Source organism: Pseudomonas sp. BAV 4579 (assembly GCF_009765395.1).
Lineage (GTDB): Bacteria > Pseudomonadota > Gammaproteobacteria > Pseudomonadales > Pseudomonadaceae > Chryseomonas > Chryseomonas aestiva.
Genome location: NZ_WHOV01000003.1, coordinates 57,020 through 111,688 on the forward strand (window position 1 = coordinate 57,020; position 54,669 = coordinate 111,688).

54 protein-coding genes, 1 tRNA gene and 1 pseudogene (1 of these 56 running past the window's edge) are annotated in these 54,669 nt (G+C 65.4%); 26 read left to right on the forward strand and 30 right to left on the reverse strand.

Going from position 1 to position 54,669, the window contains the following annotated elements:
• The 10 genes from GSQ95_RS01370 to GSQ95_RS01415 form a co-directional block, all read left to right on the forward strand.
• On the forward strand, positions 1-147 hold the final stretch of the coding sequence (locus GSQ95_RS01370) for a peptidylprolyl isomerase (protein ID WP_158891503.1). Its footprint begins 1,149 nt before the window's first position; only the last 147 of its 1,296 coding nucleotides appear in the window; the start codon falls outside the window, past its left edge; it ends in the stop codon at positions 145-147.
• 50 nt (positions 148-197) lie between these two features.
• On the forward strand, positions 198-1,193 hold the full coding sequence (gene pdxA / locus GSQ95_RS01375; protein ID WP_158891501.1) for a 4-hydroxythreonine-4-phosphate dehydrogenase PdxA: 996 nt from the start codon (positions 198-200) through the stop codon (positions 1,191-1,193).
• A gap of 278 nt (positions 1,194-1,471) precedes the next feature.
• Positions 1,472-2,263, forward strand: coding sequence for a 16S rRNA (adenine(1518)-N(6)/adenine(1519)-N(6))-dimethyltransferase RsmA (gene rsmA / locus GSQ95_RS01380; protein WP_017640354.1), 792 nt, complete (start codon positions 1,472-1,474; stop codon positions 2,261-2,263).
• Between the two features lie 34 nt (positions 2,264-2,297).
• A complete protein-coding gene (gene apaG / locus GSQ95_RS01385) occupies positions 2,298-2,684 on the forward strand; it encodes a Co2+/Mg2+ efflux protein ApaG (RefSeq protein ID WP_158891499.1) in 387 nt (128 codons plus the stop codon).
• A 171-nt stretch (positions 2,685-2,855) separates the two neighbouring features.
• Positions 2,856-3,677, forward strand: a complete 822-nt coding sequence (locus tag GSQ95_RS01390; RefSeq protein ID WP_158891497.1) for a symmetrical bis(5'-nucleosyl)-tetraphosphatase — start codon at positions 2,856-2,858, stop codon at positions 3,675-3,677.
• Entirely contained in the window at positions 3,674-4,003 is a 330-nt protein-coding gene (gene glpE / locus GSQ95_RS01395) for a thiosulfate sulfurtransferase GlpE (RefSeq protein WP_133861949.1), read from the forward strand. The genes GSQ95_RS01390 and glpE overlap by 4 nt, the downstream gene beginning before the upstream one ends.
• A gap of 360 nt (positions 4,004-4,363) precedes the next feature.
• Positions 4,364-6,286: a PrkA family serine protein kinase gene (locus GSQ95_RS01400; RefSeq protein WP_158891495.1), complete on the forward strand. Its 1,923-nt coding sequence runs from the start codon at positions 4,364-4,366 to the stop codon at positions 6,284-6,286.
• A gap of 76 nt (positions 6,287-6,362) precedes the next feature.
• On the forward strand, positions 6,363-7,634 hold the full coding sequence (locus GSQ95_RS01405; RefSeq protein WP_158891493.1) for a YeaH/YhbH family protein: 1,272 nt from the start codon (positions 6,363-6,365) through the stop codon (positions 7,632-7,634).
• Positions 7,631-9,172 carry a SpoVR family protein gene (locus GSQ95_RS01410; protein ID WP_158891491.1) on the forward strand — a complete coding sequence of 514 codons (1,542 nt, stop codon included), beginning with the start codon at positions 7,631-7,633 and terminating at the stop codon, positions 9,170-9,172. The genes GSQ95_RS01405 and GSQ95_RS01410 overlap by 4 nt, the downstream gene beginning before the upstream one ends.
• A gap of 52 nt (positions 9,173-9,224) precedes the next feature.
• Complete coding sequence (locus GSQ95_RS01415; protein WP_158891488.1) at positions 9,225-10,352, forward strand: multifunctional CCA addition/repair protein; 1,128 nt, start codon at positions 9,225-9,227, stop codon at positions 10,350-10,352.
• Positions 10,353-10,584: 232 nt separating this feature from the next.
• Here the strand turns inward: GSQ95_RS01415 and folK are convergent, their stop codons facing one another.
• Positions 10,585-11,118, reverse strand: a complete 534-nt coding sequence (folK, locus tag GSQ95_RS01420) for a 2-amino-4-hydroxy-6-hydroxymethyldihydropteridine diphosphokinase (protein WP_158891486.1) — start codon at positions 11,116-11,118, stop codon at positions 10,585-10,587.
• Complete coding sequence (gene folB, locus GSQ95_RS01425) at positions 11,115-11,468, reverse strand: dihydroneopterin aldolase (RefSeq protein ID WP_158891484.1); 354 nt, start codon at positions 11,466-11,468, stop codon at positions 11,115-11,117. Before folB ends, folK begins: the two co-directional genes overlap by 4 nt.
• Before the next feature lie 110 nt (positions 11,469-11,578).
• On the opposite strand from folB, the gene plsY reads away from it, so the two are divergent.
• Complete coding sequence (plsY, locus tag GSQ95_RS01430) at positions 11,579-12,148, forward strand: glycerol-3-phosphate 1-O-acyltransferase PlsY (protein WP_158891482.1); 570 nt, start codon at positions 11,579-11,581, stop codon at positions 12,146-12,148.
• A gap of 45 nt (positions 12,149-12,193) precedes the next feature.
• Here plsY and tsaD read toward each other — a convergent pair whose 3' ends face one another.
• Positions 12,194-13,219, reverse strand: a complete 1,026-nt coding sequence (gene tsaD, locus GSQ95_RS01435) for a tRNA (adenosine(37)-N6)-threonylcarbamoyltransferase complex transferase subunit TsaD (RefSeq protein ID WP_158891481.1) — start codon at positions 13,217-13,219, stop codon at positions 12,194-12,196.
• A gap of 205 nt (positions 13,220-13,424) precedes the next feature.
• Between tsaD and rpsU the strand changes: the two genes are divergently transcribed.
• From rpsU to GSQ95_RS01455, 4 genes are all read left to right on the forward strand, one after another.
• Positions 13,425-13,640: a 30S ribosomal protein S21 gene (gene rpsU, locus GSQ95_RS01440; protein WP_007159750.1), complete on the forward strand. Its 216-nt coding sequence runs from the start codon at positions 13,425-13,427 to the stop codon at positions 13,638-13,640.
• A 163-nt stretch (positions 13,641-13,803) separates the two neighbouring features.
• Positions 13,804-15,711: a DNA primase gene (gene dnaG / locus GSQ95_RS01445; RefSeq protein WP_158891479.1), complete on the forward strand. Its 1,908-nt coding sequence runs from the start codon at positions 13,804-13,806 to the stop codon at positions 15,709-15,711.
• Between the two features lie 76 nt (positions 15,712-15,787).
• Positions 15,788-17,641: an RNA polymerase sigma factor RpoD gene (gene rpoD / locus GSQ95_RS01450; RefSeq protein ID WP_158891477.1), complete on the forward strand. Its 1,854-nt coding sequence runs from the start codon at positions 15,788-15,790 to the stop codon at positions 17,639-17,641.
• A gap of 104 nt (positions 17,642-17,745) precedes the next feature.
• Positions 17,746-17,822: transfer RNA gene (locus tag GSQ95_RS01455), tRNA-Ile, on the forward strand.
• A gap of 81 nt (positions 17,823-17,903) precedes the next feature.
• Here the strand turns inward: GSQ95_RS01455 and GSQ95_RS01460 are convergent.
• The 14 genes and pseudogenes from GSQ95_RS01460 to GSQ95_RS01525 form a co-directional block, all read right to left on the reverse strand.
• Complete coding sequence (locus tag GSQ95_RS01460; protein ID WP_158891475.1) at positions 17,904-19,091, reverse strand: type II toxin-antitoxin system HipA family toxin; 1,188 nt, start codon at positions 19,089-19,091, stop codon at positions 17,904-17,906.
• Positions 19,091-19,342: a helix-turn-helix transcriptional regulator gene (locus GSQ95_RS01465; protein ID WP_158891539.1), complete on the reverse strand. Its 252-nt coding sequence runs from the start codon at positions 19,340-19,342 to the stop codon at positions 19,091-19,093. Before GSQ95_RS01465 ends, GSQ95_RS01460 begins: the two co-directional genes overlap by 1 nt.
• 137 nt (positions 19,343-19,479) lie before the next feature.
• Positions 19,480-20,061, reverse strand: a pseudogene (locus GSQ95_RS01470) (DUF4337 domain-containing protein).
• 58 nt (positions 20,062-20,119) lie between these two features.
• Positions 20,120-21,379: an acyltransferase gene (locus tag GSQ95_RS01475; RefSeq protein WP_178118390.1), complete on the reverse strand. Its 1,260-nt coding sequence runs from the start codon at positions 21,377-21,379 to the stop codon at positions 20,120-20,122.
• A 161-nt stretch (positions 21,380-21,540) separates the two neighbouring features.
• On the reverse strand, positions 21,541-22,419 hold the full coding sequence (locus tag GSQ95_RS01480; protein ID WP_158891473.1) for an SMP-30/gluconolactonase/LRE family protein: 879 nt from the start codon (positions 22,417-22,419) through the stop codon (positions 21,541-21,543).
• Positions 22,420-22,430: 11 nt separating this feature from the next.
• A complete protein-coding gene (locus GSQ95_RS01485; RefSeq protein WP_158891471.1) occupies positions 22,431-23,249 on the reverse strand; it encodes an NAD(P)-dependent oxidoreductase in 819 nt (272 codons plus the stop codon).
• 96 nt (positions 23,250-23,345) lie between these two features.
• Positions 23,346-24,542 carry a hybrid sensor histidine kinase/response regulator gene (locus tag GSQ95_RS01490; protein ID WP_158891469.1) on the reverse strand — a complete coding sequence of 399 codons (1,197 nt, stop codon included), beginning with the start codon at positions 24,540-24,542 and terminating at the stop codon, positions 23,346-23,348.
• Positions 24,535-25,122 carry a chemotaxis protein CheB gene (locus GSQ95_RS01495; RefSeq protein WP_158891467.1) on the reverse strand — a complete coding sequence of 196 codons (588 nt, stop codon included), beginning with the start codon at positions 25,120-25,122 and terminating at the stop codon, positions 24,535-24,537. Before GSQ95_RS01495 ends, GSQ95_RS01490 begins: the two co-directional genes overlap by 8 nt.
• A gap of 1 nt (position 25,123) precedes the next feature.
• A complete protein-coding gene (locus GSQ95_RS01500; protein WP_158891465.1) occupies positions 25,124-25,942 on the reverse strand; it encodes a protein-glutamate O-methyltransferase CheR in 819 nt (272 codons plus the stop codon).
• 3 nt (positions 25,943-25,945) lie between these two features.
• A complete protein-coding gene (locus tag GSQ95_RS01505; RefSeq protein ID WP_158891463.1) occupies positions 25,946-29,482 on the reverse strand; it encodes a response regulator in 3,537 nt (1,178 codons plus the stop codon).
• A 260-nt stretch (positions 29,483-29,742) separates the two neighbouring features.
• Positions 29,743-29,901, reverse strand: a complete 159-nt coding sequence (locus tag GSQ95_RS01510; RefSeq protein ID WP_007159763.1) for a YqaE/Pmp3 family membrane protein — start codon at positions 29,899-29,901, stop codon at positions 29,743-29,745.
• A gap of 359 nt (positions 29,902-30,260) precedes the next feature.
• Positions 30,261-32,030, reverse strand: coding sequence for an acyl-CoA dehydrogenase C-terminal domain-containing protein (locus GSQ95_RS01515; RefSeq protein WP_158973731.1), 1,770 nt, complete (start codon positions 32,028-32,030; stop codon positions 30,261-30,263).
• A gap of 185 nt (positions 32,031-32,215) precedes the next feature.
• Positions 32,216-34,021 carry a phenylacyl-CoA dehydrogenase gene (locus tag GSQ95_RS01520; protein ID WP_158894364.1) on the reverse strand — a complete coding sequence of 602 codons (1,806 nt, stop codon included), beginning with the start codon at positions 34,019-34,021 and terminating at the stop codon, positions 32,216-32,218.
• Positions 34,022-34,166: 145 nt separating this feature from the next.
• On the reverse strand, positions 34,167-34,490 hold the full coding sequence (locus GSQ95_RS01525) for a thioredoxin family protein (RefSeq protein WP_158894361.1): 324 nt from the start codon (positions 34,488-34,490) through the stop codon (positions 34,167-34,169).
• 164 nt (positions 34,491-34,654) lie between these two features.
• Here GSQ95_RS01525 and GSQ95_RS01530 point away from each other — a divergent pair, with 164 nt between their 5' ends.
• Together GSQ95_RS01530 and GSQ95_RS01535 are read left to right on the forward strand one after the other, a co-directional pair.
• A complete protein-coding gene (locus GSQ95_RS01530) occupies positions 34,655-35,989 on the forward strand; it encodes an MFS transporter (protein WP_158894358.1) in 1,335 nt (444 codons plus the stop codon).
• Between the two features lie 71 nt (positions 35,990-36,060).
• Positions 36,061-36,483, forward strand: coding sequence for a DUF1810 domain-containing protein (locus tag GSQ95_RS01535; RefSeq protein ID WP_093254960.1), 423 nt, complete (start codon positions 36,061-36,063; stop codon positions 36,481-36,483).
• Here GSQ95_RS01535 and GSQ95_RS01540 read toward each other — a convergent pair.
• The gene (locus GSQ95_RS01540) at positions 36,480-37,067 is read right to left on the reverse strand and encodes a cupin domain-containing protein (protein WP_158894355.1); all 588 of its coding nucleotides are present in this window, start codon (positions 37,065-37,067) and stop codon (positions 36,480-36,482) included. The two genes, GSQ95_RS01535 and GSQ95_RS01540, sit on opposite strands and share 4 nt — an antisense overlap.
• Positions 37,068-37,136: 69 nt before the next feature.
• Entirely contained in the window at positions 37,137-37,838 is a 702-nt protein-coding gene (locus tag GSQ95_RS01545) for an alpha/beta fold hydrolase (protein ID WP_158894352.1), read from the reverse strand.
• A 112-nt stretch (positions 37,839-37,950) separates the two neighbouring features.
• On the opposite strand from GSQ95_RS01545, the gene GSQ95_RS01550 reads away from it, so the two are divergent.
• The 5 genes from GSQ95_RS01550 (at position 37,951) to rarD (ending at position 43,336) form a co-directional block, all read left to right on the forward strand.
• The gene (locus GSQ95_RS01550) at positions 37,951-38,247 is read left to right on the forward strand and encodes a hypothetical protein (protein WP_158894350.1); all 297 of its coding nucleotides are present in this window, start codon (positions 37,951-37,953) and stop codon (positions 38,245-38,247) included.
• Between the two features lie 58 nt (positions 38,248-38,305).
• On the forward strand, positions 38,306-39,043 hold the full coding sequence (locus GSQ95_RS01555; RefSeq protein ID WP_158973734.1) for a ComF family protein: 738 nt from the start codon (positions 38,306-38,308) through the stop codon (positions 39,041-39,043).
• Between the two features lie 66 nt (positions 39,044-39,109).
• The gene (locus tag GSQ95_RS01560) at positions 39,110-40,999 is read left to right on the forward strand and encodes a PhoX family phosphatase (RefSeq protein WP_158892920.1); all 1,890 of its coding nucleotides are present in this window, start codon (positions 39,110-39,112) and stop codon (positions 40,997-40,999) included.
• A 110-nt stretch (positions 41,000-41,109) separates the two neighbouring features.
• Positions 41,110-42,084, forward strand: a complete 975-nt coding sequence (locus GSQ95_RS01565) for a serine/threonine protein kinase (protein WP_158892922.1) — start codon at positions 41,110-41,112, stop codon at positions 42,082-42,084.
• A gap of 331 nt (positions 42,085-42,415) precedes the next feature.
• On the forward strand, positions 42,416-43,336 hold the full coding sequence (rarD, locus tag GSQ95_RS01570) for an EamA family transporter RarD (RefSeq protein WP_158892924.1): 921 nt from the start codon (positions 42,416-42,418) through the stop codon (positions 43,334-43,336).
• A gap of 75 nt (positions 43,337-43,411) precedes the next feature.
• Here rarD and secB read toward each other — a convergent pair whose 3' ends face one another.
• From secB to GSQ95_RS01585, 3 genes are read right to left on the reverse strand one after another with little or no spacing between them, the layout of a single operon-like run.
• The gene (gene secB, locus GSQ95_RS01575) at positions 43,412-43,876 is read right to left on the reverse strand and encodes a protein-export chaperone SecB (RefSeq protein WP_007159775.1); all 465 of its coding nucleotides are present in this window, start codon (positions 43,874-43,876) and stop codon (positions 43,412-43,414) included.
• A 27-nt stretch (positions 43,877-43,903) separates the two neighbouring features.
• Entirely contained in the window at positions 43,904-44,158 is a 255-nt protein-coding gene (grxC, locus tag GSQ95_RS01580) for a glutaredoxin 3 (protein ID WP_133861979.1), read from the reverse strand.
• A 41-nt stretch (positions 44,159-44,199) separates the two neighbouring features.
• The gene (locus GSQ95_RS01585; RefSeq protein WP_133861980.1) at positions 44,200-44,619 is read right to left on the reverse strand and encodes a rhodanese-like domain-containing protein; all 420 of its coding nucleotides are present in this window, start codon (positions 44,617-44,619) and stop codon (positions 44,200-44,202) included.
• A 182-nt stretch (positions 44,620-44,801) separates the two neighbouring features.
• On the opposite strand from GSQ95_RS01585, the gene GSQ95_RS01590 reads away from it, so the two are divergent.
• The 4 genes from GSQ95_RS01590 to GSQ95_RS01605 all read left to right on the forward strand — a co-directional run bounded on the left by GSQ95_RS01590 (position 44,802) and on the right by GSQ95_RS01605 (position 48,961).
• Entirely contained in the window at positions 44,802-45,413 is a 612-nt protein-coding gene (locus GSQ95_RS01590; RefSeq protein ID WP_158892926.1) for an NAD(P)-dependent oxidoreductase, read from the forward strand.
• A gap of 133 nt (positions 45,414-45,546) precedes the next feature.
• On the forward strand, positions 45,547-46,830 hold the full coding sequence (locus GSQ95_RS01595) for a murein hydrolase activator EnvC (protein WP_158892928.1): 1,284 nt from the start codon (positions 45,547-45,549) through the stop codon (positions 46,828-46,830).
• A 29-nt stretch (positions 46,831-46,859) separates the two neighbouring features.
• A complete protein-coding gene (locus GSQ95_RS01600; protein WP_158892930.1) occupies positions 46,860-48,203 on the forward strand; it encodes a S41 family peptidase in 1,344 nt (447 codons plus the stop codon).
• Positions 48,200-48,961, forward strand: a complete 762-nt coding sequence (locus GSQ95_RS01605; RefSeq protein WP_158892932.1) for a divergent polysaccharide deacetylase family protein — start codon at positions 48,200-48,202, stop codon at positions 48,959-48,961. Before GSQ95_RS01600 ends, GSQ95_RS01605 begins: the two co-directional genes overlap by 4 nt.
• A 16-nt stretch (positions 48,962-48,977) precedes the next feature.
• Here GSQ95_RS01605 and GSQ95_RS01610 read toward each other — a convergent pair whose 3' ends face one another.
• The 8 genes from GSQ95_RS01610 to hisB all read right to left on the reverse strand — a co-directional run bounded on the left by GSQ95_RS01610 (position 48,978) and on the right by hisB (position 54,614).
• Positions 48,978-49,739 (reverse strand): ABC transporter substrate-binding protein, encoded by a 762-nt coding sequence (locus GSQ95_RS01610; protein ID WP_158892934.1) that lies wholly within the window; start codon positions 49,737-49,739, stop codon positions 48,978-48,980.
• Between the two features lie 225 nt (positions 49,740-49,964).
• Positions 49,965-50,726 carry an ABC transporter substrate-binding protein gene (locus GSQ95_RS01615; protein ID WP_158892936.1) on the reverse strand — a complete coding sequence of 254 codons (762 nt, stop codon included), beginning with the start codon at positions 50,724-50,726 and terminating at the stop codon, positions 49,965-49,967.
• 49 nt (positions 50,727-50,775) lie between these two features.
• Positions 50,776-51,534: an ABC transporter substrate-binding protein gene (locus GSQ95_RS01620; protein ID WP_158892938.1), complete on the reverse strand. Its 759-nt coding sequence runs from the start codon at positions 51,532-51,534 to the stop codon at positions 50,776-50,778.
• 29 nt (positions 51,535-51,563) lie between these two features.
• Entirely contained in the window at positions 51,564-52,346 is a 783-nt protein-coding gene (gene hisF / locus GSQ95_RS01625; RefSeq protein ID WP_158892940.1) for an imidazole glycerol phosphate synthase subunit HisF, read from the reverse strand.
• 10 nt (positions 52,347-52,356) lie between these two features.
• Positions 52,357-53,094: a 1-(5-phosphoribosyl)-5-[(5-phosphoribosylamino)methylideneamino]imidazole-4-carboxamide isomerase gene (gene hisA / locus GSQ95_RS01630; protein ID WP_007159787.1), complete on the reverse strand. Its 738-nt coding sequence runs from the start codon at positions 53,092-53,094 to the stop codon at positions 52,357-52,359.
• Between the two features lie 31 nt (positions 53,095-53,125).
• Positions 53,126-53,383, reverse strand: coding sequence for a DUF2164 domain-containing protein (locus GSQ95_RS01635; RefSeq protein ID WP_158892942.1), 258 nt, complete (start codon positions 53,381-53,383; stop codon positions 53,126-53,128).
• Positions 53,383-54,021: an imidazole glycerol phosphate synthase subunit HisH gene (hisH, locus tag GSQ95_RS01640; RefSeq protein ID WP_158892944.1), complete on the reverse strand. Its 639-nt coding sequence runs from the start codon at positions 54,019-54,021 to the stop codon at positions 53,383-53,385. Before hisH ends, GSQ95_RS01635 begins: the two co-directional genes overlap by 1 nt.
• Entirely contained in the window at positions 54,021-54,614 is a 594-nt protein-coding gene (hisB, locus tag GSQ95_RS01645) for an imidazoleglycerol-phosphate dehydratase HisB (RefSeq protein WP_058768514.1), read from the reverse strand. Before hisB ends, hisH begins: the two co-directional genes overlap by 1 nt.
• Between the last annotated feature and the right edge of the window lie 55 nt (positions 54,615-54,669).

Genomic DNA, 54,669 nt, shown 5'->3' on the forward strand with positions numbered 1-54,669 from the left:
GTCCTGGGCCGTCGCGCCACCGACAACACCCAGCAGGCGCGCGAGCAGCAGGCGTTGAATCTCCTGCGTAGCCGCAAGTACGACCAGGAACTGCAGACCTGGTTGCGCCAGATCCGCGACGAAGCCTACGTCGAGATCAAGCAGTAACCCCAAGGCCGCAGGCACCCCCTGCGGCCTTCTTGTTTCCGGAGCCCGCCATGGCCCTGCGCTTCGCCCTGACCCCCGGTGAGCCCGCCGGTATCGGTTCCGACCTCTGCCTGCTGCTGGCCCGCGTGGCCCAGCCCCACGCCCTGATCGCCATCGCCAGCCGCGACCTCCTGGCCGCTCGCGCGATCGAGCTGGGACTCGCCATCGAGCTCATCGAGGTCGCTCCCACGGCCTGGCCCGACCGCCCGGCACCCGCCGGCGCGCTCTATGTCTGGGATACCCCGCTGGGTGCCCCGGTGGTGACCGGCCAGCTCGATACCGCCAATGCCGCCTATGTCCTGGACACCCTGACCCGCGCCGGCCAGGGCTGTCTCGACGGCACCTTCGCCGGGATGATCACCGCGCCGGTGCACAAGGGTGTGATCAACGATGGCGGCGTGGCCTTTTCCGGCCACACCGAATTTCTTGCCGAGCTGACCCAAACCCCCCAGGTGGTGATGCTGCTGGCAACGGCCGGCCTGAGAGTGGCCCTGGTCACCACCCATCTGCCACTGCGCGAGGTGGCCGATGCCATCGATCGCCAGACCCTGCTGGACGTGACCCGCATCCTGCATGGCGATCTGCAGCGCTACTTCGGTGTGGCGCGGCCGCGCATCCTGGTCTGCGGTCTCAATCCCCATGCCGGCGAAGGCGGTCACCTGGGCCGTGAGGAGATCGAGATCATCGAGCCGGCGCTGGACAGCCTGCGCGCCGAAGGCCTCGACCTGGTTGGACCGCTGCCCGCCGACACCCTCTTCACGCCCAAGCACCTCGAGCACTGCGATGCGGTCCTGGCCATGTATCACGACCAGGGTCTGCCGGTGCTCAAGCACAAGGGTTTCGGCGCCGCGGTCAACGTGACCTTGGGCCTGCCGATCATCCGCACCTCGGTCGACCATGGTACCGCCCTCGACCTGGCCGGCAGCGGACGCATCGATACCGGCAGTCTGAGGGTCGCCCTGGAGACCGCCTACAGCATGGCGGCCCATCGCCGTTCGGTGACTTGAGAGGCTATTCACAACCTCGCGAGCTAGAGACAAACAAGGCCTGGGCGGCCCCGTAAAAAGCCCTGAGGAAGCGGATCGGACTCGCGGGCGAGTTTACGAAGGGTAAAAGAGCATTTCCGACGGAGCTGGCCTTCCAGGGTCCTTTCAACGCAGTTTGGCCGACGCGCAGCAGGTTATGAACAGGCTCTAAGCGCTCCGGTGACGGTAAAGGGTCTGCTAAACTGGTGGGTCTTTGCCGTCTTGAAATCGCAGGCCCGCTGCCTGCGCCGGAGCACCTGATGACCGAGCTCTACCAACACCGCGCCCGCAAGAGGTTCGGCCAGAACTTCCTGCACGACGCCGGGGTGATCCATCGCATCCTGCGCGCCATCCATGGGCGACCCGGCGAGCGCCTGCTGGAAATCGGGCCGGGCCAGGGCGCCCTGACCGAAGGCCTGCTCGGCAGTGGCGCCCGGCTCGACGTCATCGAGCTGGACCAGGACCTGATTCCCCTGCTCCGACTCAAGTTCGGACTCAATCCGCTGTTCACCCTGCACCAGGGTGACGCCATGAAGTACGACCTCTCCAGCATCGCTGCCGGCGATCGGCTGCGGGTGGTGGGCAATCTGCCCTACAACATCTCCACACCGCTGATCTTCCACCTGCTCAGCTTCGCCGACATCATCGCCGACATGCACTTCATGCTGCAGAAGGAAGTGGTGGAACGTCTGGCCGCGGTGCCCGGCAATGGCGACTGGGGGCGGCTGTCGATCATGGTGCAGTACCACTGCCGCGTGGAACACCTGTTCAACGTCGGTCCGGGCGCCTTCAATCCGCCGCCCAAGGTGGATTCGGCCATCGTGCGCCTGGTGCCCCACACCGAGCGTCCCCATGTGGCGCGCGATCCGGTCCTGCTCGAGCGCGTCGTCCGCGAGGCCTTCGGCCAGCGGCGCAAGACCCTCAGGAACACCCTCAAGGGCACCCTGGACAGCGCCGCCATCGAAGCCGCCGACGTCGACCCAGGGCTGCGCCCTGAACAGCTGGACCTGGCGGCCTATGTACGTCTGGCCAACCAGCTGGCATCCAGCTGAAGCCCCTTCATCCGTATCTGTCGAGAATCCTCCTGTGACCGAGCCCGATCCGCGCTACCTCATCACCGTGCAGGTCACCACCCGCTACCTGCCCGAACAATCCAGCGCCAGCCAGGAGCGCTACGCCTTCGCCTACGACGTGAGCATCCGCAATGACGGCCGGCTGCCGGCGCAGTTGCTCAGCCGCCACTGGATCATCACCGACGGCAATGGCGAAGCGCAGGAAGTGCGCGGCCCGGGCGTGGTGGGCGAGCAGCCGCTGATCGCGCCGGGCGAAACCCACAGCTATTCCAGCGGCACGCTGATGCCGACCCAGGTGGGCAGCATGAGGGGCAGCTACCAGATGGTCGCCAGCGATGGCCATACCTTCGAGGCCATCATCCCCACCTTCCGCCTGGCCGTACCCGGCTCGCTGCACTAGTGTGGTGTTTCAGAAGTTATCTACACAATTTTGGCGACGCTTTTTCGCCCTGGGCCGCGTTGCTACTCCTCGCCATAGCCCTGCTATGACTCGTCGCAGCGCCTGGCCCAGACCAAAAAATCACTCGCCAAAACGTGCGCGAACTTCTAAAACCCCACACCAGGAGTCCCGATGACGCTGTACGCCGTTGGCGACCTGCAAGGTTGCCTCGACCCGCTCAAATGCCTCCTCGACGAGGTCCGCTTCGATCCCGCGCAGGACCGCCTCTGGCTGGTGGGCGATCTGGTCAACCGCGGACCTCAGTCTCTGGAAACCCTGAGATACCTGTACGGGATGCGCGATTCGCTGGTCAGCGTCCTGGGCAATCACGACCTGCACCTGCTGGCGGTGGCCTTGGGCGGCGCCAGGCTGAAGAAGCAGGACACCCTGAGCGACATCCTCGCCGCGCCCGACCGCGACGAGTTGCTGCTTTGGCTGCGCCACCTGCCGCTGATGCAGCACGACGCCGGGCGCAATTGCGTGCTGGTCCACGCCGGTCTGCCGCCGCAATGGACGCTGGCCCAGGCCCTGAGCCTGGCCGGCGAAGTGGAGGCCGTATTGCGCGATGACCAGGCTCATGTGCCCTTTCTCGAGCAGATGTATGGCAACGAGCCGGCGCTCTGGCAAGATGAGCTCCAGGGCCAGGAGCGCCTGCGCCTGATCACCAACTACCTGACGCGTATGAGATTCTGCAGCCCGGAAGGTCGCCTGGAATTCAAGAGCAAGGAAGGCCTGGACAGCGCGCCGGCCGGTTTCGCCCCCTGGTTCAGCCACGATCACCGGCTGACCCGCGACGTGCGCATCCTGTTCGGCCACTGGGCCGCGCTCAAGGGTCGCTGCGCGGCGCCCAATGTCGAGGCGCTCGACAGCGGCTGCGTCTGGGGCGGCGACATGACCCTGCTCGACGTCGACGGCAACCGCCGTCATCTCTGCAGTTGCAAGGAGAAGAAATGAGCGAATTCACCTGTATCTCCCCCGAACGGGCGCTGGAACTGCGCAGCGAGGGCGCGCGGATCGTCGACATCCGTGATCCGCACAGCTACGCCACCCTGCACGTCGCCGGCGCCCAGCGCCTCGACAACCAGAACATCCACGACTTCATCGCCGCTGCCGATCTCGACGCGCCGCTGCTGGTGTTCTGCTACCACGGCCACTCCAGCCAGAGCGCGGCGGCCTTTCTGGCCGGCCAGGGCTTCAGCCAGGTCTACAGCGTCGACGGCGGCTTCGAAAACTGGCGCACCCGCTATCCCGAGCAGACCGAAAGTGGCGAGGCCGTTTAACACAACGGCTTGACGCTGTGGTTACAAGAATAAACCGAATTGGCTCTTCCACATCTCGCAGATAGGACTATTCTGGAATCAGGCCCTCCGGAAACGGCGGGTTCGATAACCGGCTTTGGACCATCGGTGTAACCACTGGAGATTCGGGGGAATTCCAGGGGGACCGTTTCCATCGGTCTCCTTCGTGCGTCTCTCGAAACCCAACCCTACTTCTGCAGGCGGATCGATTAGGCAAGACGACAACGAAGGTATTAGGGACGTTATCTTTCGTCGCCCGGCATGACCGCTCCCCACCGGCAGCAAGGCAAGGCTCCAGGCATCGATTCCAAGCTGGTCCAGGGTATCCAGCGAGGAGACGTCATGAGCATTTTCAGTCACTTCCAGGGGCGTTTTGAAGCGACTCGCCAGGAAGAGTATTCCCTTCAGGAATACCTTGAGATCTGCAAGAAGGATCGTACCGCCTTTGCCAGTGCCGCCGAGCGCATGCTCATGGCCATCGGCGAACCCGAACTGGTGGACACCACCAGTGATTCACGCCTGTCGCGCATCTTTTCCAACAAGGTCATCCGCCGCTACCCCGCCTTTGCCGACTTCCATGGCATGGAGGACTGCATCGAGCAGATCGTGTCCTACTTCCGCCACGCGGCGCAGGGCCTGGAAGAGAAGAAGCAGATCCTTTATCTGCTTGGCCCGGTGGGTGGCGGCAAATCGTCCCTCGCGGAAAAACTCAAGCACCTGATCGAGAAGGTCCCCTTCTACGCCATCAAGGGTTCGCCGGTGTTCGAATCGCCCCTGGGGCTGTTCAATCCCGACGAAGACGGCCAGATCCTCGAAGAGGACTACGGCATTCCCCGCCACTACCTGCGCAGCATCATGTCGCCCTGGGCGGCCAAGCGACTGCAGGAATTCGGCGGCGACATCAGCAAGTTCCGGGTGGTCAAGCTCTACCCCTCCATCCTCAACCAGATCGCCATCGCCAAGACCGAGCCGGGCGACGAGAACAACCAGGACATCTCCGCCCTGGTGGGCAAGGTGGACATCCGCAAGCTGGAGGAGTACCCGCAGAACGATGCGGATGCCTACAGCTACTCCGGCGCCCTGTGCCGGGCGAACCAGGGCCTGATGGAATTCGTGGAGATGTTCAAGGCCCCGATCAAGGTCCTCCACCCCCTGCTGACCGCGACCCAGGAAGGCAACTACAACAGCACCGAGGGCCTCGGCGCCCTGCCCTACAGTGGCATCATCCTGGCCCACTCCAACGAATCCGAGTGGCACACCTTCCGCAACAACAAGAACAACGAGGCCTTCATCGACCGGATCTACATCGTCAAGGTGCCCTACTGCCTGCGCGTCTCCGACGAGATCCACATCTACGACAAGCTGCTGGTCAACAGCTCTCTGGCCAACGCCCATTGTGCGCCGGACACCCTGAAGATGCTGGCCCAGTTCTCGGTGCTCTCGCGCCTCAAGGAACCGGAAAACTCCAACATCTACTCGAAGATGCGCGTCTACGACGGCGAAAACCTCAAGGACACCGATCCCAAGGCCAAGTCGATCCAGGAATACCGCGACAGCGCCGGCGTCGACGAGGGCATGAACGGGCTCTCCACGCGCTTCGCCTTCAAGATCCTCTCGCGAGTGTTCAACTTCGACGCCAACGAGATCGCGGCCAACCCAGTGCACCTGCTCTATGTGCTGGAGCAGCAGATCGAAGCCGAGCAGTTCCCGGCCGAGACCCGCGAGCGCTACATGAGATTCATCAAGGAATACCTGGCGCCGCGCTACGTGGAATTCATCGGCAAGGAGATCCAGACCGCCTACCTCGAGTCCTACAGCGAATACGGCCAGAACATTTTCGACCGCTACGTGCTCTACGCGGATTTCTGGATCCAGGATCAGGAATACCGCGATCCGGAAACCGGCGAGATCCTCAATCGCGCCTCGCTCAACGAGGAACTGGAGAAGATCGAGAAACCGGCCGGCATCAGCAATCCGAAGGATTTCCGCAACGAAATCGTCAACTTCGTGTTGCGCGCCCGTGCCAACAATAACGGCAAGAATCCGAGCTGGCTGTCCTACGAGAAGCTGCGCGCGGTGATCGAGAAGAAGATGTTCTCCAACACCGAGGAGCTCCTGCCGGTCATCAGCTTCAATGCCAAGGCCAGCAAGGAAGATCAGCAGAAGCACAGCGACTTCGTGACCCGCATGGTCCAGCGCGGCTACACCGAGAAGCAGGTACGACTGCTGTCCGAGTGGTATTCACGGGTACGCAAGTCGCAGTAAGGCAGCCTGAGGCTGAACCCGCGACGACGCGCCAGCCGCGTCGTCGTGGTGTCCTGCAATAGCCCGGAGGGCCTGTATGAGCTATGTCATCGACCGGCGTCTAAACGGCAAGAACAAGAGCACGGTGAACCGCACGCGGTTTCTGCGGCGTTATCGTGAGCACATCAAGAAGGCGGTCGAGGAAGCCGTGAGCCGGCGCTCCATCACCGACATGGAACACGGCGAGCAGATCAGCATTCCTGCCCGCGACATCGACGAACCCGCCCTCTATCAGGGCAAGGGCGGCCGCCAGACCATCGTCCATCCGGGCAACAAGGAATTCGTCAGCGGCGAACGCATCGCCCGCCCCCAGGGCGGCGGCGGTGGTCAGGGCCAGGGCAAGGCCAGCAACAGTGGCGAAGGCATGGACGAATTCGCCTTCCAGATCACCCAGGACGAATTCCTCGACTTCATGTTCGAGGACCTGGAGCTGCCCAACCTGGTCAAGAAGCAGCTGACCGGCACCGATACCTTCAAGACGGTCCGCGCCGGCATCAGCAACGAGGGCAATCCTGCCCGCATCAATATCATCCGTACCCTGCGCGCCTCCCATGCGCGACGCATCGCCCTTTCCGGCGGCAGTCGCAACAAGCTGCGCGAAGCCAGGGCGGAGCTGGCGCGGCTGCGGGTGGAGGAACCCGACAACCTGGGCGACATCCAGGCACTGGAGGCCGAGATCGAGCGGCTGCGCGCGCGCATCGACAAGGTGCCCTTCCTCGACACCTTCGACCTCAAGTACAACCTGCTGTCCAAGCAACCCAGTCCCAGCTCCAAGGCGGTGATGTTCTGCCTGATGGACGTCTCCGGCTCCATGACCCAGGCCACCAAGGACATCGCCAAGCGGTTCTACATCCTGCTCTACCTGTTTCTCAAGCGTAACTACGAGCGCATCGAGGTGGTGTTCATCCGGCACCACACCAGTGCCAAGGAAGTGGACGAGGAAGAGTTCTTCTACTCCCGGGAGACCGGCGGCACCATCGTCTCCAGTGCCCTCAAGCTGATGCAGGAGGTCATGGCCGCGCGCTATCCGGTCAACGAGTGGAATCTCTATGCCGCCCAGGCCTCCGACGGCGACAACTGGAACGACGACTCGCCCCTCTGCCGGGAGATCCTGACCAAGCAGATCCTGCCGTTCATGCAGTACTACACCTATGTAGAGATCACCCCGCGCGAGCACCAGGCGTTGTGGTACGAATACGAGAACGTCCGCGGCGCCTTCCCGGATTCCTTCTCGCAGCAGCAGATCGTCTCGGCGGGGGATATCTATCCCGTGTTCCGCGAATTGTTCCAGCGGAGACTCTTGTCATGAAACGTGAGCCCATCTCCACCGGCTCGGAATGGACCTTCGAGCTGATCCAGACCTACGACCGGGAGATCGCCCGGATCGCCAAGCGCTATACGCTGGACACCTATCCCAACCAGATCGAGGTGATCACCGCCGAGCAGATGATGGATGCCTATGCCTCCGTCGGCATGCCCATCGGCTACAACCACTGGTCCTACGGCAAGCACTTCCTGCACACCGAGAAGCACTACAGCCGCGGCCAGATGGGCCTGGCCTACGAGATCGTGATCAATTCCGATCCCTGCATCGCCTACCTCATGGAAGAGAACACCATGACCATGCAGGCGCTGGTGATCGCCCATGCCTGCTACGGTCACAACAGCTTCTTCAAGGGCAACTACCTGTTCCGCACCTGGACCGATGCCAGCTCCATCATCGACTACCTGGTGTTCGCCAAGCAGTACATCACCCAGTGCGAGGAACGCCATGGCATCGATGCCGTGGAAGAACTGCTGGATTCCTGCCATGCGCTGATGAACTACGGGGTAGATCGCTACAAGCGGCCCTACCCCATCTCCGCCGCCGAGGAACGCCAGCGGCAGAAGGAGCGCGAAGAGCAGTTGCAGCGGCAAGTCAACGACCTCTGGCGGACCATTCCCAAGATGGCCGGCAAGGAGTCGCATGACGAAGGGGCGCGCTTCCCCAGCGAACCCCAGGAAAACATCCTCTATTTCGTGGAAAAGCACGCGCCGCTGCTGGAGCCCTGGCAGCGCGAGGTGATCCGCATCGTGCGCAAGATCGCCCAGTACTTCTATCCCCAGCGCCAGACCCAGGTGATGAACGAAGGCTGGGCCACCTTCTGGCACTACACCCTGCTCAACGATCTCTACGACGAGGGCCTGGTCACCGAAGGCTTCATGTTCGAATTCCTGCAATCTCACGCCGGGGTGATCTACCAGCCGGGCTTCGACAGTCCCTACTACAGTGGCATCAACCCCTATACCCTCGGCTTCGCCATGTTCCGCGACATCCGGCGCATCTGCGAGGACCCCACGGAAGAAGACCGCCGCTGGTTCCCCGACATCGCCGGCAGCGACTGGCTGGCCACCGTCACCTTTGCCATGAAGAGCTTCAAGGACGAAAGCTTCATCCTGCAGTACCTCTCGCCCAAGGTGATCCGCGACCTCAAGCTGTTCAGCATCCTCGATGACGACCAGCGCGACGAACTGGAGGTGGCGGCCATCCATGACGACTGCGGCTATCGTCTGATCCGCGAGCAACTCGCCGCCCAGTACAACCTGGGCAATCGCGAGCCCAATGTGCAGATCTGGAACGTGGACCGGCGTGGCGATCGTTCGCTCACCCTTCGCCACTTCCAGCATGACCGCAAGCCGCTGGGCAACTCCACGGACGAGGTGCTCAAGCACCTGCACCGGCTCTGGGGGTTCGACATCCGCCTGGAAAGCATGAGGGGCGAAGATGTCACCCACAGCTTCCAGGTTCCGCCCCGCCACGAGAGCCGCGACCATGACCGGCGTCTGGATCTGGCTTCGCCGATCTGAGCCGAGCCAGGCTTTCGGGCTATCCTAGGCCTCCGCAAGGAGGTCTTTTTCTATGCAAATCTACAAGGTGGGCGGCGCCGTGCGCGATCGCCTGCTCGGCCGACCGGTGACCGAAGTCGACTGGGTCGTGGTGGGCGCCACTGCCGAAGCCCTCGCTGCCCAGGGTTATCGTCCCGTGGGTGCCGACTTCCCGGTGTTCCTGCATCCCCGGACCGGTGAGGAATACGCCCTCGCCCGTACCGAACGCAAGAGCGGGCGCGGCTATGGCGGCTTCACCTTTCACGCCGCACCCGACGTCACCCTGGAACAGGATCTGATCCGCCGCGACCTGACCGTCAATGCCATGGCCGAAGACGACGATGGCCAGGTCATAGACCCCTATGGCGGGCGCGCGGATCTTCAGGCGCGCCTGTTGCGTCACGTCTCGCCGGCCTTCGCCGAAGATCCATTGCGCGTGGTGCGCGTCGCCCGTTTCGCCGCCCGCTATTGCAGCCTGGGTTTCCAGGTGGCGCCGGAAACGCTGCTGCTGATGCAGAAGATGGTCGCCAGCGGCGAACTGGATGCCCTGACCGCCGAGCGGTTGTGGAAGGAAATCTCGCGTGCCCTGCTCGAAGAGCGGCCCGATGTCTTCATTCGAGTGCTGCACGACTGCGGCGCCCTGACTGCGCTGCTGCCGGAGGTGGCTGCCGGGTTCACTGGCGAGCAGCCCGAACCGGGCGCCCGGGCATATGCCACCCTGCGCCAGAGCGCCGAGGTCCAGGCCTCGCTGAACGTACGCTGGGCCTGCCTGTTGCTGGACGTACCGGCAGAGCAGCACGCGGCCGTCAACGCCCGCCTCAAGGTCCCGCGCGACCCGGCCGAGTTGGCATTGCTGCTGGTACGTCACAGACCCACGGCCCTGCAGGCCCGGCAGCTGACGCCGGAGGCCTGGTTCGAACTGCTGCAGGGTTTCGATGTGCTGCGCCGTCCGGCGCGCTTCGAGGAATTCCTCCAGGCCTGCGCCTGTGCGGCGGCAGTCAGGACCGAAGAAGGCGAGCCACCGCTGGCCTTGCTGCGCCAAGCAGCCGAGGTGTTGCGTGGGGTCGAGGTCCAACCCCTGGTCGCCCAGGGCTTCAAGGGCGCGGCCCTCGGCGAGGCGCTCAAACAGGCCCGCATCGACGCCCTGGCCCAGCTTTCGTAGGTTGGCGCTGAGCACAGCGCAGCTCTTCCCTAGCGACCCTCTCCGTGAGGGAGAAGGGGTTGTCCGAGCGAAGCGGAGCCTGTGTTAGAGCCGTAGCGTGGAAAACGGCGCAGCCTTTTCCACTGGGGAGCCTTCGCGAGGCGTGTCCTCACCCCAGCCCTCTCCCAAAGGGAGAGGGGGGAAGAGCTCCCGTAGGTTGGGTTGAGCGCAGCGAAGCCTAACAACCGCCGCGCTATACCCGATCGGCGTTGAGCAGCGTCGCCGGTGTCAACTCGACATCCTTCCAGCGGAACGCCACCGGCCGCAACACCTGGGTGGTCTGGCCGCGCATCTCCTGCCACAGCTCATCGAGCCGGCGGCCGTTGTCCGGATGCCGCCGCTCGCCGGCCAGCAGGGCCAGCGGCCAGAGCACGAAGGCATTGCGCAGGATCTCGGCGCGCGGCAGGGTCAGGCCGGCGAACTCGCCGGTCAGGTCGCCATGCAGCAGGATGTCGATGTCCAGCGGCAGGCCCTGGCGATCCGGCGCATAGCGACCGCTGCGGGTTTCGATGGCCTTGAGTCTCTGACTCAGGGCCGCCGGGTCGAGCGCCGTGTCACCGGTCACCACCAGATTGAAGAAGGGCGCGCTGCGGATACCCACGGCTTCGCTTTCGAACACCGGCGAGCACTGCATGGCGGTCAGCAGCGTCGCGAGTTCATCCAGGGCCATGCCCAGGTGCTGCTCGCGCTGGATATTGCTGCCCAGCCCCAGATAGACCCGGGTCACGCCTGCCCCCGCTCGATCTCCACGCCCACGCCGCGGGCGGTCGGCACCGCGCCGGGCTTGGTGATGCGCAGGCGCAGCCAGGGCAGCTTGAATTCCGCCTGCAACAGCGCAGCCAGGCGCTCGGCAAAGGTTTCCACCAGCTCGAAGGCGGTCTCGTGGGCGAAGGCGGTGATGCGCTCGGCCACCGCCGCATAGTTCAGGGTGTGTTCGAGTTCGTCGTTCGCCGCCGCCGCGCGGATATCCCAGCCCATGGCGAGATCGATGCGCAGGCACTGGCGGATGTCACGCTCCCAGTCATACACCCCTATCACGGTGTCAACCTCGAGTCCCTCGATGAAAACCTTATCCACTGCCTTTGCCTCGCACCTTTGCCGTGCTCTGTGTGATCGTCGCCGCCGGCCTATCGTCGGGCGGCGGGCTGTCGGTAGAATCGAGCCTTCTCCTGGCGCGGAACCCTACCATGTTCTGGCTGCTGCTCCTGCTGGCCTATCTGCTGGGCTCGCTGTCCTTCGCCGTACTGCTCAGTCGCCTGTTCGGCACCCGCGACCCGCGTCACGACGGCTCCGGCAATCCCGGCGCCAGCAACATGCTGCGCCTGGCCGGGCGCAAGCTGGCGCTGCTGACCCTCGCCGGCGACCTGAGCAAGAGTCTGATTCCCGTGCTCATCGCCGAGCAGCTGGGGCTCTCGCCCCTGCAGCAGGCCTGGATCGGGCTGGCCGCCGTGGTCGGCCACCTCTATCCGCTGTACTTCCATTTCCGCGGTGGCAAGGGCGTCGCCACCGCGGCCGGGCTGCTGCTCGGCCTCTATCCACCGGCGGCCCTGCTGGGTCTGGTGCTCTGGGCTGCGGTGTTCGCCAGCCTGAGGATCGCCTCCCTGGCATCGCTGATCGCCGTGCTCGGCATCCTGCCGCTGTTCGCCTGGCAACGTGCGGATCTGCTGGCGCCCATGCTGCTGCTCGCCCTGCTCATCCTGATTCGCCACCGGCACAATCTGCGCGCCCTGCGCCAGGGGACCGAGCGTCATTTTTGACCCTGGCGCCGCCCGGGGATTACCCGGCGACGCCCTCCGCCCGTCTCAGAGCGCCGCCAACTGCTCCATGGGCCAGCGTGCCTTGACGGCGATGGCCGGACCTTCCTGCTGGCCGGCCAGCAGGCGCTGGCAACCGGCGTAGGCGATCATGGCGCCGTTGTCGGTGCAGAAGCGCGGCCGCGCATAGAAGACCTGGCCGCCCAGTTCGCCGAGCATCTGCTCCAGGTTCTGCCGCAGCGCCCGGTTGGCACTGACGCCCCCGGCGATCACCAGCGACTTGAGCCCGGTCTGCTTCAGCGCGCGCTTGCACTTGATCGCCAGGGTCTCGACCACCGCCGTCTGGAAGGCCAGGGCGATGTCGCAGCGGGTCTGCTCGCTGTCGCCACCGGCCGCCCGGCAGCGCTGCCAAGTGGTGAGGGTAAAGGTCTTGAGGCCGCTGAAGCTGAAGTCCAGGCCGGGCCGATCGGTCATGGGCCGCGGAAAGACGAACCGCCCCACGACGCCACGCTCGGCCAGGCGGGCGATCTCCGGTCCACCGGGATAGCTCAGGCCCAGCAGCTTGGCGGTCTTGTCGAAGGCCTCGCCGGCGGCATCGTCCAGGGACTCGCCCAGCACGCTGTAGCGGCCGATGCCATCGACCCGCACCAGCTGGGTATGGCCACCGGACACCAGCAGGGCGACGAAGGGGAATTGCGGCGGCTGCTCTTCGAGCATGGGCGCCAGCAGATGACCTTCCATATGGTGGACGCCCAGGGCAGGCACGCCCCAGGCCAGCGCCAGCGCCTGGGCGCAGGCCGCACCCACCAGCAGGGCGCCGACCAGGCCGGGGCCGGCGGTATAGGCGATGGCGTCCACGTCCGCGGGACGGCTGCCCGCCTCTTCCAGCACTTCGCGGATCAGCGGCAGCATGCGCTTGACGTGATCGCGCGAGGCCAGCTCCGGTACCACGCCACCGTAGACGCGATGCAGATCGATCTGGCTGAACAGCGCATCGGCCAGCAGGCCGCGCTCGCTGTCGTAGAGGGCGACGCCGGTTTCATCGCAGGACGTTTCCAGTCCCAGAACACGCATGGAGATAAGCCTTCGAGGGTATAGAATGTCAGGCTGCGCATGATAAGCGCCGCTTCCAGCACCGACCAGCGCTTTTCGTCCGCCGGGGGTTGGCAGCGGGGCAGTTGAAGCGTTACTATCCGCAACCCTTAAAAACCGACGCTTCCCGTGCCCTTTTGCCGCTAGCGTTGGATTAAACCTCGGTAAATTTGAAGGTACGACCTGGATGCCCAACGTCAAAGTCAAAGAAAACGAACCCTTCGACGTAGCGCTGCGTCGTTTCAAGCGTTCCTGCGAGAAGGCCGGTGTACTGGCCGAAGTTCGTAGCCGCGAGTTCTACGAAAAGCCCACCGCCGAGCGCAAGCGTAAAGCTGCCGCCGCGGTCAAGCGCCACGCCAAGAAAGTACAGCGCGAGCAGCGCCGTCGCGAGCGTCTGTACTGAGTTACAGCGCTTCTCTGGCGTCATCAAACAACCCGACCTCTGGTCGGGTTGTTTGTTTCTGGCCTTCCCGCTTCGCCCAGGCGCCCGCTGGCGCTAGACTCTCCTCCTGGCCATCTGGCCTGCCTCACCCTCCGCTCTTCGCTCCTCTATCCAGACGCTGACCATGGCCGGACTCATCCCGCAAGGCTTCATCGACGACCTGCTCAACCGCACCGACATCGTCGAAGTGGTGGGCGCACGGGTGAAGCTCAAGAAGGCCGGCAAGAACTGGATGGCCTGCTGCCCCTTCCATAACGAGAAGACGCCCTCCTTCAGCGTCAGCCCCGACAAGCAGTTCTACTACTGCTTCGGCTGCGGCGCCGGCGGCAACGCCCTGGGCTTCATCATGGACCACGACAACCTCGAATTTCCCGAGGCAGTCGAGGAACTGGCCAAGAAGGCCGGCGTGGACGTGCCGCGCGAGGAAAGCGGCGGTCGGCGCAAGCCGCGGCAACCCACCGACTCGCCGCTCTATCCGCTGCTGGCCGCGGCCGCCGAATTCTATCGCCTGGCGCTGCGCAACCATCCCAAGCGCCAGGCGGCGGTGGACTACCTGAAGAAGCGCGGCCTCACCGGCGAGATTGCCCGCGACTTCGGCCTGGGCTTCGCCCCGCCAGGCTGGGACAACCTGGGCAAGCACCTGGGCGGCGACGACCTGCAGCAGAAAGCCATGCTCGACGCCGGCCTGCTGGTGGAGAACGCCGAGAGCGGCAAGCGCTACGATCGCTTTCGCGACCGGGTCATCTTCCCGATCCGCGACAGCCGGGGCCGGGTGATCGCCTTTGGTGGTCGGGTGCTGGGCGACGACAAGCCCAAGTACCTCAACTCGCCGGAAACCCCGGTCTTCCACAAGGGCCAGGAACTCTACGGCCTGTTCGAGGCACGCAAGCACAACCGCGACCTGGACGAGATCCTCGTCGTGGAAGGCTACATGGACGTCATCGCCCTGGCCCAGCAGGGCATCCGCAACGTCGTGGCCACCCTGGGCACCGCCACCAGCGAAGAGCACATCAAGCGGCTGTTTCGCATCGTGCCGAGCATCCTGTTCTGCTTCGACGGCGACCAGGCCGGCCGCAGCGCCGCCTGGCGCGCGCTGGAATCGGCCCTGCCGGTGCTCAAGGACGGCTTCCGGGTGCGCTTCCTGTTCCTGCCCGAAGGCGAGGACCCCGACACCCTGGTGCGCGCCGAGGGGGCGGATGCCTTCCAGGCGCGCTTCGTCCAGCAGGCCCAGCCGCTGGCCGAGTATTTCTTCCAGCAACTGATGATCGAAGCGGACCCGGCCACCCTGGAAGGCAAGGCGCACCTGGCCACTCTGGCGGCGCCGTTGATCGAGAAGATTCCCGGCAACAACCTGCGCCTGCTGATGCGCCAGCGCCTGAGCGAACTCACCGGTCTCGGCAACGACGCCCTAAGCCAGCTGGCACCGTCCGCACCGGCGCAGGATGCACCACCCATGGACTATGGCGACTACGCCTACGCCCATGCCGAGGAAGCGCCGGCGCAGCAGCAGTGGACGCCACGCCGCGAGGGCAAGGGCGGGCGCGATGGCAAGGGCTGGAAAAAGGATTTCAACGGCAAGGGCGGCGGCGAACGAGCACCCCGCCAGCCACCGGTCAAGGTGGAGACCCCGGTGCTGGCCGCGCTGCGCAGCCTGCTGCACCACCCGAATCTGGCCCAGGCGGTACAGGACGCCCGCAACCTGGCCGAGGAAAGCGATCAGTACGCCCAGCTGCTGGTCGCCCTGGTCGAGGCGCTGCAGAAGAAGCCGGGACAGAGCACCCTGGCGCTCATCGCCCGCTGGCACGGCACCGAACAGGGGCGACTGCTGCGCGCCCTGGCGGAAAAAGAGTGGCTGATTGCCGGCGACAACCTTGAACAACAGTTTTTCGACACCATAACGAGGTTAGCCGCCAGCCAGCGTGATCGCTCGCTGGAGCAACTCCTACGCAAGGCGCGACAGAGCGAACTGAGCTCCGAAGACAAGGACCGCCTACGCGAACTCCTCAGCCGTCCGGCGGGGTCCGTGACCTAACTGGCACGACCACCGTCTAACCGGCTATAATGTTCAGCTATTTTTGCCCGCCTAAGCCTTCAGTGGAAGGGTACCTATGTCCGGAAAAGCGCAACAGCAATCCCGTCTGAAAGAATTGATCGCCCGCGGTCGTGAGCAGGGTTACCTGACTTACGCGGAGGTCAATGACCACCTACCGGAGGATATTTCAGATCCGGAACAGGTGGAAGACATCATCCGCATGATCAATGACATGGGGATCAACGTATTCGAGACCGCGCCGGACGCTGATGCCCTGCTGCTGGCGGAAACCGATACCGACGAAGCCGCCGCCGAAGAAGCCGCCGCCGCCCTGGCCGCGGTGGAAAGCGATGTCGGCCGTACCACCGACCCGGTGCGCATGTACATGCGTGAAATGGGTACCGTGGAACTGCTGACCCGCGAAGGTGAGATCGAGATCGCCAAGCGCATCGAGGAAGGCATCCGCGAAGTCATGGGCGCCATCGCCCAGTTCCCGGGCACCGTCGACTACATCCTCAGCGAATACACCCGCGTCACCACCGAAGGCGGTCGCCTGTCCGACGTCCTCGCCGGCTACATCGATCCCGACGACGGCAGCCTGCCGAACGAGAGCGAGGTCCTGCCCGTCCCGAACAAGGCCACCGATGCCAAGGCCGTGGACGACGAGAAGGACGACGAGGAAGAGAGCGACGACGCCGACGAGGAAGAAGGCGACGGCGGTCCGGATCCGGAAGAGGCTCGCCTGCGTTTCGGCGCGGTCGCCGAGCAGCTGGAAAAGACCAAGAAGGTGCTGAAGAAGCACGGCCGCGACAACGACCACGCCGTGGAAGAATTCGTCGCCCTGGGCCTGCTGTTCTCGCCGATCAAGCTGGTGCCCAAGCAGTACGAAGCCCTGGTGATCCGCGTGCGCGAATCCCTGGAGCGGGTGCGTGGCCTCGAGCGCGCCATCATGCAGCTCGCCGTGCGCGATGCGCGCATGCCGCGTGCCGATTTCCTGCGCCACTTCCCCGGCAACGAGACCAACACCGAATGGACCGCCGGCCTGCTCAAGGGCAAGCCCAAGTACGCCGAAGGTCTCGAGCGCTTCCAGGCCGACATCAAGGCCAAGCAGGCCCAGCTGGCCGAGCTGGAGCGTGACTACGAGCTGAAAGTCTCGCAGATCAAGGACATCAACCGCGCCATGTCCATCGGCGAGGCCAAGGCTCGCCGCGCCAAGAAGGAAATGGTCGAGGCGAACCTGCGCCTGGTGATCTCCATCGCCAAGAAGTACACCAACCGTGGTCTGCAATTCCTCGATCTGATCCAGGAAGGCAACATCGGCCTGATGAAGGCGGTGGACAAGTTCGAATACCGTCGTGGCTACAAGTTCTCCACCTATGCCACATGGTGGATTCGTCAGGCCATCACCCGCTCCATCGCCGACCAGGCGCGCACCATCCGGATTCCGGTGCACATGATCGAGACGATCAACAAGCTGAACCGGATCTCCCGCCAGATGCTGCAGGAGATGGGTCGCGAGCCGACCCCGGAAGAGCTGGGCGAGCGTATGGAGATGCCCGAGGACAAGATCCGCAAGGTGCTCAAGATCGCCAAGGAGCCGATCTCCATGGAGACGCCCATCGGCGACGACGAGGATTCGCACCTGGGCGATTTCATCGAGGACAGCTCCATGCAGTCCCCGATCGAAGTGGCCACCAGCGAAAGCCTCAAGGAAGCCACGCGCGACGTGCTCTCCGGCCTCACCGCCCGTGAAGCCAAGGTCCTGCGCATGCGTTTCGGCATCGACATGAACACCGACCACACCCTCGAGGAAGTGGGCAAGCAGTTCGACGTCACCCGCGAGCGTATCCGCCAGATCGAAGCCAAGGCCCTGCGCAAGCTGCGCCACCCGTCCCGCAGCGAGCACCTGCGCTCCTTCCTCGACGAGTAAGGCGCCCACGCTGCACCAGAAACCGGAGCCCAGGCTCCGGTTTTTTTATGCCCGACAAGGGTTTGGCGATCCCCGCCACCCCCGGTATACTCCACCGCGCTATAGGGCCTATAGCTCAGTTGGTTAGAGCAGAGGACTCATAATCCTTTGGTCCACGGTTCAAGTCCGTGTGGGCCCACCACCTTTCAGGAGCCGCGCGTTGCGCGGCTTTTTTGTGCCTGGGATTTGGGGCCTTCGCCCTGCCTTTCCGAGTCCTCGTGCTTTAGCCGAACGTCTGCACGAAGGGCGCAGCGCTGTGCCGGATGGCAGCGACAATCTGTGGCGCCTGATTGCAAAGCTCAGTCGAACGCTGCAGTACCCGCTCCAGCGCTTCCAGCTGAGAGCGAATCACCTCGGCCGGTCGCGCCACATCGCAGACATCCGCAAAATCCAGCAAACCCTGACGCGAGGCGAACAGCGACTTGTTGCGAATCAATTCCAGCGCCAGCACATCTTCGGGAAGGTAGGCGGTGGTGTTGACGATGTCGTAGGCGGGCGCCAGCCGTGCATCGCGCTGGGTAGGGTCGGCATAGAGCAAGCCGAAGTTCTTCAGATGCGCATCGCCATTGCCGAGGATGCAGCTCAGGCTCACCGTGGCGAAGAGTTGCGCCAGCGAAGAGCGGACATGTTCGGGCGCGCAGAACAGGCGGATGGCCTTGGCGATCGCCGAATAGCTCTTGCTGTACTTCTGCTCCGCTGCCAGCCCCATCAGGGCAGCCATATCTTCGAAGCCGAGAGGTTCAAGATGTTCGTCGCGGTCGAACCGGCGCATGACGAAGAGCTTGGCGTTGCTGGAGAGATGGAACTCGGGCACCGGGATACCGTCCTCTCGCGCCACGGCCATGCAGAGGTATTCGTTGATCGCCAGGCCCGGAAATTCGTCTCGACCGCTCTTGATGATCAACTCGGCGGTTCTCGAGGTGAAGCGGGCATCCCCCCGCTCGGGCACCAGCACCTTGGGCTGTACGCCGGAGATACCGGCGCGCAGGATGTAGCGATCCACCAATTCGACGAACAGGTCTTCCGTGCCATCCCAGGCGAGAATCTCGCTGAGCCGTTCGCCTGGAAAGCGCTGGCGTTCCAGCAGTGTATCGATCTCGGGCGATGTCACCGTCACGCGACCGATGGGCGAACTACTGCCCGTCAGGGCCAGCAGAGCCATGGGATCCAGAGGTACCAGCTTGGCCAACCTGTTGCGTAGCTGCTCCAGTACATAGCCTTCCGGCAAATTCATCTGGAAGATCGGATGCAGTTCGCGACGGCGATAGTCATCCAGGCGCACCGGCATCAGCAGGCTGATGGCAGCCCTTGCCGAAGCACCGTCCTGGTAGCGGAACAGGTAGTCGCCATCCTGAGCCATGAGCGCTCCGCTTTCGCCTGCAGGGGTTGCGACGCGCAGCCGGGTCTTCATCAGTCGAATACCCCTTGAATCTCGTCCAAGGTCGGCAAGGCGGCAGGGACTATTGCCAGCTCGCAATCCAGGGCTGCGAGCGCTCGTGCGTAGGCTGCCATGCCGACACGGGAGTCTCCTCGCTCCACGGCGATAATCTTTTGGCGGGTAAGGCCTGCCAGTTCGGCAAGACTCGCTTGCGTAAGGCCTCGATTGAGGCGCCGGTGGCGGAGTTGGTTGCCCAAACGCTGACTGATCAGCTCGCTATCCATGTTCTGCATACGTAACAAAGTCGATGATTTGTAACGTATACGAAACCTGATGCTCCAGGTAAAGCCAATTCTATCGTTGTATCAAATCGTGCCTTTTGAAAGCGCCTGATGGTCGCTAGGTGTCATCACCTGAATGGCTAGACGTGCAGCAACGCCAACATCCCAACCGCCACTCCTCCCCCCGCCACCCCATACACCGCCGCCTACAGCCAGCGTCGCCGGGTCAGCAGGGTGATGGCGGCCAGGGAGATGGCCACCTGCATCAGCATGGTGGCCTGGGCCCAGCGGTGGTGGCGGTGGAGCTGGGTTTCGCTCAGGGCTTCGTTGGCATCGACCTTGGCCTCCAGGGCTTCGGCCTTGGTGCGGATCTCGGCCTTCTGCTGGGCGTAGCGCTGGCTGTCCTGGGTGAAGCGCTGGGCGGTGTCGGGGTTGGTCGCGAGGGCAGCGCCCAAATCGGCAAGGTTCTGCTTTTCGCCCTTGGCCTGGTAGTAACCCCATTGGTTGGCGGCTTCGGTCTTGGCGATGGCTTCTTCGTTCTTGTAGTAGAGCGCCAGGCTCTCGGCGTTGCCGCCCTGGTAGGCGCAGAGGGCGCCTAGCGTCGCCAGGATGGCGGTGGTGATGGCGATGCGGCCGGTGAGGCTATCACGGCAATGGGCGCCGTGGGCGGCATGTTCCACCTCGTGGTCGTGGGGGCCGTGAACTTCGTATTCGCTGGACAAGACTCAGCTCCGCTGCGGATTCCTGCGGCGAGGCTAGCCCAGTCGGCTTAAGGCCTTCTTAAGACTGGGGCAGCCGCGCCTGCAGCCAGCGGCGCAGGGGACCGGCCACCCAGCGCTGCATGGCCAGGCCGAGCAGGACGATAAGCACCAGGTGCAGAGGCAGCATCCAGCCGGGTATGGGGATGGGCAGGGCCAGCACTTCGCCGACGTCCTCCGCCAGGTCTTCCAGGCTGTCGCCGGCCAGGTGCATCCAGCCCAGCAGGGTGCGGGTCCAGGGTTCGAGCACGCCGATCAGCGGGGTGTGGACGGCGAAGATGCACAGCGAGGCCTCGCCGAGGCGCTGGGCCAGGCGGCGCACGCCGGCGCGGCCGGGTTCGCCGAAGGTGGCGCAGGCCAGCAGCACCGCGGCCTGGAAGGGCGTCAGCAGGCCATTGTGGACCAGGTAGAACCAGCGGCGGCCATCGCCTTCCAGCAACAGGGCGCCCAGCCACAGGCCGGTCAGGCCGAACAGCAGCAGCGGCACCCGCAGGCGCTGGGTCGTCTCGGCCACCCAGGGCTCCTGCACGGCGCGATAGAGCAGGATGCCGAGCAGGAATTCCGGCAGGCGGATCAGCGGATTGCGGTGGATGACGCCCACCGTCACGGTATCGAAGGCCTGGGCCCAGGTGGCCACCAGCGGGCCGAGCAGATAGAGCCCCCAGAGCACGGCGGCAGCCAGGGCCCAGCGGCGCAGGCGCATCAGTCGCGGGCCGAGCAGCGGGAACAGCAGGTAGAAGAACAGCAGCGCCGAGATCGACCAGGCGGCGCCGTTGAGCCAGAGAAAGCGCGGTTCCCAGGATTGCAGCAGGAGCAGTTGCAGGAGCACGTGGGTGGTGGCGGCGAGCCAGGACAGCGGCAGCATCTCGTCCAGTGCGCTGCCCTCCTCCAGCTGCAGATAGGGATGCTGGTTGTAGTAGACCGGCACCCCGTGTTCCAGCCAGGAATCCTGGGACAGCCAGTAGGACAGCCCCAGCGCGACCAGCAGGGTCAGCAGGTGGATGGGATAGAGGTTGCACAGCCGCCGCAGGACGAAGCCACGGGAGCTGCCCTTGAGCGCGCCCTGGCGATCCAGACTGACGTGGGCCAGCAGGAAACCGGAGAGCAGGAAGAAGGTGCTGGTGGCGAAGAAGCCCATGCCGGCCAGGCGGCGGAAGGCATCCGGCAGATCGCTGTAGAGCCCGCCCAGGTGGTAGACGACCATGTACAGCGCCATGAGGAATCTCAGCCATTCCAGGCCGTAGTAACGGGCGGTGGGGCGGCTTGCGGTTGAAGAGGTCATGGCGGCGGTTTACGGCGGATAGGATCTGATTATAAGCCGCCTGGGCGGGAGCCCTGCCGATGCTCATGACAAAAGCATGACAACCGGTTTCCCGAGGTTACCCGGCGCCGCTCAGGACGCCGCCGTCCGGCAGTCCGGCGGCCTCTTGAACCGGGACCGCTTCAGCCGGCGAAGGCAGGCTCCGGCAACCCCTGCACGCCTGGGTCCAGGGCGAACAGTCCACCCGCCAGCGGCTGATCGCTCAGATCGCCACCCGGACGGATGGAGGTCACGAACAGGGTGTCCAGGTTGCGTCCGCCAAAGGCGCACATGGCCGGCTTCCTGACCGGCACGGCCAGGGAGCGATCGAGGCGGCCGTCGGGCGTGAAGCGATGGATCAGACCGGCATCGTTGCCGCAGATCCAGTAGCAGCCGTCGACATCCACAGCAGCGCCATCGGGCCGGCCGGGATAGGCGTTCATGTCGACGAATAGCCGCCGGTTGCCGGGTGTGCCCGAGTCGGGATCGTAGTCGAACGCCCAGATCAGCTGGCGGCTGGGATGGGAGTCGGACAGATAGAGGGTGCGACCATCGGGGCTCAGGGCCAGGCCGTTGGGCACGATGAGGTCGTCCAGCAGCAGCCGGGCGCCCTCGCCGGCCGCATGGCTGTAGAGGCGCCCAGCCGGGACGCCCTGCGCCATGTCCTGCACCATGGTGCCCACCAGGAAGCGACCCTGGCGATCGCAGCGACCGTCATTGCATCGCATCACCGGCTGGGCATGGTCGAGAGCGACCAGGCACTCGCCGCTGAGTTGGCCGGACGCCTTGGCCTGCAGGGCGAAGAGGCCGCTTTCCAGACCGGCGAGCCAGCCACCACCCTCACGGGCAGCGATGCAGGCGAGCATTTCCGGTGCGCTCCAGCTGTCCAGGGCGCCCGTCGGGGTCCAGCGGTGCAGCCGTTTGGCCGGGATATCGACCCAGTAGAGCGCCTGCTCGGCAACGTGCCAGACCGGGCACTCGCCAGTGGCGTTGCGGGCATCGACGAGCAATTCGGCAGTCATGGCGGCCCTCCTCAGTCGTCGAAGGGACCGGTGGCGACGAAGGCACCACCCTGGTAGACCATCGACGGATCGTCCGCCGCCGGCATGGGCTGGGCCTCGACCTTGGCGCGGAATTGCTCGGAGTTGTCCTTGGGCTGGAAGCCCAGGTGTGCGGCCAGGCGGTTGTCCCACCAGCTGTCGCGGTTGTCGGAGGCACCATAGACGATGGTGTGGCCGACGTCCGGGGTGGTCAGGCTGCGCAGGATGAGGTCGGTCAGGTCTTCGTAACTCAGCCAGGTGGCGAGCATGCGGCGATTCTGCGCCTCGGGGAAGGAGGAGCCGATGCGAATGCTCACCGTCTCGATGCCGTAGCGATCGAAATAGAAGGTCGCCAGGTCTTCGCCAAAGGCCTTGGACAGGCCGTAGTAGCTGTCCGGACGCTGGGGCACGCTGGCGTCGATGCGCTGGTCCTGGCGATAGAAGCCGATGACATGGTTGGAGCTGGCGAAGACGATGCGCTTCACCCCATGGCGCCGCGCGGCCTCGTAGAGATTGAAGGTGCCGCGGATGTTGGCTTCGAGGATGGGTTCGAAGGCGTGCTCGGTGGAGATGCCGCCGAAATGCAGGATGCCATCGACGCCGTCCACCAGGGCATGGACGCCAGCCTTGTCCGCCAGGTCGCAGGTCACCACCTCTTCCGCTGGTCCCTGGGCCGCATCCATCGGCGCGATGTCGGACAGCCGCAGGATCTCGGCATGGGCCTTGAGCCGCTGGCGCAGCTCCTTGCCCAGGCCGCCGGCAGCGCCGGTCAGCAACAGACGGTGGAAAGGTGATGAGGAGACTTCGGACATGAGCGGGCGCCTTCTTATGGAGTTATCTGGCAAGAGGTACGACATCCCACCTCTTTTCGCGATTCTCGCGGGCGCCTGGGGTCCTGTCAATGCTGCCTAGGTCGGCAGGCAAGGCAGTCGCAGGCGGAAGGTCGCACCCTGCCCGGCGATGCTTTCCACGTGCAGGCTGCCATGGTGCGCCTTGACGATCTGGTCGGCGATATAGAGGCCCAGGCCCAGGCCGGCGATGTTCTCGGTGCCACTGGCGCGCTCGAACTGACGGAAGATCAGCGCCTGGTGCTCCACCGGGATGCCGATGCCGTGGTCCTTGACGCTCAGCTCCACGTCGGCGCCATCGCTGCGCAGGGAGATCTCCACCGGCCGCCCGGCGCCGTATCTCATGGCGTTGGTCAGCAGGTTGGTGATCACCTGCTCGATGCGGAATTCATCCCAGTAGCCAGGCGCCGGGCCTTCCGCGTGCAGCTCCACCGGGCAACCGGCGGCGGCGAATTGCGAGGCGAAGCTGTCGACCACGGTGTTGACCAGGGCGGCGAGATCGCACTGCGAGGGGCGGATGGACAGCTTGCCGGTGCGGATGCGCGAGATATCGAGCATGTCGTCGATCAGGTGCACCAGGCGCTGGATCTGCCGCTCGTCGCGCTCGGCCATGCCGGCCAGCTTGTCGGGGGTGAAGGCCTCCAGCTTGCCCTTGTCCAGGTACATGCGGCGCAGCTGGGCTTCGAGCATCAGGGTATTGAGCGGCGTCTTGAGTTCGTGGGAGACCATGGACATGAAATCGTCGCGGGTACGGACCGCCTGCTGCAGCTCGACCTGGGTCTGGCGCAACTCGGTGAGCAGGATTTCCTGCTCCTGGCGACTCTGCTCCAGGGCCACCAGTTGCTCGGCCAGGCGCTTGCGGTGCCAGTAGAGGTCGACGAAGACCCGGGTCTTGCTCTTGACCGCATGGACATCGAGAGGCTTGTGCAGGAAGTCCACCGCACCGCTCTCGTAGCCCTTGAAGGCGTAGTTGAGGTCGCGGCCGGCGGCGCTGACAAAGACGATGGGGATGTGCCGGGTCTTTTCCAGGCCGCGCATCATCTCCGCCAGTTCGAAGCCGTTCATGCCCGGCATCTGCACATCGAGGATCGCCAGGGCGAATTCGTGCATCAGCAGGAGCTCCAGCGCGGCCTCGGCGGAGCTGGCCTGGAAGATCTCCAGCGCCTCGCTGCGCAGCAGGGCTTCCAGTGCCAGAAGATTTTCCGGCAGGTCGTCTACGAGCAGGAGCTTCGCCTGTTCGACGGGTACTTCAGCCATGGTCGCGTTCCAGCTCGATGAGCAATAGATGGATGCCCGGCACATCCAGCACGAAATCCGGGTGGAATCTCTTCAGCGCCGCCTCGGGCATGGTCGGCACCTCGGCCGATTGCGGCGACTGGACGACGGTGACCGCTCCATTCTGAGCCAGGGCGTGCAGGCCGCTGGCGCCGTCTTGGTTGGCGCCGGTGAGCAGGATGCCGCAGACCTGCTCGCCCAGGGCATCGGCCGCACTTTCGAACAAGACATCGATGGACGGCCGGGAAAACTGCACCGGCTCGTCACGCGACAGCGACAGGGTGAAGTCGTCCTCCACCAGAAGGTGATAACCCGGCGGCGCGAAATACAGGGTGCCGGGCAGTATAGCGTCCTTGTCCTCGGCTTCGCGTACCCGCAAGGCCAGTCGCTGCTGAAACAGCTCGGCCAGGCGCGAATTGCGATCGTCCGGCAGGTGCAGCACCACCGCCAGCGGCAGGCGATAGCTGGCCGGCAGGGTCGAGAGCAGGCGCAGCAGCGCCTGCAGCCCGCCGGCAGAGGCTCCGATGACGATGAGGCGCAACGGTTTCAGGGGCGGGAACATGCTAGAGCCTGCGGAACAGCCGTTCCTGCTTCACCACCGGCTCGAAGTGGCTTGCATAGGCGGAGAAGTCCAGCGACTCCTTGCTGCCCAGGCCGAGAAAGCCGCGGTGGCTGAGGGACTCGTGGAACAGGCCGAGCGCCCGATTCTGCAGATTCTTGTTGAAGTAGATGAGCACATTGCGGCAGGACACCAGCTGCGTCTCGGAAAAGACGCTGTCGGTGGCCAGGCTGTGGTCGGCGAAGGTCACGTTGGCGATCAGCGACTTGTCGAACAGGGCGCCGTCGTAGGCCGCGGTGTAATAGTCGGAAAAGGCCCGGGTGCCGCCGGCCTTCTGGTAGCTGGCGGTGTAGGCGCGCATCCGCTCCAGCGGAAAGATGCCCTGGCGAGCCTTTTCCATGGAGCGCGGATTGATGTCGGTGGCATAGAAGAGCGTACGGTCGAGCAGCCCTTCCTCCTGGAACAGGATGGCCATGGAGAAGACTTCCTCGCCGGTGCTGCAGCCGGCGATCCATACCTTGAGCGAGGGATAGGTACGCAAGACCGGCACCACCTGCTGGCGCAGGGTGAGGAAGTAGCCCGGATCGCGAAACATCTCGCTGACCGGGATGGTGATGAATTGCAGCAGCTCGGCGAACAGCGCCGGATCGCGCAGGACCCGCTCCTGCAGCATAGAGATGCTCGGGCAGTCGAAGCGCGTCAGCGCCTGCAGCACCCGCCGCTTGAGCGAGGCCTTGGAGTAATTGCGGAAGTCGTGGCTGTATCTCAGGAAGATGCCTTCCAGCAGCAACCTCAGCTCGATGTCCTGCAGCCGTTCGCTCATGACCTACAGCCGCTCCAGCGACGGCATCCAGACACGGATCAGCGAGAACAGCCGGTCCAGGTCGATGGGCTTGGCCAGGTAGTCGCTGGCGCCGGCGGCGAGGCAGCGCTCCTGGTCATCCTTCATGGCCTTGGCGGTGATGGCGATGATCGGCAGCTTCTTCATGTGCGGCCGCTTGCGGATCTCGCGCATGGCTTCGTAGCCGTCCATCATCGGCATCATGATGTCCATCAGCACCAGGTCGATGGTGTCGCTGTTGTCGAGCTTCTCCAGCGCTTCCAGGCCGTTGCGGGCGATCTCCACCTTGGCGCCCTTCTGCTCCAGGGCACTGGTGAGGGCGAAGATGTTGCGCACGTCGTCGTCCACCAGCAGCAGGGTACGGCCGTCGAAGGCCTTTTCGCGGCTGCGGGCGCTTTCCAGCATGCGCTGGCGATCGAGCGGCATGTCGGCCTCGATCTTGTGCAGGAACAGGGTCACTTCGTCGAGCAGCCGCTCCGGCGAGCGCGCGCCCTTGATGATGATGGAACGCGAATACTTGAGCAGCGCCGCTTCTTCGTCGCGGGTCAGGCTGCGACCGGTGTAGACGATCACCGGCGGGAAGGAGCAGATGTCTTCGCTGGCCATGCGCTGCAGCAGCTCGCCCCCTTCCATGTCGGGCAGCTTGAGGTCGATGACCATGCAGTCGTAGACCTCGTCGCGCAGCAGTTCCAGGGCCTGACTGCCCATCTCCACGGCGGTGATCTCCACGTCCACGTCGCCGATCAGCTTGGCGATGCTGTCACGCTGCAGGGCGTCGTCTTCCACCAGCAGCACCCGCTTGATGCCGGCGGCGAACTTGGCTTCCAGCCGGGTGAAGGCCTCGCGCAATTCGTCGCGGGTGGTGGGCTTGATGGCGTAGCCGACCGCGCCCATGTGCATCGCGGTCTCGATGCGATCCGAGGCCGAGACCACGTGCACCGGGATGTGCCGGGTCAGGGGATTTTCCTTGAGGCGCTCCAGCACCGTGAGGCCGGAATGATCCGGCAGTCCCATGTCCAGCAGGATGGCGTCGGGACGGTATTCCAGTGCCGCGGCGAAGCCTTCCTCGGCGCGGTGGGCGATCAGGCAGCTGTACTTCAGCTCGTGGGCCAGATCGAAGAGGATCTGCGCGAAGGGCACCTCGTCCTCGATCACCAGCACTCGACGATCCGGATAGGGCCAGCTATCCCGGTCGTCAGCGAAGGCAGCTGCCACAGGCGCCGCTGCCTCGGTGACCGGCGGCGCTGCGGACGGACGCGGGGTAGCGGCCAGGGTGGCGAGAGGCGCAGGTGCTGCAACCGGCATGGTGGCTTGCGCCGGGGCCATGATCGGCGTCACCGGCAGACCGGGCGCGGCGGCTTCCTGGTACTCCAGCGGCAGGCGCAGGGTGAAGGTACTGCCCTCGCCCGGCTGGCTGGTGACGCTCAGGGCGCCACCCAGCAGCAGCGCCAGGTCGCGGGAAATCGATAACCCCAGACCGGTGCCGCCGTAGCGACGGGTGATGGCGCCGTCCGCCTGGCGGAAGGCCTCGAAGATCAGCTCCTGCTGCTCGGCGGCGATGCCGATGCCGGTATCGCTCACGGCGAAGCTGGGCTGGCCGTCTTCCAGCGACAGGCGCAGGGTCACCTGGCCGTGCTCGGTGAACTTGAAGGCGTTGGACAGCAGATTCTTGAGGATCTGCTCGACCCGCTGGCGATCGCTGAAGAAGGTCGGCGGCATCCGCGCATCCAGCTCCACCACGAAGGCGACACCCTTGTTCTGGGCCACCGGCTCGAAGGCGGTCTTCAGGGCTTCCACCAGGCGGCGCACGGACATCTGCTCCGGGCGGATCTCCAGCATGCCGGCCTCGACCTTGGAGATGTCGAGGATGTCGTTGATCAGGGTGAGCAAGTCGTTGCCCGCCGAATAGATGGATTCGGCGTAGCGCACCTGCTCGGCACTCAGGTTGCCCACCGGGTTGTCCGCCAGCAGCTTGGACAGGATCAGCGAGCTGTTCAGCGGCGTACGCAATTCGTGGGACATGTTCGCCAGGAATTCGGACTTGTACTGGCTGGCGCGTTCCAGCTCGCGCGCCCGGTCTTCCAGCAGTTGCTGGGCTTCGTTGAGGCGATTGTTGCGGTCGTCCAGCACGTCGCGCTGCTGCAGCAGTTCCTGGGCCTGCTCGGAGAGTTGCTCGTTGGTCTGCTCCAGTTCGGCCTGCTGCTGCTCCAGATGAACCTGGGATTCCTTGAGCGCCTGGGACTGCTCTTCCAGCTCTTCGTTGGCGGTGCGCAGCTCTTCCTGCTGTACCTGGAGCTCTTCGTTGAGTTGCTGGGTTTCCGCCAGCACCTGCTGCAGCCGCTGGCGATAGCGCGCGGCTTCCACCGAGGAGCCGATGGAGTCGGCGATCAGGGTCAGCAATTCTTCGTCCTGCGGACGCAGGGCGCGCAGGAAGCCCAGTTCGACCACGCCATTCACCCGACCATCGTTCTCGATGGGCACGATGAGCGCCGCACTTGCCTGGCGTTCGCCCAGCGCCGAATTGACCTTGAGGTAGTCGAGGGGCAACTGGTCGAGCGCCACGAGGCGCCCGTCCAGCACGGCCTGCCCGGCCAGACCCTCGCCCGGAGAAAGGCGCTGGCGCCGGCGACGACCCTCGTCGTCGAGGGCGTAATCGGCGACCCGCTCCAGGCTGCCGTCATCGAGCCGAACATAGAGGGCACCGGCCGCGGCGCCGAGATAGCGCGCCAGGAATTGCAGGATGCTCTGCCCCAGCGGCGCCAGCGTCGCCTGACCGATGACCGCTTCCGACAGCTGATTCTGGCCGGAGCGGAACCAGCTCTGCCGCTCCAGATTGTCGGTGTGCTCGGCCTGTTGATCGAGCAGGCGGGTGTAGGTCGCGGAAAGCCGCATGAGTTCGCGGCGTCCGAAGAAGGCCATGATGCCCGAGAGCAGCAGGCTGACGATGAGGAAGGCGGCGACGAACACCACCGTCATGCGGCTGGCCGTCACGGTCCGCTCGGCGCGCATCTGCTCTTCGTAGGCGATGAAATCCGTGTAGTCGCGACGGATGCTGTCGATGCGATTCTTGCCCTGCCCATCGCTCAGCGGGGTCTGGAAATCCCCGCCACTGCGCCGCGCTTCGATCACCTGGCTCGCATACTGTCGCCATTCACGATGCACCGCTTCGATCCGCTCCAGTCGGCGGATCTGCACGGCACTGTCGCTAACCAGATTCTTCAGCTCATCCAGTTGCGGCTCGACATTGGGCAGGGCGCGCTCATAGGGCTGCAGAAAGCTGTCGTTGCCACTCAGCAGATAGCCGCGCATCCCGGTTTCCAGATCGACCACCAGGCGGAAGTTGGCGTTGGCCTCGCTGATGACGCGGTCGGTGTGCTCGACCCACTGGGTGACCTTCAGCAGGTAATAGATGATGGCGATGAAGAAGATCGCGCTGAAGACACCGATGCTCAGCGGCAGGGAAAGATTGCGCTTGAGGATCTGGCTGAAGTGCTTCTGATCGAGGGGCGACTCGCGATTCATGGGGTCTGAAAGCCTTGTACAGGACAAAACGGTCGGCGACGGCAAAGCCTCGGCCTGCGGAGGGGTGTCGTCACTGACCGCGGCGCAACCGACGGTCGATCAAGGATCCGACAGGGGCTGGCCGAAAGGCCTCGAACAGGGCCATGGAAGGCACCCGCCTGGCACAGGCGTCTGCCCTCTGGCTCCTTTCGCCCCGGTCGGCGCCGACCCTCGGGTCAGCCAGGCGATCGCGGCATTCGGGCCGCCATCAGACCGCAGGTTCAGCGACGGGCAATCACCCAGACGGCATGGATGATACCCGGAATGTAACCCAGCAGCGTCAGCAGGATGTTGAGCCAGAAGGCGCCGCCGAAGCCGACCTGGAGGAAGACGCCCACGGGCGGCAGGATGATGGCGAAGATAAGGCGGATGAGGTCCATTTCAGGCTCCAGTAGCGGGCAGGCAAGAAGATGCCTCTAAGACTGGCAGGGCCTGAATCAGGTTCCAGCAGGCAATAAAAAACCCCGCCGAAGCGGGGTTTCGCAGACTTAACCCGACATCCTTGTCAGGCCGCCAATCCTTGGCCATCTATCCCTGTAAGTCTCTGCCCGACATCCGTGCCGGGGGGCCATCCTGGCCACATTTCCTTGAAATCATCTGGAGCGCTGGGTACATCCTGTACCGCGATCCGATGGGTGTAGATTACGCAGCTATCCGAGGCCAGGCGATGGCTTATCGCGGCGACGTGGTGTAAGCCATAGCTTACACGACATGGCTTTTTACCTTGCCGGTCAACAGCTTAGAACGCCTCCTCGGCCAGGGCGTAGAGCGGCTGGGCGCCACTGCGCACGGCCGCAGCCAGGCTCAGGGTGCGCGGTAGCAGACGAGCGAAATAGAAACGCGCGGTGGCCAGCTTGGCTTCGGCGAAGGTCGCCTCCTGATCCGCCGCGGCGGCCGCCGCCCGGGCCCAGAGGTAGCCATAGGCGACATAGCCGAACAGGTGCAGGTAGTCCACCGAGGCGGCCCCCAGTTCGTGGAGATCGCTGGCGCCGGCCTGCAGCAGCCATTCGGTCGCCCCGTCCAGCTGATCCAGCGCCTGGCGCAGGGGTGCGGCGAATTCGTTGTCCGCCGGCAGATCGCTCAGATAGCCATGGACCTCTTCGCTGAAGGGCCGGTAGAGGGCGCCGCGACTGCCGGCCAGCTTGCGGCCGACCAGGTCGAGGGCCTGGATGCCGTTGGTGCCCTCGTAGATTTGGGTGATGCGCACGTCGCGCACCAGCTGCTCCTGGCCCCATTCGCGGATATAGCCATGGCCGCCGAACACCTGCTGGCCGGCGACGCAGAGTTCCAGGCCGAGATCGGTGAGGAAGCCCTTGGCCACCGGGGTGAGCAGCGCCACCAGGGCCTCGGCGCGCTCGCGCTCGGTCGGTTCGGGACTGTACTTGGCGGTGTCGAGCTGCAGGGCGACATAGCTGGAGAACAGCCGGCCGCCTTCGTTCAGGGCCTTCATGGTCAGCAACATGCGCCGCACATCGGGATGGACGATGATGGGATCGGCGTTCTTGGCGGCCTGCTGGATGCCGGCCGGCGAACGACTCTGCAGGCGCTCGCGGGCATAGGCCAGGGCATTCTGGTAGGAGCGCTCGCTCGAACCCAGACCCTGGATGCCGACGCCCAGGCGCTCGTAGTTCATCATGGTGAACATGGCGGCCAGACCCTTGTTGACCTCGCCCACCAGGTAGCCCACCGCGCCGTCGAAGTTCATCACGCAGGTAGCGGCGCCCTTGATGCCCATCTTGTGTTCCAGAGAGCCGCAGGCCACGGCATTGCGCGCGCCCAGGGCACCCGCCTCGTCCACCAGGATCTTGGGCACCAGGAACAGCGAGATGCCCCGGGAGCCGGCCGGAGCATCGGGCAGCTTGGCCAGCACCAGGTGGATGATGTTCTCGGTGAGGTCATGCTCGCCGGCGGTGATGAAGATCTTGGTGCCGGTGACGCGGTAGCTGCCGTCGGCCTGGGGCTCGGCGCGGGTGCGGATCAGACCCAGGTCGGTACCGGCATGGGGTTCGGTCAGGCACATGGAGCCGGACCACTGGCCGCTGTAGAGGTTGGGCAGATAGGCCTGCTTCAGTTCCGCGCTGCCATGGGCGTGCAGGGCCAGACAGGCGCCGGCGCTGAGCATCGGATAGAGACCGAAGGCCAGGCAGCTGGCGTGCATCATTTCCTCGACCTGGGCGGTGAGCACCTTGGGCATGCCCATGCCGCCGTATTCGGGATCGCCACCGACCCCGACCCAGCCGCCTTCGGCAAAGGCCTGGTAAGCCTGGCGGAAGCCCTGGGGCGTGGTGACCTCGCCATCCTGCCAGTGGCAGCCTTCCTCATCGGAATTGCGATTGAGCGGCGCCAGTTCCTGGGCGCACAGCTTGCCGGCTTCCGCGAGGATGGCATCGGCGGTCTCGCCGTCCACCACCTCGGCCAGGGCAGGCCACTGACTCCAGCGATCCTTGACCTTGAGGACGGCATCCAGCACGAAACGGATATCGCGAAGCGGCGGGGTGTAGTCAGCCATGTCGAGTCTCCTCGGAAGGTGTTCTTGTCGGTATGAGTCGAGTGTAAGACCGAACCGAAAGGGAGACATAGGTTCATGATCTGACCTTCTGGTCAGCCGATCAGAGGTCTGCGACGGCTGGATTTTCGAGGGCGCGAAAAGACAAAAACCCCGCCGGAGCGGGGTTTTCAGTGGGACTGCGACCTTTAGTAGCCGAGGGCGAAGTCTTCCTCGGCCAGGGCCATCAGGCTGCCGGCGCCGGCCAGCAGCGCCTCGGCGTGGGCGCGGGTACGGGGCAGCAGACGCTCGTAGTAGAAGCGCGCGGTGGCCAGCTTGGCCTGGTAGAAGGCGGCCTCGTCGGTGCCGGCGGCCAGCTTCTCGGCCGCGACCCGGGCCATGTCGGCCCAGAAGTAGGCCAGGCAGACATAGCCGGAGTACATCAGGTAGTCGACGGCGGCGGCACCCACCTCCTCGCGATCCTTCATGGCGGCCATGCCGACCTTGAGGGTGATCTCGCCCCACTCCTTGTTCAGCTTGGCCAAGGGTTCGACGAAGGCCTTGAGTTCGGCGTTTTCGGCATTGGCCTGGCAGAACTTGTGCACCACCTTGGTGAAGGCCTTGAGGGATTCACCCTGGGTCATCAGCACCTTGCGACCCAGCAGGTCGATGGCCTGGATGCCGGTGGTGCCCTCGTAGAGCATGGCGATACGGGCATCGCGCAGGTTCTGCTCCATGCCCCACTCGGCGATGTAGCCGTGGCCGCCATATATCTGCACGCCGTGGCTGGCCGCCTCGAAACCCACCTCGGTCATGAAGGCCTTGGCAATGGGGGTGAGGAAGGCCATCTGGGTCTCGACCTGCTGCTTCTGCTCCTCGTCCTGGCTGTACTTGAGGATGTCCACCAGCTTGGCGGTGTAGTAGATCATTGCCCGGCTGCCTTCGGCGAAGGCCTTCATGGTCAGCAGCATGCGGCGCACGTCGGGGTGCACGATAATGGGGTCGGCGGGTTTCTCGGGGGCCTTGGGACCGGTCAGGGATCTCATCTGCAGCCGCTCGCGGGCGTACTTCAGACCGCCCTGGAAGGCCACCTCGGCATGGGCCAGGCCCTGCAGGGCGGTGCCAATGCGGGCGAAGTTCATGAAGGTGAACATGCAGTTCAGACCGCGATTCGGCGGGCCGATCAGGAAGCCGGTGGCGCCATCGAAGTTCATCACGCAGGTGGCGTTGCCGTGGATGCCCATCTTGTGTTCGAGGGAGCCGCAGTGCACGGCGTTGCACTCGCCGGCCGCGCCGCTGGCGTCGGGCAGGCGCTTGGGCACGATGAACAGCGAGATGCCCTTGGTGCCAGCGGGGGCGTCGGGCAGGCGGGCCAGCACGATGTGGACGATGTTCTCGGCCATGTCGTGTTCACCGGCGGAGATGAAGATCTTGGTGCCGGTGATGGCGTAGCTGCCGTCCGCGCGCGGCTCGGCCCTGGTGCGCAGCATGCCCAGGTCGGAACCGCAGTGGGGTTCGGTCAGGCACATGGTGCCGGTCCACTCGCCGGTCACCAGCTTTTCCAGGTAGGTGTGCTTTTGCTCGTCGGTGCCGTGCTGCTCCAGGGTGTTCATGGCGCCGTGGGACAGGCCGGGATACATGCCCCAGGACCAGTTGGCCTGGCCGACCATTTCCGACAGGGAAATACCGAGGGACTCGGGCAGGCCCTGGCCACCGTGGGCCGGGTTGTGCGCCAGGCTCGGCCAGCCGCCCTCGACGAACTGGGCATAGGCTTCCTTGAAGCCATCGGGGGTCTTCACCCCCTCTTCGCTCCAGGTGCAGCCCTGCTGGTCGCCGATGCGATTGAGCGGCGCCAGCACCTGTTCGCAGAACTTGGCGCCTTCTTCGAGGATGGCGGAGACCATGTCGGGAGTGGCGTCGCCGCAACCGGGCAGGCTCTGGTAGTGCGCGTCATAGCCCAGGAGTTCGTCGCGAACGAAGCGGATGTCCCGCAGGGGGGCTTTGTAATCGGGCATGACTGTTACCTCTTTACGAATGCTTGTTGTCGAGGGTGGCGGCAGCGTCGCTGCGGACCTTCCGCCAGGGCGTTTAAACAGTTGTTTGAAACTAATGTTCCAGGCCTGCCCTGTCAAGCGTGGCGAGGACGAGCGGAACGACCGGTCAGTCCGCTTCGGCCAGGGCTTCGCGCAGGGCTGCCGCCGTCGTCGGGCGCACCAGCCGCGCCAGTTCCCGGCCGTCCTTGAAGACGATCAGCGTAGGCCAGAGCTTGACCCGAAAGGAGCGTCCCAGGCGGCGGCCGGGGCCGTCCTCGACCTTGAGATGGCGCACGCCGGGGTAGTCCGCGAGCGCCGTGGCCAGCAGCGGCTGGGCGGCACGGCAGTGGCCGCACCAGGGTGCGCCGAACTCCAGCAGGGTGACACCCGGCAGGGCGTCGACCTCGGTGCGGGCGGGCTCCTTTTCCGCATAGGTGGTCGTCATGGTCATGGCGGGGCTCCTGAAGTCGGTTCCAACGGTGGACAAGTCGCTGGCGGGACTGCTCGGTCACGGGAAAAGGATTAGGGTCGAAGCTGCGGTACGCCCCGATCTCTCGACAATAAAACAAGGCGCTCCATTTCTGCCTCCGTCTCCGCCCTTTCCCGAGGCCCGCCATGAGCCAGACAGCGACTTCCGTTTCACCCGCCACCCTGCGCAAGGTCATCTCCGCCGCGTCCATCGGCAATTTCGTCGAATGGTTCGATTTCGCCCTTTATGGGTTTCTCGCCACCCTGATCGCCGCACACTTCTTTCCCAGTGGCGATGCCACCGCCGGGCTGCTCAAGACCTTTGCCGTCTTCGCCGTGGCCTTCGCCTTCCGGCCACTGGGCGGTATCGTCTTCGGCCTGCTGGGTGACCGCATCGGCCGTAAACGGGTCCTGGCGCTGACCATCCTGATCATGGCCGGCGCCACGGCCCTGATCGGCATCCTGCCCAGCTACGCCACCATCGGCATCTGGGCACCCATCCTGCTGACACTGATCCGTTGCGCTCAGGGCTTTTCCGCCGGCGGCGAATACGCGGGTGCCTGCGCCTACGTGATGGAGCATTCGCCGCGCGATAGACGCGGACGCTATGGCAGCTTCGTGCCGGTCTCGACCTTTCTCGCCTTCGCCAGCGCGGCCCTGACCGCCTGGGGCCTGGAGCGGCTGCTGGGCGCCGCCACCATGGCCGACTGGGGCTGGCGCATTCCCTTCCTGGCCGCCGCGCCGCTGGGTCTGATCGGCCTCTACCTGCGGCTGAAGCTGGACGAGACCCCGGCCTTCCAGGCCCTGGAAGCCGACCATGAGGTCAGCCATTCGCCGCTGGGCGAGACGCTCAGGCTGCAAGGCCGTTCCATCCTGCGCCTGGGCGCCTTCATTTCGCTGACGGCGCTGTCCTTCTATATGTTCACCACCTACTTCTCCACCTACCTGCAGCTGGCCGGCGGCTTCGACCGGGCCGCGGCGCTGGCCATCAGCCTGATCACCCTGTTCGCCGCCGCAGCCGCCTGCCCGGTGCTGGGGCGCGTCACCGACCGCATCGGTCGGCGCATGACCACGGTGCTGGCCAGCCTGGTCCTGGCGGTGGGCGTCTATCCGGCGCTGCTGCTGGCCAGCAGTGGCCAGTTCGGCAGCGCCCTGCTGGGTTCGCTGCTGCTGGGCGCCGGAGCCGTACTGTGCAACGTGGTGACCGCGCCGCTGCTCAGCGAGGTCTTCCCGACTCGCACGCGTTACACCGCCGGCGCCATCACCTACAACCTGGCCTATACCATCTTCGGCGGCACCGCCCCGCTGATGGCGACCTGGCTGATCGGCGCCACCGGCAGCAACCTCTCGCCAGCGCTCTACCTGATCCTGATCGCCCTGCTGGGTCTGGTCGGTGGCCTGAGCCTGCCGGAAACCTCCCGGATCGATCTGGACGACGTCAGCGAAGGCGGTGAGGTCAGCTATCGCGCGGTGCGCAGCTAGACCGCCCGTCTCATGACCGGCACTTCCTCCGGGTCCATCTGCCGATAGGCAAAAGGCCCGGAGTTTCCCCCATGCCCGCCACCCACGATCTGCAACGCTTCCTCGACGCCCAGGCCGACACCTACGCCACCGCCCTGGCGGAGATCCGCGCCGGGCGCAAGCGCAGCCACTGGATGTGGTTCATCTTTCCGCAGATCCAGGGACTGGGTCGCAGCGAGACCGCCCAGTACTACGCCATCGCCTCCCGTGACGAGGCCAGTGCCTACCTCGCACATCCGCTGCTGGGATCGCGCCTGCGGGAGATCACCGCGGCGGCGCTGGAGCATCCCGAGCTGTCCGCGACCGCGCTGTTCGGGCAGCCGGACGACCTCAAGTTCCACTCCAGCCTCACCCTCTTCGCCGCCGTGGCCGAAGATCCCGAGCCCTTTCGCCAGGCGCTGAAGACCTTTTTCGCCGGTCAGCCCGACGAAGCCACCCTGACGCGACTCTGCTAGCGCCAGAGGGCTGGCAGTGCACCGTCGTGTCCGGTCACCGGATCGCTTGCCGGCAAGGGCACCCCGGCGATCAATCCGACCGAGCGGGCGTGGGTGGCCGGGTCGGCGCGCTGGGTGATGAAGGCCTGCTGATCGGGCGGATAGGCGCCGACCACCAGAAAGTCCGCACTGGATTCCAGATTGCGGTGTCCGGTGCCCGCCGGTAGCACCACCACATCGCCCGCGGTCACCTGCACATCCTGCCCCATCTCGCCGCCCAGGCGCAGGCTAGCCTGACCGCGCGCCACGCCCAGGACTTCATGGGCATTGGGATGATAGTGATGGTAGCTATAGACGCCGTAGCGCCATTGCGGCGGCCAGGCGTTGCCAGCGAACAGTCGCTCCAGCGCCGCCGCGCGGTCGACACCCTCCAGCGGCACCTGGCGATAGAGCAGCACGGGCAGGCGGCTATTGGGGATGACGCCGTCGTCGGCGAAGTGCAGCTGCTCGGGCTGACCGGCCCCCACTGGCGCGGCCAGCGCCACGGTGGTGGGGGCGAGACCCAGCACCAGGGAGAGGATGGACAGTGATGGGCGATGCGCCATGCGGGACTCCAGAGGGCTTTGCCAATGGAGGCCCGCCTGGCGCCGGGGTTCAGCGTCCGCGACGAGGGGTCAGGCCAGCCACTCCCGCAACAGCGCCGTGGTCCGCTCCGGCAACTCCAGCGGCGGCAGGTGGCCGCAGTCGTCCAGCACCACCAGATGCGAGCCCTGGATGCCGGCCGCCATGAGTTCGGCTTCGGCGGGCGGGGTGAGCTGGTCCTGGGCGCCGACCACGATCAGGGTAGGCACCTGGATCTGAGCCAGGGTCGGCCGCGAATCGGGGCGGTCGATGATCGACTGCTGCTGGCGCAGGAAGGCCTCCTTGCCCACCGCCTTGCCCATGGCCAGCACGGTATCGGCCACCGGCGTGCCCAGTCGCGAGGCATGGATCAAGCGTGGCAGCAGTTGCGGACTGATGCCGAGAAAGCGACCGCGCTCGGCCAGGTCGAGCATGGCGCGACGCTGGGTGGCACGCTCGGGGGTATCCGGGCTGGCCATGGTGTCGAACAGCGCCAGTCGCGTCACCCGCTCCGGCGCCTGGCGCAGGATCTCGAAGGCCACAAAGCCGCCCATGGACAGGGCGCCCAGGGCGAAGCGCGGCGGCGCCTCGGCCAGGACCCGGCGGGCCAGCGCGGCGATGCCAACCTCGCGGGTGAGGTCAGGGATGAATACTGGGCAGGTGTCGGCCAGGTCGGCAGCCTGGGTGGCCCAGAGGCGCTGGTCACAGAGCAGGCCGGGAAGCAGGATCAGGGGTAGCGCGTCGGTAGCTGTCATCACTAAGAACTTGAGAGAAACTGCGGAAAACGCGCAGTGTAGCGCGGATCAACCGCGAACCCGGCGGGCTTCGCGGGTTCCAAGGGACATTGCCAAGGATCTGGAAACATCCATGCGTACTGAAGGCTTCTTCGACTGGCTCGGCGCGGCGCTCGGCCAAGTCATCCGTTTCATCATCGACCTGTTCGGCTCGGTCCTCGGCGGTATCGCCGATGCCGTGCACGAATTTCTCCATGGCATGGCGCGCTCCATCGGCATGGACGACTCCTATATCAGCTTCGTGGTCCTGGCCATCGGCCTGCTGCTGCTCTACGCCGCGGTACGGGCCTTCATGGCCCGCTCGATAGTGGGCGGCGTCATCTGGCTGGTCCTGGGCCTGATGATGATGGGCTGGCTGATTCGCGGCTGACTGGTAGCCAGGCCGGCGGCCTGGCACAGTAGGGCTCTCACTCGGCACGGATGCCGTCATGACCCTACCGTTCTCCTCTGTATTAAAGCGCCACTGGCAACGTCTGCGGCCTGGGACCCACTGCGCCCTCTGCGCCGCCTGGCTTCCGCCCGGACTGCCGCTGTGCGAAGGCTGCGACAGCGAACTGCCCTGGCTCGGGCCACACTGCCAAGGCTGCGCCCTGCCCCTACCGGTAGACGGGCTACTCTGTGGCAGCTGCCTGGCCAGGCCACCGGCCTTCGACCAGGTACTGGCGCCCTGGCGCTATGCCTTTCCGGTCGATACCCTGATCAACAGATTCAAGCACCGCGACCAGGGCAGTCTCGGTCGCCTGGCCGGGGCGCTGCTGGCGCGGCATCTGCAGCATCTGTTCGACGAAGGCCAGCCACGCCCGGACCTGCTGCTGCCGGTTCCCCTCTCAGCCTTGCGCCTGCGCCAACGCGGCTTCAACCAGGCTGCCCTGCTGGCCAGCTGGCTCGGCAAGACACTGCAACTGCCGGTGGATGGCAGGTTATTGCAGCGGGTACAGGAGCAACAGAGCCAGCAGGGCCTGAGTGCCAACCTGCGGCGGCGCAATCTCAAACAGGCCTTCGCCCTGGTGAAGGACGCCCCGCTGGAGGGTCGCCACCTGGCCCTGGTGGACGATGTCCTCACCACCGGCGCTACCGCCGACAGCCTGGCGCGCCTGCTCAAGCGCGCCGGCGCCGGGCGGGTCGACGTCTATTGCCTGGCGCGGACGCCACCACCCGGCGACTAGCCGTTGTCACCAAAACGTCATTTAGTCTGACTAGCCTCGCCTGCACACCGTGAGGGAGCCATGAGCATGCACAACGACCAGACCGATCTTGAACGCCTCGTCCACTTCAGCCGCCGCCGCTTCATCGGCGCCGGCGCCCTGGCCAGCGCGGCCCTGTTCCTGGGCGGCGGCCTGCTCGGGCGCAGCGCCCTGGCCGACGCTGTCAGCGAGGCCACGGGCAATCCCCTGATCGGCTTCGCCAACATCCCGGCCTCCACCGCCGACACCCTGGTGGTGCCGCCCGGCTATCGCGCCAGCGTGCTCATCAGCTGGGGCCAGCCGCTGCACACCGATGGCCCGGCCTTCCGCCCCGATGGCAGCCCCAGCGCCGCCGACCAGGCGGTGCAATTCGGCGACAACAACGACGGCATGGCCTTCTATCCCTTCCCGGACGATCCGGATCGGGCACTGATGGCGATCAACAACGAATACACCAACTACCGCTACCTGCTCAGCCACGGCACGCCGCCCAAGTCCCTGGAAGACACCCGCAAGGCTCAGGCCGCCGAGGGCGTCTCGGTGATCGAGGTGAAGCGCGTGGACGGCCAATGGCACTTCGTCCAGGGCTCGCCCTACAATCGCCGGGTGCACGGCAACACGCCCATCGCCGTCAGCGGTCCGGCTGCCGGCCACGACCTGCTCAAGACCGCCGCCGACCTGGCCGGACGCGAGGTGCTGGGTACCTTCCAGAATTGCTCCAGCGGCGCCACGCCCTGGCATACCTATCTGACCTGCGAAGAGAACTTCACCGACGTCTTCGGCAGTCGCGATGCCAACCTGAAGTTCGATGCGGCCCAGAAGCGCTATAGCGTCAAGCACGCCAGCGTGGAGAACGACTGGCACCTGCACGACGACCGTTTCGACCTGGCGCAGAATCCCAACGAACTCAATCGCCACGGCTGGATCACCGAGATCGATCCCTTCGATCCCCAGGCCAAGCCGGTCAAGCGCACCGCCCTGGGTCGTTTCAAACACGAGAACGCCGCCCTTACCCGCACCCGCGATGGCCGCGTGGTGGTCTACATGGGTGACGACGAGCGCGGCGAATTCATCTACAAGTTCGTCAGCCGCGAGCCCCTGCAGGACGATCCCAAGGCCAATCGCGAGCTGCTCGATCACGGCACCCTCTATGTCGCCCGCTTCGACGAAGGCGACCGTGATCCGAACCGCCCCAAGGGCCGCGGCCAGTGGCTGCCGCTGGTACATGGCGAGAACGGCCTCACCGCCGCCAACGGCTTCGCCAGCCAGGCCGAGGTGCTCATCCACGCCCGCCAGGCCGGCACCCAGGTCGGCGCCACGCGCATGGACCGCCCGGAGTGGATCGCCGTCAGCCCCAAGGACGGCCAGGTCTATTGCACCCTGACCAACAACACCAAGCGCGGCGAAGACGGCATGCCAGTGGGCGGCCCCAATCCCCGCGCCAACAACCTCTACGGCCAGATCGTGCGCTGGCGCGAAAACGACGACGATGCCGCGGCCCTGAGCTTCGACTGGGATCTGTTCGTCATCGCCGGCAATCCCAAGGCGCACCCGGGCACGCCGGAAGCGGGCTCCCGGCAGATCAACGCCGAGAACATGTTCAATAGTCCCGATGGCCTGGGCTTCGACGCTGCCGGCCGGCTGTGGGTGCTCACCGACGGCAAGTACAGCAACAAGGGCGACTACGAGGGCATGGGCAACAACCAGATGCTCTGCGCCGATCCGCGCAGCGGCGAGATGCGCCGCTTCCTGGTCGGCCCGATCGGCTGCGAGGTCACCGGCCTGGCCTTCTCGCCGGACTACCGGACGATGTTCGTCGGCATCCAGCACCCCGGCGAGGAAGGCGGCTCCCAATTCCCGGAGCAGCGAGCGGATGGCCAGCCACGCTCCTCGGTGATGGTCATCAGCCGCGAAGACGGCGGTGTGATCGGCGCCTGACCGGCGAGCGGATAGCGCTCGAGCCTTCGCCATGGGGCTCGGGCATGCGCTAGCATCTCCCGGATGCAGGGTGGCAATCGCCATCGTCCCCCGTGACCGAGGAGCGTGCCATGTCTCATCCGTTCGAAAATCTGAGTCCCGACCTCGTCATCGACGCCATCGAAAGCCTGGGCTATCTCAGCGATGCCCGGGTGCTGGCGCTCAACAGCTACGAGAATCGCGTCTATCAGATCGGCATCGAAGCCGAGACCCCGCTGATCGCCAAGTTCTACCGTCCGGATCGCTGGACCGATGCGGCCATTCTGGAAGAGCACGCCTTTTCCGCCGAACTGGAAGAGCGCGAGGTACCCGTGGTCGCACCCTTGCAGCGCGACGGCCAGACCCTGTTCACCCATGCCGGCTTTCGCTTCGCACTCTTTCCCCGCCGTGGCGGCCGGGCGCCGGAGCCAGGCGATCTCAACCAGCTGCATCGCCTCGGCCAGTTGCTCGGTCGCCTGCATGCGGTGGGTGCCAGCCGGCCCTTCCAGCACCGTGAATCGCTGGATGTCCAGGGCTACGGCCATGCCTCCCTGGATACACTGCTGACCGGCAACTTCATCCCCAAGAGCCTGCTGCCCGCCTATGAATCCGTGGCGCGCGATTTGCTCCTGCGCCTCGACGAACTCTTCGAGAGTGTCAGCTACGACGTCATCCGCCTGCACGGCGACTGCCATCCGGGCAACCTGCTCTGTCGCGATGATGCCTACCATATGGTCGACCTCGACGACTGCCGCCACGGCCCGGCCATGCAGGATCTCTGGATGCTGCTGGCCGGCGATCGCCAGGAGCGGCTGACGCAGTTGTCCGAGCTGATGGACGGCTACGAGGAATTCCACGATTTCCAGCCGCGCGAACTGGCCCTGATCGAAGGACTGCGCACCCTGCGGCTGATGCACTACAGCGCCTGGCTGGCACGCCGCTGGGACGATCCGGCCTTTCCCAAGAGCTTTCCCTGGTTCGGCAGCGAACGCTACTGGGGCGACCAGATCCTCACCCTGCGCGAACAGCGCGCGGCTCTGGACGAGGCGCCGTTGCGACTGTTCTAGCCTGGGCGCTCGAATATCCCTCTCCCCCCGGGTGAGGGTATGCCCCGTGAAGAGTTCTCCAGTGGAAAAGGCTGCGCCGTTTTCCACGCTACAACACTGATCGCGGCCATGGGCCGCTCCTACAGCAACCTGACCCATAGGAGCGGCCCATGGCCGCGATTAGACAATGCCTGCGGCCCACGCAGCAGTCGCAGAGGCGCACTGCCATGCTCGCGAGTGCGGGATGCCAGCCTGCCAGGGCTGACGACAGGAAGCATCACCCATTCCGACATCCCGCAGCCCCTTGAGCTATCCTGCCCGGACAAGAAAGTTGCCTGCCTAAGGATCCCTCATGTCTGCCTTGCGCCAGGGTTACGCCCTGGGCCTCATCGCCTACGGGCTGTGGGGCTTGTTTCCGCTGTTCTTCAAACTGCTGGCCGCCCTGCCGGCGACCGAGATCCTGTTCCAGCGCATCCTCTGGTCCGCCCTGTTCAGCGCGTTCCTGCTGCTGGTCTGGCGCCATCGCGGCTGGTGGGCAGAGTTGCGCGCCCACCCGCGACGGCTGCTCTGGCTGGCGGTGTCCGGCGCGCTGGTGGCCTGCAACTGGCTGGTCTACATCTGGGCGGTCAACAACGCCCACGTGGTCGAGGCGAGCCTGGGCTACTACATCAATCCGCTGGTCAACATCCTGCTCGCCCTGGTGATCCTCGGTGAGCGCCTGCGCCCGCTGCAGTGGATCGCCGTGGGCCTGGCGGTGCTGGGCGTGGCCCAGCAGCTGTGGACCCTGGGGCAACTGCCCTGGGTCTCCCTGGCGCTGGCGCTGAGCTTCGCCTTCTATGGCCTGGTGCGGCGGCAGACGCCGGTGGCCGCGCTGCCGGGCATGGTGGTGGAGAGCTGGATGTTGGTGCCGATCGCCCTGGTCGCGCTGCCGCTGCTGACGCCGGGGATGAGCCTGCAGGCCGAGACCTGGCAGTCCTCGCTGGGCCTGCTGATCGTGCTGGCCGGTCCGGTCACCCTGATCCCCCTGCTGTGCTTCAACGCCGCGGCGCGCAAGCTGCCCTATTCGACCCTGGGCTTCCTGCAGTACCTGGCACCGACTCTGGTGCTGATCCAGGCGGTCTGGCTCTATGACGAACCCTTCCCGCGCGAGCGACTGTTCGCCTTCATCTGCATCTGGACGGGCCTGGCCGTGTTCAGCTTCGATCTCTGGCGCGCCAGCCGCAAGCTCAGAGCGGGCAAAAAGGCACGCGAGCCAGAGGCAGACAGGGCCTAGGCACTCCCCGAGAAAGCCAGGACCAGACAGCAGAACGCCCCTCGCAAGGGGCGTTCGTCACCGCAGCGGCGCCGATCAGGCTTCGCCAGCGGTCTGCATGCGGGCCAGTTCCTGGGCGTAGAGGGCGTCGAAATTCACCGGCTGCAGCATCAGCGCGGGGAAGGAGCCACGCACCACCATGTTGTCCAGCGCCTCACGGGCGTAGGGGAACAGGATGTTGGGGCAGAAGGCGCCCAGGGCATGGGCCATGGAGGCGGCGTCCAGGCCCTTGATCAGGAAGATGCCACCCTGCTGCACTTCGGCGATGAAGGCGGTCTCTTCGTTGTTCTTGACGGTCACGGTCAGGGTCAGCACCACTTCGTGGAAGTCGTCGCCCAGGGTCTTCTGGCGGGTGGCCAGGTCCAGGTTGACGTTGGGCTGCCAGTCCTGACGGAAGATCTCGGGGCTCTTGGGCGCCTCGAAGGACAGGTCGCGGATGTAGATGCGCTGCAGGGAGAATTGAGCGCCGTCTTCCTGGGCGCCATTGGCTTGGTCGGTCATGGTAGGGCCTTGAGTTGTGAGTGTTGGTCAGGCGGACAACAGCGGATCGAGACGCCCGCTTCGGTCTAGGGCATAGAGCTCGTCGCAACCGCCGACGTGGGTGCTGCCGACCCAGATCTGCGGCACGCTGGTGCGACCGGCCTTGCGGGCCATCTCGCTGCGCAGCGCCGGCTGGCCGTCGACGGAGACTTCCCGGTAGGCCACGTTCTTGCGATCGAGCAGGTGCTTGGCTCGATGGCAATAGGGACACCAGGCACTGGTATAGATGACGACGTCAGACATGCGCGGTCTCCAGTGGCCGATGGGGCGGCCACGCTAGGGGTTCACTTCACCAGGGGCAGGTTTTCTGCACGCCAGGTGGCGATGCCGCCGTTCAGCCGGGCGGCGGTGAAGCCGGCCTTCTGCAGATCGCCGCACACGGCGCCGGCTTGCTGGCCGGCGCTGTCCACCACGATCAGGGTCTTGGCCTTGTGCTTCTCCAGTAGAGACAGGCTGCTGGCGACTTTCTCCTGAGCGATGTTCAGCGCGCCGACGATATGCCCGGCGGCGAAGTCCTTGCTCGGACGGATGTCGAGGACCACGCCCTGCTCGCGGTTGAGCAGGTTGGTGAGTTCACCGGTGGACAGGCTGCGCCCGCCACGACGGGTCTCGTTGAACAGCATCAGGGCGACGATGGCGAGGAAGGCGGCGACGAGAAGCGGATGATGGGTGGCGAATTCAACCGCCCGACCGATAAATTCCATAATGAAAGAGCTATCCAAGGAGGGCTAAAAATGCTGGCCAGTATACACAGCCCCCCGATGCCGCCATACCCTCGCCGGCCCCGGGTTATCCGCAGGTAACCAGCTCATCTCGAACTGCCTCCTTGGCGGCTTCCGCGGCTCTGCCTAGGCTTGGCTTCCCTTCACTTCCGAGGAATCCAGCCATGACCTCCATCGCCCTGCTTGGCGCCACCGGCAACGTCGGCAGCCGCCTGCTCGACGAAGCCCTCTCCCGCAGCCACCGGGTCACCGCCCTGGTACGGGATCCCGCGCGCCTGGCGGCGCGGCCCGACCTGACGGTGGTCGCCGGTGATGTCACCAATCTGCAGACCGCCCCGGCCCTGGCCGGTCACGAGGTGCTGATCAGCAGCCTGAGATTCGCCGACCTCGCGCCGAGCGCCCTGCTCGACTTCGCCCGCGCCACCGGCATTCCGCGGCTGCTGATCGTTGGCGGCGCCGCCAGCCTGAATCTGCCGGACGGCTCGCGGCTGTTCGATGCGCCGGCCTTTCCCGCGGAATACCGCAGCGAAGCCGGAGCCGGCATCGCCACCCTGGACACCTTGCGCACGGTGAGCGACCTCGACTGGGTCTTCGTCAGTCCGCAGATGGTCTTCGCGCCCGGCACCCGTACCGGGCGGTTCCGCCTGGAGGACGATGCCCTGCTGTTCGACGCGGCCGGCGACAGCCATATCTCCTACGAGGACTTCGCCGTGGCCCTGCTGGACGAGGTCGAACGGCCCGCTCATCACAAGACCCGCTTCACCGTCGGCTATTGAAGTGGAAATGCCCCCTCGTTCGCAGCCTGGCCGCCTGGTCGGGCTGTGAACGCTGAACGGCGTACCTTGCCGTTTTTTTTGCCGGATGTGACGGGCATACTAGGCGCTTCGCCCTAGAAACGTACGACCTCGCATGCGCCGTGTTCTCGCCCTTCTCCTGCTTGCCAGCGTTCTCGCTCCCGCCCTGGCCGACGACCGCGCCGATACCCAGCGGCAGATCGAGCAGACCCGCCGGGAAATCCAGGAGATGCAGAAGGTCCTCAAGCAGGTACAGGCCGAAAAGTCCGGCGTGCAGAAGCAGCTGCAGGGCACCGAGACCCAGATGGGCGAGCTGGAAAAGCAGGTCGACTCGCTGCAGAAGCAGCTGGAGAACGGCGAAAAAAAGCTGCAAGAGCTGGACGGGCGCAAGAAGAAGCTCAACCAGTCTCGCGCTGAGCAACAACAGCTGATCGCCGTGCAGGTGCGCGCCGCCTACCAGAGCGGCCGCCAGGAATACCTCAAGCTGCTGCTCAACCAGGAGCATCCGGAAAAGGTCAGCCGCACCCTCACCTACTACAACTACCTGAATCGCACCCGGCTGGATCAGCTCGCCACCTTCAACGACACCCTGCGCGAGTTGCGCGAGGTGGAACAGGGCATCCAGCAGGAACAGGGCGACCTGGTCGCCCGCCGCGAAGACCTGGAAAAGCGGCAGGCGGAGCTCGCCGAGGTGCGCAAGGAGCGCCAGGCGGCGCTGGCCAAGATCAATGCGGACTACCGCGATAAGAGTCGCGAGATCGAGAGCCGCGAGCAGGATCAGGCCGCGCTGAACAAGGTGCTCAAGACCATTGAGGAAACCCTCGCGCGCCAGGCCCGCGAGGCCGAGGAAGCCCGGCAGCGGCAGCTCGCCGAAGCCCGCGCCGCCCAGGCGCGGGAAGCGGCACGGCGCCAGGCGCAAAGCGAGCCGAAAGCCCCACGCCCCTCGAACGCCCCGGAGCTGGCGGTGTCTAGTGCAGCACCTGCCTATGGCGGCGCCTTCGCCAATGCCCGCGGCAAGCTGCCCTGGCCGGTCGATGGCCGTCTGGTGGCCCGCTTCGGCAGTGCCCGCGGCGACGACCCCCGGGCGAAATGGGACGGTGTCCTGATCGCGGCCGGGGCTGGTACCCGGGTCAAGGCGGTGCACGACGGCCGGGTGGTCTTCGCCGACTGGCTAAGAGGCGCCGGCCAGCTGGTTATCATCGATCATGGGAATGGCTATCTCAGCCTGTACGGACATAATCAGAGCCTGCTCAAGTCTGCGGGTGACGTGGTCAAGGCCGGGGATGCCATCGCGACCGTCGGCGCCAGCGGCGGTCAGGAAGCCTCCGCCTTGTACTTCGCCATCCGCCAACAGGGCCGCCCGACGGACCCGGTCATCTGGTGCCGTGCTCAGGGATAGTGCGACACACCTCGGTTTAGGAGCTGCACATGCCGCATCGCTTTCGTCCCACCGTCCTGGTCCTCGCCCTGCTGTTCAGCGGCGTCGGAGTCGTCCAGGCGCAATCGCCGCAGAGCACGCCGGCTGCGGTGACGCCGGTCGCACCGGGCGCCGCGCCCGCGGCCCCGGCCAGCGCTCCGCTGCCGCTGGACGAGCTGCGCACCTTTGCCGAGGTGTTCGACCGCATCAAGGCGGCCTATGTGGAGCCGGTGTCGGACAAGGTCCTGCTGGAAAACGCCATCAAGGGCATGCTCAGCAACCTGGATCCGCATTCCGCCTACCTGGAACCCAAGGACTTCGCCGAACTGCAGGAAACTACCAGCGGTGAATTCGGCGGTCTGGGCCTGGAAGTCGGCCAGGAGAACGGCTTCATCAAGGTGGTCTCGCCCATCGACGACACCCCGGCGGCCAAGGCGCGCCTGCAACCGGGCGATCTGATCGTCAAGATCGACGGCCAGCCGACCAAGGGCCAGGCCATCAACGAAGCGGTCGACAAGATGCGCGGTAAGCCGGGCAGCCCCATCGTGCTGACCATCGTCCGCGGTGGCGGCCAGCCGTTCGACGTCAAGCTGGCGCGGGCGGTGATCAAGGTCAACAGCGTCAAGAGCCAGTTGCTCGAATCCGGCTACGGCCTGCTGCGCATCTCGCAGTTCCAGGTGAATACCGGCGAAGAGACGGTCAAGGCGCTCGCCAAGCTGCGTCAGGAAAACAAGGGCAAGCTCAAGGGCCTGATCCTCGACCTGAGAAACAACCCGGGCGGGGTACTGCAGTCGGCGGTCGAGGTGGCCGATGCCTTCATGACCCACGGCCTGATCGTCTACACCAAGGGCCGCCTGCCCAATTCCGAGTTGCGCTTCTCGGCCGATGCCGCCGATCCCAGCGAGAAGGTGCCCCTGGTGGTGCTGATCAACGGCGGCAGCGCCTCGGCCGCCGAGATCGTCGCCGGCGCCCTGCAGGATTCCAAGCGCGGCATCCTCATGGGCACCGATAGCTTCGGCAAGGGTTCGGTGCAGACGGTGCTGCCGCTCAACAACGACCGGGCGCTCAAGCTCACCACGGCGCTCTACTACACGCCGAGCGGCCGTTCCATCCAGGCCCAGGGCATCACTCCGGACATCGCCGTGGCGCGGGCCAAGGTCACCCCGCAGAGCGGTGGCGACGAATACTTCCGCGAAGCCGATCTGGCCGGTCACCTGGGCAATGGCAATGGCGGCGCCGATCGGCCTACCGGCAGCAAGGCGCCGAACCAGAGTCCGCGGCCGCAGGATGACGACTTCCAGCTCTCCCAGGCGCTGTCGCTGCTCAAGGGACTCAACGTCACCCATACCCCGTGAGGGCTGGACGCTGGCTACTGGCCGGGGCGCTCGCCCTGGTCGGCACGCTTGCCCAGGCCGCCACCGCGCAGCTGACCATCGTCATCGACGACCTCGGGCAGAATCCGGCCCGGGATCGTCAGGTCCTGGCCCTGCCCGCGCCGGTGGTCCTGGCGATCATCCCCGAGACCCGCTACGCCGCCGAACTGGCCGCCGCGGCGCACCGCGCCGGGCGCACCGTGCTGCTGCACCTGCCCATGGACCCAGCCGGCGGTCCCTATGCCTGGCATCCGGAGATGTCTTCGGCCGAGCGCCTGCAACGCCTGGACCGGGCGTTGGAGCGGGTACCCGAGGCGGATGGGGTGAACAATCACGAAGGCAGTCGCATGACCGCGGACCGACCGGCCATGGCCGAGCTGATGCAGGTCCTGCAGGAGCGCCACCTGCTGTTTCTTGACAGCCGCACCAGCGCTGCCACCGTGGCCGCGGCGGAAGCCCAGAGGATCGGCCTGGCCAGCGTCTCGCGCGATGTCTTTCTCGACAACGACGCCACTCCGGCGGCGGTGGCGGCCCAGCTGGCCGAAGGCGTGCGCCTGGCCCAGCGCCAGGGCAGCGCGGTGCTGATCGGCCATCCACACCCGGCGACCTTGGCGGTGCTGGCCCAGCAGCTGCCCCTGCTCAAGGCCCAGGGCGTGGAAGTCATAGACCTGCCGCAGATAATCGCCCTGCGCGCCAACCAGGCCATGCCCGGGCACGGCCGCGCCGGTCGCTATCGCTAGCGACCGCCTCCAGACGTCAGAGGTAGTTGTTGGTGATGCTGTCGATCACCCCTTCCTTGCGCATCTGCTCCAGGGCGGCCTTCAGGCGTGTCACCACTTCGTCAGGCGTGTCCTTGTTCAGCGCCAGATACTGATCCACCTCGTTGAAGCGAAGCAGCGTCTGCAAGCCGGTCACCCCCTGCTGCTTGGCGAGATAGCGGCCGACGGGATCGGCGGTAGCCCAGATATCGATCTGGCCTTTCACCAGTTTGTCGACGTTCTCCTGGTCACGCAGGGCGTCGATGACCGGAATGCCCTGGGCGGTCAGCGTCTTGCTGATCACATCGTTGCGATAGGCACCGATGCGATAGCGGGCGGCGTCCTTGAGCGTCTTGATGTCCAGCTTGCTGCCCGGCAGCGCCTGCAGGGTCCAGCTCGAACGGCCGAAGGGTCCCACCCATTTGAACTGATCCTTGCGCGCCTCGGTGTAGGCGACGGAGAAGAGTCCGTAGTTGGGCGTCTCCTGGGTCAGCCGATAGATGCGATCCCAGGGGAAGCGCAGCGAAAGGCTGTACTTGATGCCCGCACGCCTGAACATCTCGCGGACGACATCGGTGGCGATACCGTCGATGGCGTCATCGCGGGCGAAGTTCTTGTCATCGACCGACATGTTGAAGGGGGGATAATTCTCGGTCAGGAGCACGACCTGATAGTAATCCGGCAGCTCGGCACGGGCCTGGGTCAAGCCCAGCGTGCAACCCAGCAGTACACCTGCAAGACGCAACCACAGCTTTTGCATTGCAACTCCCTGGCGACGCAAGGCCGCATTTCCGAGGTTTCGTTGAGTATCCCTTTACAACATTCAGCGCTCACTGCGGCTGACCTCACCGCGGTCGTCAAAGCTTCGCGGCCCCGTCCAGCTGCCGCGGCCATGCGGAATCCCTGGTACCTCGCGTCCAGACAGGACGCTGGCGAATGCTTGCCTCCAGCGCAACTCGCCAGGCGCCCGCCACGCGGCGCCGCACTAGAGATAGTTGTTGGTGATGCTGTCGACCAGGCCTTCGCGGCGCATGGCATCCAGGGCCTGCTGCAGGCGGGTCACCACCTCGTCGGGGGTGTCCTTGTTCAAGGCCAGGTAGAGGTCGGATTCCTGGAAGCTGAGCAGGGTCTGCAGGTTGCTGACGCCCTGCTGCTTGGCCAGGTAGCGGGCGACCACGTCGGTGGTGGCCCAGACGTCGATCTCGCCCTTCTGCAACTTGGCGATGTTCTCCTGATCACGCAGGGCGTCGATGGGGACGATGCCCTTTTCCTGAATCATTAGGCTCACGGCGGAATTCTTGTAGGCACCGACGCGCAGCCGGGCTGCCGTGGCCAGGTCTGGCACCTTGAGGGTGCTGCCGGACAGCGCCATGAACACCTTGCGGGTCTTGCCCAGCGGGCCGACCCACTTGAACAGCGGCAGCCTGGACTCGGTGCGCGACACGGAGAACAGCGCGTAGTTGGGGCTTTCCAGGGTCAGGTTGTAGATGCGATCCCAGGGAAAGCGCAGCGAGAGGTTGTAGTCGATCCCGGCGCGCTTGAACATCTCGCGCACCAGATCGGCGCTGATGCCGTCGATGGCATCGTCACGCGCGAAGTTCTTGTCGTCCACCGCCATGTTGAAGGGCGGGAAGTTCTCGGTCAGCAGCACCATGCGATAGCCCGCTGGCAATTCCGCCCGGGCTATCCCCAGGCCGAGGGTGCAACTCAACAGCACGGCGGCGATGGCCAACCAGGACTTGCGCATAGCTCTCTCCTCAGGCGACCGCCCGCGCCGATCGCTCGGCCCGCCGGGATCACAGATAACGATTGAAGATGGTCTGAACCGCGCCGCTCTGGCGCATCTCGTCGAGGGCCTTCTGCAGCTTCTGTACCACCTCGTCGGGGGTCTGCTTGTTCAGCGCCAGGAACAGCTCGCCGCTGTTGAAGCGCAGCAGCATCTTGAGTCCGGTCACGTCTTCCTGGCGGGCCAGGTAACGACCGGCGGGATCTCCGGTGGCCCAGACATCGATCTGTCCCTTGACCAGGCGCTGCACGTTTTCCTGATCGCGCAGCGCAAGATCCGGCTGGAAGCCCTGCTGGACGAGACTCTCGGCTATGGCGTCGCCCTTGTAGGCGCCGATCTTGAGCTGCTGCTTGCGGACATCGTCCAGGCTGCGCAGCTGCAGGTGGCTGTCGGCGCGACCGAGCAGCACCCAGTCGTCCGGGCCGATGGGACCGACCCATTTGAACAGGCCCTCGCGCTCTGGCAGCCGGGCAGTGACGAAGACGCCGTGATCGGGCTGATCCAGGGCCATGCCGTAGATCCGCTCCCAGGGAAATCTCAGGGTGAGGTTGTAGGAGATGCCGGCCCGCTTGCACATCTCGCGGACCATGTCGACGGCGATGCCCTTGAGCTCGCCCTCGCGGGCGAAGTTCTTGCCATCGACGGAGAAGTTGTAGGGCGGGAAGTTTTCCGTCAGCAGCGTCAGCTGATAGCCCGCCGGAAGCTCCGCCCTGACCGCGGTGGATACCAGCAGCAAACCGGCCAAGCAGGCCCAGACTCCCTTGCGCACGCCCCTCTCCCTGCCGGCACCGCCGGTGCTTAAGATTTTGTGGAGCGTATCACAATCCCTTTTTCGGCCAGGTACCGTTTAGCCTCGGGAATGGTGCATTCGCCGAAATGGAAGATGCTCGCGGCCAGCACCGCAGAGGCCTTGCCTTCGAGGATGCCGTCGGCCAGGTGCTGCAGATTGCCGACGCCACCGGAGGCGATCACCGGGATGCCCACCGCCTCGCTGACGGCGCGGGTCACGCCCAGGTCGAAGCCGTTCTTCATGCCGTCCTGGTCCATGCTGGTGAGCAGGATCTCGCCGGCGCCCAGGCCTTCCATCTTCTGCGCCCAGGCCACGGCGTCGAGGCCGGTGGGCTTGCGTCCGCCATGGGTGAATATCTCCCAGCGCGGGGTTTCGCCGGGGCCGCTGACCCGCTTGGCGTCGATGGCCACCACGATGCACTGGGAACCGAAGCGTGCCGCAGATTCGCCGACGAACTCCGGGGTGAAGACCGCCGCGGTGTTGATCGAGACCTTGTCGGCACCGGCGTTGAGCAGGTTGCGGATGTCCTGCACGGTGCGCACGCCACCGCCCACGGTCAGCGGGATGAACACCTGGCTGGCCATGCGCTCCACGGTGTGCAGGGTGGTATCGCGGCCCTGGTGGCTGGCGGTGATGTCGAGGAAGGTGATCTCGTCGGCACCCTGCTCGTTGTAGCGGCGGGCGATCTCCACCGGATCACCGGCATCGCGGATGTTCTCGAACTTGACGCCCTTGACCACGCGGCCATTGTCCACGTCCAGGCAGGGGATGATGCGTTTGGCCAGCGCCATGACTGAGTCCTCAGACCTTGAAGTTGTCGCACAGCGCCTGGGCCTCGGCGACGTCGAGGGTGCCCTCGTAGATCGCGCGGCCGGTGATGGCGCCGATGATGCCCGGGCTGCGGGCGTCGAGCAGGTTCTGGATGTCGCCCAGGTTGTGGATGCCGCCGGAGGCGATCACCGGGATGCTGGTGGCTTCGGCCAGGGCGCGGGTGGCCGGCACGTTGCAGCCCTGCATCATGCCGTCGCGGGCGATGTCGGTGTAGACGATGGCGCTGACGCCGTCGGCTTCGAAGCGACGGGCCAGGTCGGTGACCTGCAGTTCACTGACCTCGGCCCAGCCGTCGGTGGCGACGAAGCCGTCCTTGGCATCCAGGCCGACGATGACCTTGCCGGGGAAGGCCCGGCAAGCTTCAGCGACGAATTCCGGCTGCTTGACCGCCTTGGTGCCGATGATCACGTAGCTGACGCCGGCACGCACATAGTGCTCGATGGTCTCCAGCGAGCGGATGCCGCCGCCGATCTGGATCGGCAGGCCGGGATAGCGCCTGGCGATGGCGGTGACCACCTCGCCATTGACCGGCTGGCCTTCGAAGGCGCCGTTGAGATCCACCAGGTGCAGCCGGCGGCAGCCGCCGTCGACCCACTGGGCGGCCATGGCCACGGGATCGTCGGAGAACACGGTGGAATCTTCCATGCGCCCCTGGCGCAGGCGGACACAGGCACCGTCCTTGAGGTCGATGGCGGGGATGATCAGCATGGCAATACCTTGGCTCGGGGGTGAGGGCGATCTAGGGCTTTTCCAGCGCCCAGATGTCGCTTTCCAGGCTGTCGACACGTTCCCTGAGCAGGGTCTGCACGTCGGCAACCGCCTTGTTGTAGTACAGCGGCCCGCACTCGCGGGCGAAGAAATCCAGCAGTTCCTCGACTTCGAACCGTCCCAGGCGGACCTCGAAGCGATCGTCCAGCAGGGTCTGCAAGGCCGCGACCAGGCGCTGGCTCTGCTCGGGCTCGAGCGTCACCAGCGGCGCGGGCGGCTTGCGCGCCATTACCAGCGGCCGTCCCAGGCGAGGAAGTTGGCATAGAGCTGCAGACCGCAGTCGGCGCTCTTCTCGGGGTGGAACTGGGTGGCGAAGCGCGAGCCGTCGGCCAGCGCCGCGGCGAAGTCCAGGCCGTAATGGCCGCGACCGACCACCTGGCGCGGATTGCCGGCCTCGACATAGAAGCTGTGCACGAAATAGAAGCGGGCGCGATCAGGGATGCTGTGCCAGAGCGGATGGTCGAGCACATGCCTGACCTCGTTCCAGCCCATGTGCGGCACCTTGAGGGTCTCGCCCTCTTCCTGCATGCCGCCCGGGAAGCGGCGCACGGCGCCGGGGAACAGGCCGATGCAGTCCACGCCGCCGTTCTCTTCGCTGCGCTGCATCAGCGCCTGCATGCCGACGCAGACGCCGAGGAAGGGCCGGTCCTGGCTGACTTCGCGTACCAGTTCATCGATGCCCTGGCGGCGGATCTCGGCCATGCAGTCGCGGATGGCGCCGACGCCGGGCAGCACGATGCGGTCCGCCTCGCGGATCACCGCGGGATCGCCGGTCACCAGCACCTGGTGGCTACCGGCATGCTCCAGGGCCTTGGCCACGGAGTGCAGGTTGCCCATGCCATAGTCGATGACGGCTACCGTCTGCATCACAGGCACCCCTTGGTGGAGGGCATGACACCGGCCATGCGCGGATCTTCGCTGAGGGCCATGCGCAGGGCGCGGCCAAAGGCCTTGAACACCGTCTCGATCTGGTGGTGGCTGTTGACGCCGCGCAGGTTGTCGACGTGCAGGGTCACCTGGGCGTGATTGGTGAAGCCCTGGAAGAATTCGAGGAACAGGTCGACGTCCATGCGCCCCACGGTGGCGCGGGTGAAGGGTACGTTCCAGTGCAGTCCGGGCCGGCCGGAAAAGTCGATGACCACCCGTGACAGGGCTTCGTCCAAAGGCACATAGGCATGGCCGTAGCGCTGGATGCCCTTCTTGTCGCCGACGGCCTTGGCGAAGGCCTGGCCGAGGGTGATGCCGATGTCTTCCACCGTGTGGTGGTCGTCGATGTGCAGGTCGCCGCGGCAGTGGATATCGAGGTCGATCAGCCCATGGCGGGCGATCTGGTCGAGCATGTGCTCGAGGAAGGGGACCCCGGTGTCGAAGCGCGCTGCGCCCGTGCCGTCCAGATCCAGGGATACCTTGACCTGGGTTTCCAGGGTGTTGCGCTCGACGGTTGCCTTGCGTTCGGCCATAGCCTGCTCCGCGAAAATCGGTGGGCGAAAGGGCCGATATTATAGGGGCGCGGGG

Coding starts and splice junctions, on each gene's coding strand:
- secB (WP_007159775.1), bottom strand. CDS start 43,876: ATGACCGACCAAGCCAATGGCGCCCAGGAAGACGGCGCTCAATTCTCC.
- GSQ95_RS01520 (WP_158894364.1), bottom strand. CDS start 34,021: ATGCCCGATTACAAAGCCCCCCTGCGGGACATCCGCTTCGTTCGCGAC.
- glpE (WP_133861949.1), top strand. CDS start 3,674: ATGAGCGAATTCACCTGTATCTCCCCCGAACGGGCGCTGGAACTGCGC.
- rarD (WP_158892924.1), top strand. CDS start 42,416: ATGTCTGCCTTGCGCCAGGGTTACGCCCTGGGCCTCATCGCCTACGGG.
- rpoD (WP_158891477.1), top strand. CDS start 15,788: ATGTCCGGAAAAGCGCAACAGCAATCCCGTCTGAAAGAATTGATCGCC.
- GSQ95_RS01505 (WP_158891463.1), bottom strand. CDS start 29,482: ATGAATCGCGAGTCGCCCCTCGATCAGAAGCACTTCAGCCAGATCCTC.
- GSQ95_RS01485 (WP_158891471.1), bottom strand. CDS start 23,249: ATGTCCGAAGTCTCCTCATCACCTTTCCACCGTCTGTTGCTGACCGGC.
- GSQ95_RS01540 (WP_158894355.1), bottom strand. CDS start 37,067: ATGGCGCATCGCCCATCACTGTCCATCCTCTCCCTGGTGCTGGGTCTC.
- GSQ95_RS01475 (WP_178118390.1), bottom strand. CDS start 21,379: ATGACCTCTTCAACCGCAAGCCGCCCCACCGCCCGTTACTACGGCCTG.
- GSQ95_RS01525 (WP_158894361.1), bottom strand. CDS start 34,490: ATGACCATGACGACCACCTATGCGGAAAAGGAGCCCGCCCGCACCGAG.
- hisF (WP_158892940.1), bottom strand. CDS start 52,346: ATGGCGCTGGCCAAACGCATCATCCCCTGCCTGGACGTGGACAATGGC.
- GSQ95_RS01595 (WP_158892928.1), top strand. CDS start 45,547: ATGCGCCGTGTTCTCGCCCTTCTCCTGCTTGCCAGCGTTCTCGCTCCC.
- GSQ95_RS01460 (WP_158891475.1), bottom strand. CDS start 19,091: ATGAAGACCCGGCTGCGCGTCGCAACCCCTGCAGGCGAAAGCGGAGCG.
- GSQ95_RS01510 (WP_007159763.1), bottom strand. CDS start 29,901: ATGGACCTCATCCGCCTTATCTTCGCCATCATCCTGCCGCCCGTGGGC.
- GSQ95_RS01465 (WP_158891539.1), bottom strand. CDS start 19,342: ATGGATAGCGAGCTGATCAGTCAGCGTTTGGGCAACCAACTCCGCCAC.
- GSQ95_RS01565 (WP_158892922.1), top strand. CDS start 41,110: ATGTCTCATCCGTTCGAAAATCTGAGTCCCGACCTCGTCATCGACGCC.
- GSQ95_RS01405 (WP_158891493.1), top strand. CDS start 6,363: ATGAGCTATGTCATCGACCGGCGTCTAAACGGCAAGAACAAGAGCACG.
- tsaD (WP_158891481.1), bottom strand. CDS start 13,219: ATGCGTGTTCTGGGACTGGAAACGTCCTGCGATGAAACCGGCGTCGCC.
- GSQ95_RS01515 (WP_158973731.1), bottom strand. CDS start 32,030: ATGGCTGACTACACCCCGCCGCTTCGCGATATCCGTTTCGTGCTGGAT.
- GSQ95_RS01600 (WP_158892930.1), top strand. CDS start 46,860: ATGCCGCATCGCTTTCGTCCCACCGTCCTGGTCCTCGCCCTGCTGTTC.
- GSQ95_RS01495 (WP_158891467.1), bottom strand. CDS start 25,122: ATGTTCCCGCCCCTGAAACCGTTGCGCCTCATCGTCATCGGAGCCTCT.
- GSQ95_RS01400 (WP_158891495.1), top strand. CDS start 4,364: ATGAGCATTTTCAGTCACTTCCAGGGGCGTTTTGAAGCGACTCGCCAG.
- rsmA (WP_017640354.1), top strand. CDS start 1,472: ATGACCGAGCTCTACCAACACCGCGCCCGCAAGAGGTTCGGCCAGAAC.
- hisH (WP_158892944.1), bottom strand. CDS start 54,021: ATGCAGACGGTAGCCGTCATCGACTATGGCATGGGCAACCTGCACTCC.
- GSQ95_RS01550 (WP_158894350.1), top strand. CDS start 37,951: ATGCGTACTGAAGGCTTCTTCGACTGGCTCGGCGCGGCGCTCGGCCAA.
- GSQ95_RS01545 (WP_158894352.1), bottom strand. CDS start 37,838: ATGACAGCTACCGACGCGCTACCCCTGATCCTGCTTCCCGGCCTGCTC.
- GSQ95_RS01615 (WP_158892936.1), bottom strand. CDS start 50,726: ATGCGCAAGTCCTGGTTGGCCATCGCCGCCGTGCTGTTGAGTTGCACC.
- pdxA (WP_158891501.1), top strand. CDS start 198: ATGGCCCTGCGCTTCGCCCTGACCCCCGGTGAGCCCGCCGGTATCGGT.
- hisA (WP_007159787.1), bottom strand. CDS start 53,094: ATGCTGATCATCCCCGCCATCGACCTCAAGGACGGTGCCTGTGTCCGC.
- GSQ95_RS01415 (WP_158891488.1), top strand. CDS start 9,225: ATGCAAATCTACAAGGTGGGCGGCGCCGTGCGCGATCGCCTGCTCGGC.
- GSQ95_RS01585 (WP_133861980.1), bottom strand. CDS start 44,619: ATGGAATTTATCGGTCGGGCGGTTGAATTCGCCACCCATCATCCGCTT.
- GSQ95_RS01410 (WP_158891491.1), top strand. CDS start 7,631: ATGAAACGTGAGCCCATCTCCACCGGCTCGGAATGGACCTTCGAGCTG.
- GSQ95_RS01590 (WP_158892926.1), top strand. CDS start 44,802: ATGACCTCCATCGCCCTGCTTGGCGCCACCGGCAACGTCGGCAGCCGC.
- GSQ95_RS01500 (WP_158891465.1), bottom strand. CDS start 25,942: ATGAGCGAACGGCTGCAGGACATCGAGCTGAGGTTGCTGCTGGAAGGC.
- GSQ95_RS01480 (WP_158891473.1), bottom strand. CDS start 22,419: ATGACTGCCGAATTGCTCGTCGATGCCCGCAACGCCACTGGCGAGTGC.
- GSQ95_RS01610 (WP_158892934.1), bottom strand. CDS start 49,739: ATGCAAAAGCTGTGGTTGCGTCTTGCAGGTGTACTGCTGGGTTGCACG.
- grxC (WP_133861979.1), bottom strand. CDS start 44,158: ATGTCTGACGTCGTCATCTATACCAGTGCCTGGTGTCCCTATTGCCAT.
- hisB (WP_058768514.1), bottom strand. CDS start 54,614: ATGGCCGAACGCAAGGCAACCGTCGAGCGCAACACCCTGGAAACCCAG.
- GSQ95_RS01635 (WP_158892942.1), bottom strand. CDS start 53,383: ATGGCGCGCAAGCCGCCCGCGCCGCTGGTGACGCTCGAGCCCGAGCAG.
- plsY (WP_158891482.1), top strand. CDS start 11,579: ATGTTCTGGCTGCTGCTCCTGCTGGCCTATCTGCTGGGCTCGCTGTCC.
- dnaG (WP_158891479.1), top strand. CDS start 13,804: ATGGCCGGACTCATCCCGCAAGGCTTCATCGACGACCTGCTCAACCGC.
- GSQ95_RS01390 (WP_158891497.1), top strand. CDS start 2,856: ATGACGCTGTACGCCGTTGGCGACCTGCAAGGTTGCCTCGACCCGCTC.
- GSQ95_RS01560 (WP_158892920.1), top strand. CDS start 39,110: ATGCACAACGACCAGACCGATCTTGAACGCCTCGTCCACTTCAGCCGC.
- GSQ95_RS01535 (WP_093254960.1), top strand. CDS start 36,061: ATGCCCGCCACCCACGATCTGCAACGCTTCCTCGACGCCCAGGCCGAC.
- GSQ95_RS01530 (WP_158894358.1), top strand. CDS start 34,655: ATGAGCCAGACAGCGACTTCCGTTTCACCCGCCACCCTGCGCAAGGTC.
- rpsU (WP_007159750.1), top strand. CDS start 13,425: ATGCCCAACGTCAAAGTCAAAGAAAACGAACCCTTCGACGTAGCGCTG.
- GSQ95_RS01490 (WP_158891469.1), bottom strand. CDS start 24,542: ATGGCTGAAGTACCCGTCGAACAGGCGAAGCTCCTGCTCGTAGACGAC.
- GSQ95_RS01555 (WP_158973734.1), top strand. CDS start 38,306: ATGACCCTACCGTTCTCCTCTGTATTAAAGCGCCACTGGCAACGTCTG.